This is a genomic window from Planomonospora antibiotica (genome assembly GCF_014647955.1).
Taxonomy (GTDB): domain Bacteria; phylum Actinomycetota; class Actinomycetes; order Streptosporangiales; family Streptosporangiaceae; genus Planomonospora; species Planomonospora parontospora.
On the sequence record NZ_BMQE01000036.1, the window covers coordinates 1 to 56763 of the forward strand.

Below are 56763 nucleotides of genomic sequence, written 5' to 3' on the forward strand. Positions count from 1 at the left end.
CTGGTTCCCCAGCTCGAAGCTGTGCTCGACGTGCGGGGCGCTCGCCGCGTCCCTGCCGCTGAACGTCCGGTCGTGGACCTGCCCGTGCGGCGCGGTCCATGACCGGGACGTCAATGCCGCGAAGAACATCCTCGCCGCCGGACGGGCGGAGAGGTTAAACGCCTGCGGAGGGACCGTAAGACCCGCCGCCTAGCGGAGGGCGGGACCCGGCGAAACAGGAAGCCACAGAGGTGCCGCACCACGCGGCACGGGCTGAATCCCCGGCCTTCAGGCCGGGGAGCGCGTCAAGCTGGGCGCCATGACAGCCGAGGCCTGGAGCGTGGAGATGAGCCATCCTTCGCTGCCCGAGTGGGTGTTCCCCCCGCCGGGGGGCTTCTCGGCGGAGGAACTCGATCACATTCCGGATCTGCCCGCGCGCACGGAGCTGTCCGCGCCCTTCGACGCCGACGTCGACCTGACGGAGATCGACCGGCTCTGACGGACTCCGCGGCGGAGCCGCCCACCTGCTCCGGCGCCCGGAGACTCCGATACCGGCCCTGGCGGCTCCACCGGCGGGCCCAGGACCTACTCGTCCCGTCCGCACCCCGGTTCCGGGATCACTCCGCCTCGCGCCAGCCGCCGTACTCCTCGGCCAGCTCGGTCAGGCGGGCCAGGTCGGCCGGGGACAGCGTCTCGTCGGGGTCCTCGACCACCGCCAGCCACTGCGCGTCCTCGGCGTCGTCCTCCCCCGCCAGGGTCTCCCGCACGACGGCGGGCAGGTCCAGGGCGGGGAACTCCTCCGCCACGGTCTCCGCGACCTCCTCGGCGTCGTCGCGGTCGGCGAACACCAGCAGGTGCCTCATCTCGTTTCCCTCTCTCGGCCCCGCCGTCCGGCGAGGCGGATACCGGGGCGGCCGCACGACGTGCCGCCCTGCAAATCATGACCGCCGTGCCCGCCCATGCGAAGGCCCCGGCGGGCACCGTCCGCCGAGGCCTTCGCCGACCGCTCTTCCGTCAGGCGCCGCGGAGCCGGGCTCCGGTGCGCTCGCCCGCCAGGGCCACGGCCGCGTCACGGGCCGCGGTGGTCTCCTCGACGGTCAGCGTCCGGTCCGGCGCGCGGAAGCGCAGCGAGTAGGCCAGGGACTTGTTGCCCTCACCCACCTGCGCACCGGCATAGACGTCGAACAGCCGGATCGTCTCCAGCAGCTCGCCGGCGCCCTCGCGCAGCGCCCCCTCGACCTCGGCGACCGGGACGGCCGCGTCGACGATCAGCGCCACGTCCTGGGTGGCGACCGGGTAGGCGGAGATCGCGGGGGTCTCCACCGGGCCGGGAAGCGACGCCTCCAGCCGGGTCAGCTCCAGCTCCATCGCGCAGGTGCGCGGCGGCAGGCCGTACGCCTCGACGACGCGGGGGTGCAGCTCGCCGGCGTGGCCGACGAGCGCCCCCCCGGCGTACAGCGCGGCGCAGCGGCCCGGGTGCCAGGGCTCGTGCCGGTCGGCGCGGACCTCCAGGGAGACCCCGGCCTCGCGGGCCACCGTGCGGGCGGCCTCCACCGCGTCCGCCCAGGTGGCCGGGGCGCCCTTGCCCCACCAGCCGGAGCGTGCGAACTCCCCGGCCAGCACGACCGCGACCCGCCTCGGCTGCGCGGGCAGCGCCGCCTCGATCGAGGCCAGCTCGTCGTCGGTCGGCCGCCGCTCCACGCCCAGCACGGGCGCGGTCGCCGGCGCGTCCGCGGCGGGCCGGTAGACCAGGCCCGTCTCGAACAGCGCGACGTCGCCCGCGCCCCGGCCCACGTTGCGGACCAGGGTCTTCAGCAGACCCGGCAGCAGCGTGGTCCGCATCAGCGGCTCGTCCTCGCTCAGCGGGTTGGCCAGCCGTACGGCGCGGCGGCGCGCGTCGCCCCCGGGCAGCTGCAGGTTGTCGAGGTCGCGCTCCCCCATGAACGGGTAGGCGAGGACCTCGACGTAGCCGGCCGACGCCAGCGCCCGGCCGACCCGGCGGCGCAGCCGCTGACCCTCGGTGAGGCCGGCTCCCGCCGGGGCGGCGGGCAGGACCGAGGGGAGGTTCTCGTAGCCCTCGAGCCGGATGACCTCCTCCGCCAGGTCGTTGGGGTCGGTCAGGTCGGGCCGCCAGGAGGGCGGGACGACCGTCAGCATGTCGTCCCCGGTCACCCCGAGCCCGGCCGCCAGGCCGTCGGCTCCCTCGGCTCCCTCGGTGACCGTGCAGCCGACCTGCTCCAGGCGGCGGATCACGGTCCCGCGGTCGTAGCGCACCCCGGCGACCCTGCCGGGGTGGCCGCTCGGGATGGGGATCCGGACCGGCGCGGTCTCGACCTCGGCGCAGGTCACGCCCGGCTGGATCGTGCCGCCGCCCAGCTCCGCCAGGAGCCGCACCGCCCGCCAGGAGGCGTACAGCGGCAGCTCCCGGTCCACGCCCCGCTCGAAGCGCTTGGACGCCTCGCTGACCAGGTTGTGGCGTCGGGACATGCGCGCGACCCCGCTGGGGGCGAAGTGCGCGGCCTCGATGACGATGTCGGTGGAGTCGTCGGAGATCTCGGTGTGCAGCCCGCCCATCGTCCCGGCCATCGAGATGGCGCCCGAGGAGTCGGTGATCAGGACGTCCTCGGGGTGGAGCGCGCGCACGACGTGGTCGAGCGTCTCCAGGGTCTCCCCCGGCTCCGCCCGGCGCACCACGATCTCCCCGCTGAGCTTCGTCGCGTCGAAGGCGTGCAGCGGCTGGCCGAGCTCGAGCATCACGTAGTTGGTGACGTCCACGGCGAGCGAGACCGGCCGCATGCCCGCGCGCGTCAGCCGGGCCCGCATCCAGAACGGGCTCGGGGCGTGCGGGTCGAAGCCGCGGATCGCGCGCAGCACGAAGCGGTCGCACGCGGTCGGGTCGGCGATCGAGGCCGGGTGGGACGGGCCGGTCTCCGCGGGCGGGGTGAGGTCGGCCGGGTCGTGGAACGCGACGCCGAAGGCGGTGGCGACCTCGCGGGCCACCCCCCGGACGGACAGCGCGTAGCCGATGTCCGGGGTGATCTCCAGCTCGATGACGTCCTCGCGCAGGCCGAGCAGCTCGACCACGTCGGCGCCGATGGGGGTGTCGGCGGGCAGCAGCATGATGCCGCCGTGGTCGTCGCCCAGGCCCAGCTCGCGCTCCGAGCAGATCATGCCCTCGGACATGCGCCCGTAGGTCTTGCGGGCACCGACCTCGAACCCGCCGGGCAGCACACCGCCGGGCAGCACGACCGGCACCCGGTCGCCGGCGGCGAAGTTCGTCGCACCGCACACGATCTGGCGCGGCGCGGCCTCCCCCACCTCGACCTGGCAGTGGCGGATGGGCTTCTTGAAGCCCTCGAGCTCCTCGATGGAGAGCACCTCGCCGACGACGACGTTCTTGACGTCGTGCCCGTGGGAGGTGATCGCCTCCAGCTTGAGCCCGGCCGCGGTGAGCTTGTCGGCGACCTCGTGGGCGGTGACGGCGGGGAGATCGACATACTCCCGCAGCCATGAAAGCGGGACCTTCATCAGACCTCCATCCCGAACGGGAGCGTGAAGCGGGCGTCGCCCTCGACCATGTCGCGCATGTCCTCGGCGTTGTGGCGGAACATCAGCGTGCGCTCGACGCCCATGCCGAACGCGAAGCCGCTGTAGCGGTCGGGGTCCACCCCGCAGGCGATGAGCACCCGCGGGTTGACCATGCCGCAGCCGCCCCACTCGATCCAGCCCTCGGACTTGCAGGTGCGGCAGGGCGGGTTGCCCGGGACCGCGGAGGCTCCGCGGCAGACGAAGCACTTCAGGTCCATCTCGGCCGACGGCTCGGTGAACGGGAAGTAGTTGGGCCGGAACCGGGTGGTGATGCCCTCGCCGAACATGACCTCGGCGAAGCGGTCCAGGGTGCCCTTGAGATGGGCCATCGTCAGGCCCTCGTCGACCGCCAGCCCCTCGATCTGGTGGAAGACCGGGGTGTGGGTGGCGTCGAGCTCGTCGGTGCGGAACACCTTGCCCGGCGAGATCACGTAGACCGGCAGCTCCCGGCTGAGCAGCGCCCGGATCTGCACCGGCGAGGTCTGCGTGCGCAGCACCTTGCCCGAGTCGACCGACTCCACGAAGAAGGTGTCGTGCTCCGAGCGCGCCGGGTGGTCGGGTGAGATGTTCAGCGCGTCGAAGTTGAACCACTCGCCTTCCAGCTCGGGTCCTTCCGCCACCTCGTAGCCCATCGCGACGAACGCGTCGGCGATGCGCTCCTGCAGCGTGGTCAGCGGGTGGCGGGCGCCCCTGGGGAGGCGGTCCCACGGGAGCGTGACGTCGACGGTCTCCTCGACGAGGACCCGTTCGTCCCGCTCGGCCTCCAGCTGTGCCTGACGCTCGGCGAGGGCGTCGGCGATGGCCTTGCGGGCGCCGCCCACGCGCTTGCCCGCCTCGGCGCGGGCCGCGGGGGGCAGCGCGCCGATCTCGCGGTTGGCCAGGGCGATCGGTGAGCGGTCGCCGGCGTGGGCGAGCCGTACCTGCTTGAGTTCGTCGAGGTCGCGCGCAGCCTTGACGGCTTCGAGCGCTTCAGCCTGCATGCGCGCCATCTCATCGGCGTGCAGCGGCGTCACCTCGACCGGGTCGTAGTTAGACAAGAGAGAGCTCCGAATCCAGGGCTTGAGCGGCCATCATTCTCTCGTAAGGCTGCCGAGTTTACCCAGCGGGGCGTTGCCGCCCTGCTACGATCCTCACGTTCCGAACGGTCAGGGCTTGGCCGTCGCCCGCTTCGAAGGAGACGGGCGAGAAACCGCTCCCTTCGGGGAGCGGAGGAGTCACGAGTCTAGTCGCTGAAGCGGCTAGAGATCGCCGGGAAGCACTCGGCTGCGTGGAGTCGGCCCACCGGGTCTCGGATCCGCCGTTCAGGCGAAGTCGGGGGTGCCGGTGGGCACGGTAAATCGGAACTCGGCCCCGCCTTCGGGGCCCCGCCGCACGGACACGGTGCCGCCGTGGGCCTCGATCAGGCCCTTGACGATGAACAGGCCGAGCCCGGTGCCGCCCCGGCGGCGGGCGTTGCCCCGCCAGAACTGCCGGAACACGCGCGTGGCCAGCTCGGGCGGGATGCCCTCTCCCTGGTCACGGACGGACACGGTGACTCCCCATTCGCTCGGTTCCATGGCTATTGTCACCGTACCCCGGCCGTGGCGCACCGCGTTTTCCAGCAGGTTGGCCAGGACCTGGTCGATCTTGTCCTGGTCGAGCCAGGTCTCGGGCAGCTCGCCGTCCACCTGGAGCCGGAAGCGGTCCTCCGGCTCTCCCGCGGCGACCCGTCCGGCGATCAGCCGGCGCGCTCTGGCCGGGAGGTCGACCACCTGCCGGTGGATCTCCAGCCGTCCCGACTCGATGCGGGACACGTCGAGCAGCTCGGTGATCAGCCGTGTCACCCGGTCGGCGTCGGCGTTGACCGTCTCCAGCATGACCAGCTTCTGGTCGTCGGTGAAGCGCGACCACTTGGCCAGGAGTGTGGCGGTGAACCCCTTGACGCTGGTCAGCGGGGAGCGGAGCTCGTGGGCGACGGTGGAGACCAGGTCTGCGCGGCTGCGCTCCAGGCGGGCGCGGGCTCCGGCGTCGCGCATCGTGACGACCACGCGGACGACCTCGCCTCCCCGCTCGGGCCTGCGCACCAGGCGGGCGGTGACGAGCAGTTCCTGGCCGCCCGGGGTGCGCAGCGGGAGCTCGGGCTGGCGGGTGCGGGTGGGCAGCCCGCCGTACGGGTCGAGCCACTTCCACCAGTCGCGGCCGTCCTGGTCCTGCAGGGAGAGCACGTCGCGCACGTGGCGGCCGACGGCCCGCTCCCGGGTGATCCCGGTCAGGCGGGCGGCGGCGCGGTTGACGGTCAGCACGTGGCCGTCGCGGTCGGTCACCACGAGGCCGTCGGGAAGGTCGTCGACGCCGATCGCGCATGGGGAGTCAGCGCCCCGCTCGTCGGTGTGTTCGCCGTGCACGACCCCGCCTCCTCGGACTCCAAGGCCGACAATAGCGGGTTTCCCGCGTCCTACGGCAGCCTCGGCCCGGGGGCCGGGGGCGAACCGGCGCGCTGGAACCGGGCAGATGCATACAGACACACCGCAGCCGCGGTGGCGAGGTTGAGGCTCTCGGCCCTTCCGTAGATCGGCACCCGGACGACGTCGTCCGCCAGCCGCAGGAGCTCCTCGGGCAGCCCCCAGGCCTCGTTGCCGAAGATCCACGCGGTCGGCCCGGACAGGTCCACGTCGTCCAGGGTCTGCTTGCCCGCGCCGTCTGCGGCGAGCACGCGCAGGCCGGACTCCTTGAGCTTCGCCACGGCCTGCGCCACCGGTGTCCCCGTGGCGACCGGGAGGTGGAACAGGCTGCCCGCGCTCGCCCGGACGCATTTGCCGTTGTAGGGGTCGACCGAGGCGTCGGTGAAGATCACCGAGTCGGCGCCGGCGGCGTCGGCCGAGCGCAGCACCGTCCCGGCGTTGCCGGGGTCGCGGACGTGCGCGAGGACGGCCACCAGGCGGGCGCCGGCGGTGACGGCGCGCTCCAGCGGCACGTGCACGAAGCGGCACACCGCCAGCAGACCCTGCGGGGTGACGGTCTGGGCGAGCTCCGCCATGACCTCCCCGCTGGTCCGCAGGACCGGTATCCCGGCGGCCCGCGCCGCGAAGACGATCTCGGCGTGCCGGAGCTCGGCCTCGGCCGTGGTGAACAGCTCCACCACGACGTCGTCCAGTGCCAGCGCCTCGCGGACCGCCTGCGGCCCCTCGGCGAGGAAGGACCGGTCGCGGTCCCGGAAGGCCCGCTTGGTCAGCCGTCGCGCGGCCTTCACCCGCGGCGACTTGATGTTCGTCAGCTCAGAACCCGCCATACCCGTCCCTCGAGAGAACCCGCGTGAATGCGAACGCGGTCCGCAGCGTGATCGCTGCGAACCGCGTTCTTCGACGGAGCCGGACCCGGCCGGCTGCCCGTGTGTCCGGCCTCAGGCGACCGGCGCGTTCACGTCGGCCGGGAGCGCCTTCTTGGCGGCCTCGACCAGCGTCGCGAACGTGGCGGCGTCGTTCACCGCGAGGTCGGCGAGGATCTTGCGGTCGACCTCGATGGAGGCCAGGCGCAGACCCTGGATGAGCCGGTTGTAGGTGATGCCGTTCTGGCGGGCAGCGGCGTTGATGCGCTGGATCCAGAGACGGCGGAAGGTGCCCTTGCGGTCCTTGCGGTCCCGGTAGGCGTAGGTCATCGAGTGGAGCATCTGCTCCTTGGCCTTGCGGTACAGACGTGACCGCTGGCCCCGGTAACCGCTCGCCCGCTCGAGAACGACCCTGCGCTTCTTCTTGGCGTTGATCGCCCGCTTCACGCGTGCCATGTGTATCTATCTCCCCGGGATCGTTACTTAGCGAGCAGCTTCTTGATCTTCTTGGCGTCGGCGTCGGAGAGCACGACCTCGGGCTTGAGACGGCGCGTCAGGGTGGACGACTTCCACTCGTTGTAGTGCGCGCGGTTGGCGCGGCGGCGCTTGATCTTGCCCGAGCCGGTGAGCCGGAACCGCTTCTTCGCACCGCTGTGCGTCTTCATCTTCGGCATCTCAGCCGTATCTCCCTCGATCGTGCCGATGTCCCGGGCCGGTGACCCGAGTCAAGGGCATGCCTGACTGCGAGACCGGACCCGGTCCCGGATTCTTCTCGCGGCCGCCTGAGCGTTCAGGCTATGCGAGTCACTCCTGCGGAGCGGCCGCCTCGTCGGTGACGGGCGTCTCGGTCTCCGCGGACTCTTCGCCGCGCTGGGCCTTGGCCGCCGCCTTCTCGGCCTTGGCCTCGGCCTTCTTCTTGTGCGGGCCGATCACCATGATCATGTTACGGCCGTCCTGCTTGGGCTGGGACTCCACGAAGCCGAGCTCCGTGACGTCCTCCGCCAGCCGCTGCAGGAGCCGGAAGCCCAGCTCGGGCCGGGACTGCTCCCGGCCGCGGAACATGATCGTGACCTTGACCTTGTCCCCGGCCTTGAGGAACCGCACCACGTGACCCTTCTTGGTCTCGTAGTCGTGCGGGTCGATCTTCGGCCGGAGCTTGATCTCCTTGATGATCGTGTACGCCTGGTTGCGGCGCGCCTCACGTGCCTTCATGGCCGACTCGTACTTGAACTTGCCGTAGTCCATGAGCTTGCACACAGGCGGGCGAGCCGTCGCCGCGACCTCGACGAGGTCGAGGTCGGACTCCTGAGCCAGCTTCAGAGCATCGCCGATGGAGACGATGCCCACCTGTTCGCCGTTCGGGCCGACGAGGCGCACCTCGGGCACACGAATACGGTCGTTGATGCGGGGCTCGGCGCTGATGGGGCCTCCTAGGTTGCGATCCGCCGCCCTCTGGCGGGCGACTGCCACGTGCTCGATCGTGCCGGGAGGTCACGCATGCGCGCCCTGGTCAACAGGACGCGGAACGCAAAGTGCCCCGCACGTCGCGCATGCGGGGCCACATGGACTCACGAACCCTAAGCCGTAAGCCCTCCGGGGTTAACCGGAGTGATCCTTGACCTGCCGGCCTCGCGGTCGACCAGGTGGGAGGAAGACCTCCGCTTGCGCGTCCGGCAGGCATGCCGGACCGATCGAGTAGTCACGTTACCACAACCGTGCGCAGCCGCCGAATCACCCCCTTGTCCATATGCAGACAGTCGATATATAAAGATCGCATGAGTGAACGTCCGATGCAGGAACCCACGTTCCTGATCCTCACGGCCCTCGCCGCCGGGCCCCAGCACGGCTACGGGGTGATCACCGACGTGCGGGAGATCTCCGCCGGCCGGGTCGTCCTGCGCGCCGGGACCCTCTACGCCGCCCTCGACCGGCTCCAGGCGGAGGGCCTCATCGAGGGCGACCGGGAGGAGGTCGTGGACGGCCGCGTCCGCCGCTACTACCGGCTGACCGACTCCGGCGGCGCCCGCCTGGCGGCCGAGGCCGAGCGGCTCCGCCGGCACGCCGAGGCCGCCTCCGCCCGGCTGCGCGCCCGCCTCGCCGGGGGCGCCGTCTTCCGCGGGAGCCTCACCGGGGGCATCGCCTCGCCTCCCGGCTCCTTCGGGGGCTCCCGCTCCCGTCACCGGCTCGCCGGAGGTGCCGCATGACCGGGCTGGAGGACCGCTACCGCGTGCTCTTCGCCTGGTACCCGGCCGAGCACCGCGCCCGGCACGAGGAGGAGATGATCGCGGTCCTGCTCGCGTCGGCCCGCCCCGGGCAGACCCGCCCCGGCCTCCGCGACGCCGCCGACCTGCTGCTCGGCGCCGTCAGGATCCGCCTGCGCCACGCCTTCGGCCCCGGGTCGGCCCCTCTGTGGCGGGACGCGCTGAACGCGGCGGCGGTCGTCGCGCCGCTCTCCCTGCTGGTCACCGGACTCGGCTCGGCCGCCGGCCTCCTGGCCTCGGCGAGCGGGCTCCCGCCGTCCTACACGGTGGTCCAGCTCGCGTTCCTGCTCCCGCAGGCGCTCATCGTGGTCCTGGCGCTGCGCGGTCCCCGCTGGGGTGCGGCGGCCTGCGCATGGCTCTGGGCGGTCGCGGAAACCACCGTCTCCGTGTGGGCGATCCTGGACGCGATCGCCTCTCTCGGGCCGGACACCTACTCGGTGCAGCCCCTCACGGCGGGGATGGCCGCGGAACGGGCCGGCCCGCTCGTCTTCTCCGCGCTCCTGCTGACCGCCGCACCCGACCCCGCCTCGGGTGCGCGGTCGATCGGCCATCGGACGCTGCTGCGCTGGTCGGTCGCGACCGTCACAGCGCTGGGCGCGGTCTCCGTCCTCTCGTTGCTCACCGCACCGGGCCTCGGCCTGACCGGTCTGACCCTGCCCCTGCTGGCCGCGATGGCCTGCGGCGTCGCCAGCCGCCACGCGGCCGGGCGCCGCGGCATCGCGCTGCTCGCCCCGCTGCTGCTCTTCGTGACGGGACACCGCCTGGCGGATCCGCTCTCCTCGGGCAGGCCGTTCGTCCTGGCGGTCGAGGCGATGCTCCTGGCCCTCGCCTTCGTCCTCGCCCGGCGCGGCTTCCGGCCGTACGGCTCCGGGACGGTCAGCTCGCCCGACCGGCTCGCCTGAGGATCTCCGCCTCACCGGCCGCGCGCATCGCCTCCACCGGCACGTCCGTCCGGCCGGTCATCATCTCGACCTGCCTGACCGCCTGGTGCAGCAGCATCGGGAAGCCGCCGACCACGGTCCCGCCCGCCCGCCGTACGGCCTGCGCGAGAAGGGTGGGCCAGGGGGCGTAGACCACGTCGAAGACCGCGGGAGCGCGGGCGGCCACCAGGTCGGCGAAGCCGTCCGCCGCCCCGGACGGCAGGGTGGAGACCACCAGGTCCACGTCCAGGACCGCGTCGAGCTTGTCGAAGGTCTGCACCGCCAGGGCCGTGCCGAGCCGTTCGGCCACCTCGGCGGTCTCTCCCACCCTGGCCGGGTCGCGGACCACCAGCGTGGCCTCTCCCAGGCCCAGCTCGCGCAGGGCGGCCAGGGTGGAGGCGGCCGTGGCGCCTCCACCCAGGATCACCGCGGACCGGGGAGGAGCCACCCCGCCCTCGGACAGCGCCTGCACGATGCCGTACACGTCGGTGTTGTCGCCGTGCCGGCCGCTCTCCGACAGGACCACGGTGTTGGCCCCGCCCACCTCGACGGCGAGGTCGGAGACGGTGTCGAGCAGCGGGAGCACGGCCCGCTTGAGCGGCATGGTCAGCGAGAGCCCGGCCCACCCGGGGCCGAGGCCGCCGAGCAGGGCGGGCAGCGCCGCCTCGTCGCACTCGATCGCCTCGTAGCTCCAGCCGTCCAGTCCGAGCGCCTCGTAGGCGGCCCGGTGCAGGTAGGGCGAGAGGGAGTGGGCGATCGGCGAGCCCAGAACCGCGGCCCTCGTCACGGTCCCCGTCACCCGCCCGCCCGCGTCTCGTTGAACTTGGCCTTGAGCCGGAGGAACTCCGCCTCGGTGACGGCGAACTCGGTCAGCCGCCGCTCAGGGTCGGTGGTCACGAAGAAGAACCATTCGCCCTCGGGCGGGTTGAGCGCGGCCTGGATGGCATGGTCGCCGGGGTTGCTGATCGGCCCCGGCGGCAGCCCGGGCCTGGCGTAGGTGTTGTAGGGGGAGGTGCTGCGCAGATCGGCGTTGGTGGCGGCGATGCCGTACTTGTTCAGTCCGTACATCACCGTGCTGTCCATCTCCAGCTTCCGCCCCTTCTCGAGGCGGTTGTAGATGACCCGGGCCATCTTGCCCATGTCGCTGACCCGGCCGGCCTCGGCCTGGACGATGCTGGCGATCGTCATGATCTCGTGCGGCGTGTGGCCGAGCTCCTTGGCCCCGGCGACCAGTTTGTCCTTGTCGGCGGTGTCGTTGAAGCGCTCGACCATCGCGGCCAGGATGTCGGCCGCCGACATCTTGGGCGTGATGTCGTAGGTGGCCGGGAACGCGTAGCCCTCCAGCCTGCCCCTGGCGTAGCCGGGCAGGCCCAGCGCCTCGGCGTCCTTGGCCGCCTGCTGGAACTCCTTCAGCGGCCGGCCCGTCGCCTTGGCCAGGGTGATGAGGGTGTCGGACAGGCGCAGCCCCTCCTTGAGGGTGACCCGGTCCATCAGCTGCTTGCTCGGGTCGAGGAGCTCGACCGCCGCGGCGGCGGACATCTGCTTGCGCAGGGTGTAGGTCCCCGGCTGCAGGGAGGAGCTCTTGCCGGCCGCCGCGATGGCGTTGGTGAAGGCCTTGGCGCTCTTGACCACGCCCTGCTCCTCCAGCGTCCGGGCGACGTCGGTGGCGCTCTGCCCCGCGGTGATCTCCACGGAGACCTCGCCGGTGCCCTGGCCGGTGTAGTCGTCGGGGGTCATCACGTCGCTCAGCCACGTGTAGCCGTAGTAGCCGCCGGCGCCGATGCCTCCCACCAGGATGAGGAGCGCGAGCATGGGGGCCAGGAAGCCCCCCTTGTTCCGGCGCCGTTTGCGGCGGCGGCCCCGCCTCCCGCCGTCGCGTCCCGAGGACGCGCGCGACCGGCGCCGCGACCGACCATCGTCGTCCTCGGCGCCGACCAGGAAGTCCATGTCAAGGTCGTTCATGATTCGCTGGCCAATCTCCCGGCACGGACGGTCCGGCGTCAAGTGAATCTTCCGAACCGTGGAGCTTCACCGAGCTGAACATCCAGGTTCTCCGGGCTTCTGCCCCCGATGTCCCGGTGCGCGCCGCCCGGCTGCGGGGAACGGCGAATCCTCCTCGGGACATCAGCATGCCCCGAGGTATCTGCTCAGCTCTTCCCGGTATCCCGCCAACTCACTCTCTTCGTCAAGGAATTTCGTGATTCTATGCTCCGGACCCGCAACCACAAACTGAGACCAACCATCTCGATCTGGATGTGAACCCCCAAAGGGCGCGGCTCTCCTCACGCTCGCAGCGGACCCGGTGACCGGCCGACGCGCTCTCCGCGAGGCCGGTCACCGGCGGAGCGGGCCGCCGCTCTCTCCACCGGGCCGGTCGTCCGGCACCGCCACGGGAGCGCCCGGCGCCCTGCCGGTGGCGCGTTCGGCGTCGAGGGCCGCCTGGAGCAGCACGACGGCCGCCGCCTGGTCCACCACCCCGCGCTGCTGCTTCGCCTTCACGCCGCTGGCCCGCAGGCCCTGCTGGGCGGTGACGGTGGTGAGTCGCTCGTCGAACAGCCGCACCGGGACGGGGGCCAGCCGGGCGGCGATCCGGGCCGCGAACCCGCGGGCGAGTTCCGCCGCCTGCCCCTCGCGGCCGGAGAGCGAGGTGGGCAGGCCCACCACGACCTCGACGACCTCGTACTCGGCCGCGAGCTCCGCGAGCCGCTCCAGATCGCCTCTGCCGCGCCGTACGGTCTCCACCGGGGTGGCCAGCAGGCCCGAGGGGTCGCTGCGGGCCACGCCGATGCGTACCGAGCCGACGTCGACGCCCAGCCGTGTGCCGTTTCTCATGCCGTTCTTTCCTGCGCCCGCGAACCGGGGTCCGGTTCGCGGGCGTCGTCCGTCGTCGGGCGCGTCAGGGGCCGGACGTCAGGCGAGCGTCTGCGCGATCGCCTGCTCGACGGCGCCGAGCGCGTCGCCGATCGCCTCGGGACGGGCTCCGCCGCCCTGGGCGACGTCGTCCTTGCCGCCGCCGCCGCCGCCGAGCGCCTTGGCGGCGACGCCGACGAGCGCGCCCGCCTTCAGCCCGCGCCCGCGCCCGGCCTCGTTGACCACCGCGACGGCGACCGGCCGGTCGCCGGGCACGCCCGCGACCACGACGACCGCGGCGCGGTCGGCCGGGAAGCGGCCCCGCACGTCCAGGGCGAGCTTGCGCAGGTCGTCGGCGGAGGTGCCGTCGGGTGTGCGATGCGTGACGACGGAGACCCCGTGCACGTCGCGGGCTCCCGCGGCCAGCTCGCCGGCCACGGCCAGCACCTGGGCCGAGCGGAGCCGCTCCAGGTCCTTCTCGGCGGTGCGCAGCCGCGTGACGATGCCCTCGATGCGCTCGGGCAGCTCCTCGCGGCGCGCCTTGAGCTGCTCCGACAGCTGGGCCACCAGCACGCTCTCGCGGGCCAGGAAGCGGAAGGCGTCCAGGCCGACCAGCGCCTCCACCCGGCGCACCCCGGCGCCGATCGAGGACTCGCCCAGCACCTTGACCAGGCCGAGCTGGCCGGAGCTGGCGACGTGGGTGCCGCCGCAGAGCTCACGGGAGTAGTCGCCGACCTCCACGATGCGGACGGTCTCGCCGTACTTCTCGCCGAACAGCGCCAGCGCGCCCATCGCCCGGGCCTCGGCCTGGGAGGTGTGGAAGGCGTTGACCTGCAGGTCGTTGATGAGGATGGCGTTGACCTCGTCCTCGACGTCGCGCAGCACGCTGGGCGGCACGGCCCCGGCGGCGGTGAAGTCGAAGCGGAAGCGGCCGGGGGAGTTCTCCGAACCGGCCTGCGCCGCCGTCTCGCCCAGCGCGTTGCGGAAGCCGCGGTGCACCATGTGGGTGGCGGTGTGGCTGCGGGAGATGGCCCGGCGGCGCTCGACGTCGATCTCGGCCTGGACCTGGTCGCCCACCCGGATCTCGCCGCCGCGGACCTTGCCGCGGTGCACGACGAGGCCCGCGACCGGCGACTGCACGTCCACGACCTCGACCTCGGCGCCGTCGGCCCGGATGACGCCCTGGTCGGCGAGCTGGCCGCCGCCCTCGGCGTAGAACGGGGTGCGGCCCAGCACGACCTCGACCGTGGTGCCCGCGCCGGCCGCGGGGACGGAGACCCCGTCGACGAGCAGGCCGACGACCTCGGACTCGGCGCTCACCTGGTCGTAGCCGAGGAACTCGACCCGGCCGGCCTTCTCCAGGATCTGCCCGAACACCGAGATGTCGGCGTTGCCGGTCTTCTTGGCGGCGGCGTCGGCCTTGGCGCGGTCGCGCTGCTCCTTCATCAGCCGGCGGAAGCCCTCCTCGTCGACCTTGAGGCCCTGCTCGGAGGCCATCTCCAGGGTCAGGTCGATCGGGAAGCCGTAGGTGTCGTGGAGCTGGAAGGCCTGGTCGCCGGAGAGCACCGTCGCGGACTTGCGCTTGGTCTCCTCCACGGCCGCGTCGAAGATCGCGGTGCCGGTGCGCAGGGTGCCGAGGAAGGAGGCCTCCTCGGCGTCGATGACGCCGTGGATCTGCGGGGCGTCGGCCTTGAGCTCGGGGTACAGCTCGCCCATCACGTCGACCGCGACGGCGGTGAGCTCGTGCATGTAGCGCTCCTCGCCGGAGCCGAGCAGGCGCAGGTTGCGGATCGAGCGGCGCAGGATGCGGCGGAGCACGTAGCCCCGGCCCTCGTTGCCGGGCAGCACGCCGTCGGCGACCAGCATGGTGCCGGTGCGGACGTGGTCGGCGACCACGCGCAGGCTGATGTCGGCGCGCTCGTCGCGGCCGTAGCGGGTCTTGGTCAGCTCGGCGGCGCGGTCGAGGATCTTGTAGGTGGTGTCGATCTCGTAGATGTTGTCGACGCCCTGCAGGATCGCGGCCATGCGCTCCAGGCCCATGCCGGTGTCGACGCTCTTGGCGGGCAGGTCGCCGAGGATCGGGAAGTCCTCCTTGCCGCCGCCCGCGCCGCGCTCGAACTGCATGAAGACGTTGTTCCACACCTCGAGGTAGCGGTTCTCGTCGGCGACCGGGCCGCCCTCGCGGCCGTACTCCGGGCCGCGGTCGTAGTAGATCTCGGTGCAGGGACCGCAGGGGCCGGGCACGCCCATCGACCAGAAGTTGTCGGCCATGCCCCGGCGCTGGATGCGTTCGACCGGCACGCCCACCTTCTTGTTCCAGAGTTCGGCGGCCTCGTCGTCGTCGTGGTAGACGGTGACCCAGAGCCGGTCCTCGGGGAAGCCGAACCCGCCATCGGCCTCGGAGCGGGTCAGCAGCTCCCAGGCGAACGGGATCGCGTCGTCCTTGAAGTAGTCGCCGAAGGAGAAGTTGCCGAGCATCTGGAAGAAGGTGGCGTGCCGGGTGGTCTTGCCGACCTCGTCGATGTCCGGGGTGCGCACGCACTTCTGCACGCTCGCCGCCCGCTTGTAGGGGGGCGTGCGCTGGCCCAGGAAGTAGGGCTTGAAGGGGACCATGCCCGCGGGGACCAGAAGCAGCGTCGGGTCCTCGGCGATCAGGCTGGCCGAGGGCACGACGGTGTGCCCACGCTCCTCGAAGAAGCGCAGGAAGCGGCGGGCGATCTCTGCCGACTCCATGTCAGCGGCCATCCTTTACGTCGTAGTGATAGGTGTCTTCCACACTGTCGAGCCCGAATCTGGACCGCAACTCGGTTTCCTTCCGGGCCGCGCCGTCCAGCGCGTCCGCGGCCACGTCGCGGGCCTGGTCCAGGAGACCGGAGGCGCCCCGGGCCGCGCGCCGCGCCAGGTGGTTCGGGTGCAGTTCGGCCAGCCTACGCCTGACCCACAGCGCGCCGAACGCGCCCAGGGACATGTAGAACAGTCTCCGGATCACCGCCGCCGCCTCTCCAGCGCACGGGCGCCGGACGCGACCCGCCCGCGGGCGCCGATGGCCCGCCGGAGGCCGTGGCCGAGCGCCACCGCCTTGATCATAGGGCCGGTCACCAGGACCTGGGCGACGCCGCTGACCTTGGCCGCGTGCCCGCTGACCTGCTTGACGTCGCGGACGATGGCCTCGACGGCGACGAGCTGGCGGTTCGTCTCGTTGACGGTGACGGCCGCGTCCTCCAGCAGCGGCACCGCCCGGTCGCTCAGCTCGGAGACCATCTTGGTGGTCTCGGTGAGCAGCCGGGACAGCTTGAGCAGGACCACGGCCAGGAAGCAGACCAGGACCACCCAGGCCACGGCCACGATCAGGCCGGCGACCTCTCCTGCGGTAAGCATGCGCCGAATCTCCCTGTCTCACCCGGCTGGAACGGCACGACCCTATCGCGTCCCACCCCGTTCCCCCGGCATGCCGCGTCACGGAGGGGGCTGCCTAACCCGCCTGACCGCCCCGGAGGAAGGCGCGGATCCTGGCCCAGCGGTCCGCGAAGCCCGCCTCGGCGCCGTGCCGGGTGGGCTGGTAGTAGCGGCGGCCGCGCAGCGGCTCGGGCAGGTAGTCCTGGCGGACCAGGCCGTGCTCGAAGTCGTGCGGGTAGCGGTAGCCCTGCCCGTGGCCGAGCTTCGCGGCTCCCGGGTAGTGGGCGTCGCGCAGGTGCCCGGGGACCTGGCCGATGTCTCCGCGGCGCACGTCCGCCGCGGCCGCGTCGACGGCGGTGATCACCGCGTTGGACTTGGGCGCCAGCGCGCAGTGGATCACCGCCTGGGCGAGGTTGAGCCGGCCCTCCGGCAGCCCGATGAACTCCACCGCCTGGGCCGCGGCCACCGCCGTCTGCAGGCAGGTGGGGTCGGCCATGCCGACGTCCTCGGAGGCGAAGATCATGATACGGCGGGCGATGAACCGGGGGTCCTCCCCCGCCTCGACCATGCGGGCCAGGTAGTGCAGGGCGGCGTCGGCGTCGGAGCCGCGCATGCTCTTGATGAAGCCGCTGACCACGTCGTAGTGCTGGTCGCCCTGGCGGTCGTAGCGGACGGCCGCCTTGTCCACCGCGCGCTCCACCGTCCCGACGGTGATCTCTCCGTCGGCGATCAGCGCGGCGGCCTCCAGGTAGGTGAGCGAGCGGCGGGCGTCCCCGCCCGCCAGCCGCACCAGGTGGTCGGCGGCCTCGGGGGCGAGCCCGACCCGCCCGTCCAGGCCCCGGGGGTCGGCGACCGCCCGCTCCAGCACCGTGCGGACGTCGTCGCCGGACAGGGGTTCCAGGGTGAGCAGCAGGGAGCGGGAGAGCAGCGGGGAGATCACGGAGAAGAACGGGTTCTCCGTGGTCGCGCCGATGAAGGTGACCCAGCGGTTCTCCACCGCGGGCAGCAGGGCGTCCTGCTGGGCCTTGTTGAACCGGTGCACCTCGTCGACGAACAGCACGGTCTGCCGCCCGGACATGCCCAGCTCGCGGCGGGCCTGCTCGATGGCGGCGCGGACCTCCTTGACGCCGGCCGACACCGCGGACACCTCCACGAACCGGCGCTTGGTCACCCCCGCCACGACGTAGGCGAGGGTGGTCTTGCCGGTGCCGGGCGGCCCCCACAGGAACAGGGACATCGGCGCCTCGGCCTCGACCAGCCGGCGCAGCGGGGTGCCCGGGCCGAGCAGGTGGCGCTGACCGACCACCTCGTCCAGGCCGCGCGGGCGCATGCGAACCGCGAGGGGCTCCTGGCCGCGGTGCGCCTCCTCCGCCGCCGAATCGAACAGGCTGTCCACGCCCCGACAGTACCGCCCGCCGCGGGGGATCAGCCTCCCCAGACGGCCACGGCCCCGCTGTGGCCGGCGCGGACGACGTAGTAGACCGCCACCGCCGCCAGGAGCACGGTGAGCCCGGAGACGGCGATCTCCACCGGCCGGCCGTACCGGGCGGCGCGCAGGACGTGCAGCATGCCCAGCGAGACCAGCCCGAGGGCGAGGACGGCCAGCACCAGCGGCGTGCCGAAACTCTCGTGCTCGGCGATGCGCTCGCCCAGCCGCCCTCCGGCGGAGGAGAACCGGCCGTCCTTCAGCTCGGCGCCGCTCTGCCTGGCCGCGAAGGCCGCGGGAGGGGCTGCCACGGCGAGCCCGAGGACCGCCCAGCCCAGGGCGGCGCGCGTGCGCGGGGCCAGTGCGTAGACGGCCGCCGCCACCGCGAGCAGCGGCGTCAGCACCACGGTCGCGTGGATGATCAGGGGGTGGGCTGGCAGGCCCAGGATCTCGTCGAGCATGAGGTGACTCCGGTGTGCGGGCGGCTGGCGTGGTCGTCGCCAGACCGGAATCCCATCACGGAGGGGATCTGGAACGTGTAAAGACCTCCGGGATGTTCACTCCCGCCCCACCTTGCGCCTTACGCCACTTACATCCACCACACTCCGGGGCCGGTACGCTTTCGCGGAGTCAACAGTCATACAGATGGTGATCCTGGAGGACATAGCGGTGAGCGGCGAAGACCGCCAGAGCCAGCTGGCTCGGGAGCACAAGGAGCGGCAGGCCCGACGTGCCGAGCAGGCGAGCAAGGCCAAGCGGAACACCTTCATCGGAGCCGGCGCCGCGGTGGTGGCCGTGGTCGGAGGCGTGATCGCCGCCTCGACCCTGATGGGCGGCGGCGAGAAGGAGCCGTTGGCCGCCCAGACGCCGGCCCCGTCGGAGAGCGCCTCCACCCCGGCGGCACCCGACCTCACCGCCTCGGCCAAGCCGGGCGCCACCACCTGCGAGTACCGCAAGGACACCACCGGCAGCCCCACCAAGTTCGTGGGTTACCCGCCCAAGAAGCCGAACCTGAAGCTGAAGACGATGACGATCACCACCAACCACGGTGACATCGTGATCGACCTGGTGACCTCGGCGACCCCCTGCACCGTCAACTCCCTGGCGTTCCTGGCGAAGAAGAACTTCTACGACGGCACCAAGTGCCACCGGCTGGCCACCCCGGAGAACTCCGGCCTGGGCCTGCTGCAGTGCGGCGACCCGCAGGCCAAGGCCGACGGCAAGAACTCCACCGACGGCCAGGGCAGCTCGGGTTACGTCTTCAACGACGAGAACCTGGGCGGCCTGTCGTACGGCAGGGGCACCGTCGCCCTGGCCCAGGCCCCCGACGCCGCCAACCAGAACGGCAGCCAGTTCTGGATCTCCTACAGCAACGAGACCGCCCAGCTGGACTCCGGACCGGCCTACACGCCGTTCGGCACCGTGTCCAAGGGCATGGAGATCATCGACAAGATCGCCGCCGGCGGGTGGATCACCAACGAGGCCGACATCACCGGCGACGGCGGCTCCCACGCCCCCAAGATCCCGGTGCTCATCAAGGACGTCAAGCTCTCCTGAGCCCGCGTGCGCGGACGCCCCGGCCGTGGAGGACCCACCGCCGGGGCGTCCGGGTTCCAGCGCCACGGGCGGGACCCGGCCGCGGTCCCCGCGCCGCCGGTATCTGTGATCCCCGTCACATCGACCCGCTTCTCCCCGCCTCTGGTCCAAGCTGGAGTCAGGGGACGTCGAGCCGTGACCGAGGAGCGCCCATGCCGGAGCCGGCGACGGAGAGACTGCCGTTCGAGTTCATGCTCAGCCCGGAGTTCGGGCGCGACCCGTACACCGAGTACGGCAGGCTGCGCGAGCGGGGGCCGGTCCACGCGATCGACTTCCCGCGCGGGGTGCCGGCGTTCGTGGTGATCGATCACGAGCACGGCCGCCAGGCGCTGACCGACCCGCGGCTGGCCAAGGGCCTCGGCCACGCGCCGGGCTTCTTCCAGGACGCCGTCGTGCGGGGCAACCCGGCGCTCGCCAGGAACATGCTCAACAGCGACCCGCCGGACCACACCCGCCTGCGCCGCCTGGTCGCCGGGGCCTTCACCGCGCGGCGGACCGCGAGCCTGGCCCCCCGGATCCAGGAGATCACCGACCGGCTGGTCGACACGATGGAGGCCGCGGGCGAGGCCGACCTCCTCGACGACTTCGCCTTCCCGCTGCCGATCACCGTGATCTGCGAGCTGCTGGGCGTGCCCTCCGCCGACCGCGCCGACTTCCGCGAATGGTCGGCCAGCCTGATCACACCCGCGTTCACCGAGGAGGCGGCCGGGCGGCGTGACGCGGTGAACGCCGCCGTCCGCGCCTACTTCGCCCGGCTGATCGACGAGCGGCGGCGGGCCCCCCGGGACGACATGATCAGCGCGCTGGTCACCGCCCGCGACGAGGACGGGCTGCTGAGCGAGCAGGAGCTGCTCGCCACGCTCACGCTGCTGCTCATCGCCGGGCACGAGACCACGGTCAACCTCATCGGCAACGGCATGCTGGCCCTGCTGACCCATCCCGCCCAGCTCGGGCTCCTGCGGGAGCGACCCGAACTGCTGCCGGGCGCGATCGAGGAGTTCCTCCGCTACGAGGGGCCGGTGGAGCGGGCCACGTTCCGTTTCGCCACCGAGGACATGGAGATCGCGGGCGTCCCCGTGCCCAAGGGCGGCGTGGTGCACGTCTCGCTCGGCGCGGCGGGCCGCGACCCGGCGGCGTTCGACGACCCCGACACGCTGGACATCACCCGCGCCGGCAAGCACCACCTCGCCTTCGGCCACGGCATCCACTTCTGCCTGGGCGCCCCGTTGGCCCGGCTGGAGGCGCGGATCGCCTTCGAGACGCTGCTGCGCCGCCTGCCCGGCATCAGACTCGCCTGCCCGGCCGAGGACGTGGCCTGGCGTCTGAACGGCTCGCTCATCCGCGGCCTGCAGGCGCTGCCCGTCCGGTTCTGAAGGCGCCGGCGCGGCCCGCCCGCCGTCGGTCCCGCAGGGACGCCGGCCCGGCCCCGGACGCGCCGGAGCCCCGGCGGGCGTCGTCCGCCCGCCGGGGCTCCGGCGGCACGCCCGCAGGTCAGGCCTCGGCCGCCTCCTTGGGCTTGGCGTCGACGCCCGCCTCCTTGCGCTGCTCACCCGTGATCGGGGTGGGCGCGCCGGTCAGCGGGTCGAAGCCGGAGGCCGTCTTCGGGAAGGCGATGACGTCGCGGATCGAGTCGCCGCCCGCCAGCAGCATGCAGATCCGGTCCCAGCCGTAGGCGATGCCGCCGTGCGGCGGCGGGCCGTACTTGAACGCCTCCAGCAGGAAGCCGAACTTGCTCTCGGCCTCCTCCTTGGAGATGCCGAGCACGTCGAAGACGCGCTGCTGCATCTCGGCGCGGTGGATCCGGATCGAGCCGCCGCCGATCTCCATGCCGTTGCAGACCATGTCGTAGGCGTAGGCCAGGGCCTCGCCCGGGTTGTCCTGGAAGGTGTCGGCCCACTCGGGCTTGGGACCGGTGAACGGGTGGTGCACCGCGGTCCAGCCGGACTGGCGGCCGACGTCGTCGTAGACGGGCTCGAACATGGGTGCGTCGACGACCCACAGGAAGTTCCACGCCGACTCGTCGATCAGGCCGCAGCGCCGGCCGATCTCCAGGCGGGCCGCGCCGAGCAGGTCGCGGGAGTCGGCGGGCTTGCCGGCCGCGAAGAAGACCGCGTCGCCCGGCTTCGCGCCGACCTCGGCGGCCAGCCCCGCGGTCTCGGTCTCCGACAGGTTCTTGGCGACCGGGCCGCCGAGCGTGCCGTCCTCGCCGACCAGCACGTAGGCCAGGCCCCGGGCGCCGCGCGACTTGGCCCACTCCTGCCAGCCGTCCAGCTCCTTGCGGGTCTGGGAGGCGCCGCCGGGCATGACCACGGCGCCGACGTACGGCGCCTGGAAGACGCGGAAGCCCGTCTCGGCGAAGAAGGAGGTCATCTCGACCAGCTCGCAGCCGAACCGCAGGTCCGGCTTGTCCGAGCCGTAGCGGGCCATGGCCTCGGCATAGGTCATCCGGGGCAGCGGCGTGGGCAGCTCGTAGCCGATCGTCTCCTTCCAGATGCGGCCGATCAGCGCCTCGCCCAGGGCGATGACGTCGTCCTGGTCCACGAAGGACATCTCGATGTCGATCTGGGTGAACTCCGGCTGCCGGTCGGCGCGCAGGTCCTCGTCGCGGTAGCACTTGGCGAGCTGGTAGTAGCGCTCCAGGCCGGCGACCTGGAGGAGCTGCTTGAACAGCTGCGGCGACTGCGGCAGGGCGTACCAGCTGCCCGGCTGGAGGCGGACCGGGACCAGGAAGTCGCGGGCGCCCTCGGGCGTGGAGCGGGTGAGCGTCGGGGTCTCGACGTAGACGAACCCGTGCTCGTTCATCACCTCGTTGGCCAGGTAGGTGGCCTTGGAGCGGATCCGCATGGCGTGGGCGACCTGCTGGCGGCGGATGTCGAGGTAGCGGTACTTCAGCCGCGCCTCTTCGGACACGCCCGCGTTGCCCTCGATGGGGAACGGCAGCGGCGCGGACTCGCTCAGCACCTCCACCTCGGAGGCGACGACCTCGATCGCGCCGGTCGGCAGGTCGGGGTTCTCGTTGCCCGCGGGCCGGACCCGCACCTCCCCGACGACCTTCACGCAGTATTCGGCACGCAGGCCGTGCGCGTCGTCCTCCTCACGGAAGACCACCTGTGCCGAGCCCGAGGCGTCCCGCAGGTCGATGAAGACCACACCGCCGTGGTCACGGCGGCGCGCCACCCATCCGGCCAGCGTCACCTGCTCCCCCGCGTGCTGCTCGCGCAGCGATCCCGCGGTGTGCGTGCGAATCACGAAAACTTCCCCTTCAGGATGTCGACGACCTCGGCCAACGGCACCTCGGTCTGCTCTGCGGTGGTCAGGTCCTTCAGCTGTACGGCCTGCGTCTCGAGGTCGCGTCCGCCCAGGATCAGCGCGTAGCGGGCCCCGGAGCGGTCGGCGCCCTTCATGGCCCCCTTGACGCCCTTGCCGCCGAACGCCATGTCGGCGGCCAGGCCGGCCCGGCGCAGCTCGGTGAGGAGCCGGAACATCCGGCGGCGCGCCTCCTCCCCCAGCGGCACACCGTACACCTGTACCCGCCGGTGCGCGGTGTCCTCCTCCAGCAGCCCCTCGGCCTCCATGGCCAGGATCGTCCGGTCCACGCCGAGGGCCCAGCCGACGCTCGGCAGCGCCGGGCCGCCGATCATCTCGCTCAGCCCGTCGTAGCGGCCGCCGCCGCCGACCGCCGACTGCGAGCCCAGGCCGTCGTGGACGAACTCGAAGGTGGTGCGCGTGTAGTAGTCGAGGCCGCGGACCAGCCGCGGGTCGTCGGTGTAGGCCAGGCCGGCGGCGGTCAGCAGGGAGCGGACCTCCTCGTGGTAGGCCTTGCACGCCTCGCACAGGTGGTCGACGACCAGGGGCGCGCCGGCGAGCTGCGCCTGCACCTCGGGCCGTTTGTCGTCGAGCACGCGCAACGGGTTGATCTCGATCCGGGCCCGGGTGGGCTCGTCCAGGTCGAGGGCGCGCAGGAACTCCTGAAGCGCGGCGCGGTAGGCGGGGCGGCACTCCTTGCAGCCCAGCGTGTTGAGCAGCAGCCGCACCCCGGTCAGGCCCAGGGCGGCGAAGCCGTCGGCGGCCAGCAGGATCAGCTCGGCGTCCAGCGCCGGGTCCTCGGCCCCCAGGGCCTCGGCGCCGACCTGCGAGAAGTGGCGGTAGCGGCCCTTCTGCGCCCGCTCGTAGCGGAACTGGCTCCCGGAGTACCAGAGCTTGACCGGGAGCTGCCCGTTGTGCAGGCCGTGCTGGAGGACGGCCCGCACGACCGGCGCGGTGCCCTCCGGGCGCAGCGTGATGGAGCGCCCGCCCTTGTCGGTGAAGGTGTACATCTCCTTGGAGACGACGTCGGTCGACTCCCCGACACCGCGGACGAACAGCGCGGTGTCCTCGAAGGTCGGCGTCTCGATGTAGCCGTAGCCCGCGCGGCGGACCGGGGCGACGAGCGCCTCGCGCACGGCGAGGACCCGCTCGGAACGCGGTGGCAGCCAGTCGAAGGTGCCCTTGGGCGCCTGGAAGGTCATGGTCTCTAGATTCCCCTGGTGGGACCGGCAAGCGGGGCGGCCTCCGCGAGATACGGGTTGGTGGCGCGCTCGGTGCCGATCGTGGTCTGTGGTCCGTGGCCGGGCAGGACCGCCGTGTCGTCCGGCAGCGGCAGGCACTTGGCCGCCAGGCTGCGCAGGATGGTCGGGTAGTCACCGCCCGGAAGGTCGGTGCGGCCGATGGAGCCGGCGAACAGCAGGTCGCCCGAGAACATCACGTCCGGGATCTCGTCCGTGCGGGGCAGCCTGAACGTCACCGACCCCCTGGTATGGCCGGGCGTGTGGTCGACGGTGAGCTCCAGGCCGGCCAGGTGGAGCACCTCGCCGTCGGCGAGTTCGCGCACGTCGTCCGGCTCGGCGAAGGTCAGCCCGCCGAACAGCTGCTGGCGCGTCGCCAGCGACAGCCCCTTGCCCGGGTCGGAGAGCAGCTCGCGGTCCTCGGGGTGGATCCACGCCGGGACGTCGCGCGCGCCGCAGACCGGGGCGACCGACCACATGTGGTCGAGGTGACCGTGCGTGACCAGCACCGCGACCGGCTTGAGCCGATGCTCGCGCAGCACGTCGTCCAGATCGCCGACCGCGTTCTGCCCCGGATCGACGATGACGCACTCCTCGCCGGCGGCGGGAGCGACGACGTAGCAGTTGGTCTGGAAGGACCCTGCGGGAAAGCCGGCGATGAGCATCTGCCTCAGCTGTCTCGTCAAGAAAGCGGATGGGAATGTAACCGAAGGGTACCGGTGAGGGTCTGCGGGCTGCGAATCATGACCCTCCGGCCGATACGATTCGCCCACCTCGATATCTGAAGAACACTCCGGCACCCGGGAGGGCGAAGCGGTGAGCGGCAAGGACCGCCAGAAGCAACTGGCTCGCGAGCACTACGAGCGGCAGCTGCAGCGACGCGCGGAGCGCGAGACCAGGGCCAAGCGAATGACGATCATCGGAAGCAGCGTGGCCACCGTGGTGGTCGTGGGCGCCGTCGTCGCCGCGACCGTCCTGCTCGGGGGCGAGGACCCCGCCACCACCTCGGCGAGCCCGGAGCCCTCCGCGCCGGCGAGCCAGGCCGCGGCCGAGCCCAAGGCCTTCGACCCGGCCACCGGCACCTGCGGCTACGTCGCCTCCCCCGGCGGCGTGGTCAAGGACGTCGGCACGCCTCCGGCCAAGGTGGACACCTCCCCCAAGGCGATGACCCTCGCCACCAACCGGGGCGACATCGTCATCGAGCTGGACGCCGCCAAGACCCCCTGCACGGTCGGCTCCTTCGCCTTCCTGGCGGAGAAGGGCTACTTCGACGGCACCAGGTGCCACCGCCTGGGCTCCGATCAGTTCCCGGTCCTGCAGTGCGGCGACCCGCTGGCCAAGGCCGACGGCAAGGGCGCCACCGACGGCCAGGGCGGCCCCGGATACCGTTTCGTGGACGAGAACCTCACCGGCGCCAAGTACACCCGCGGCGTGGTCGCCATGGCCAACAGCGGCCCCAACACCAACGGCAGCCAGTTCTTCATCGTGTACGGCGACGCCGAGCTGGGGCCGAACTACACGCCGTTCGGTACGGTTACCAAGGGCCTGGAGATCGTCGACAAGGTGAACAAGGGCGGCGTCATCACTCCTGGGGGCGACGGCACCGGAGCCCCGAAGGAAACCGTTGAGATCAAAGACGTGACAATGTCATCCAAGAGCTGACGTAATACAACCAAACAGAATCCGGGGCCGACGGTCCTGGGAGGGCTGATGAAAGTGCGGGAGGACACGGTGAGCACCGACCCGTGGGGCCGGGTAGACGACGACGGCACCGTCTACGTGCGTACGGCTGAGGGAGAGCGGGCCGTCGGGTCCTGGCAGGCCGGTGAACCGGAGGAGGCACTCGCCTACTTCCGCCGCAAGTTCGACGAGCTGGCCGGGCAGGTCACGCTGCTGGAGCAGCGGGTCCGCGGCACCGACCTGGCCCCCGCGCAGGCCGAGGCGACGGTCGCCAAGCTCCGCGAGTCCATCACCGACGCCCACGCCGTCGGCGACCTGGACTCGCTGCTGAAGCGGCTGGACGCCCTCACCGAGCTGGTGGGCCAGCGCCGGGAGGAGGTCAAGGCCGCCCGCGAGGTGGCCCGCGCCGAGGCCAAGGCCGTCAAGGAGCGGATCGTCGCCGAGGCGGAGAGCGTGGCGGAGTCCACCACCCACTGGAAGACGGGCGGCGAGCGCCTGCGTCAGCTGGTGGAGGAGTGGAAGGCCGCCGAGCGCATCGACCGGGTCACCGAGGCGGCGCTGTGGAAGCGCCTGTCGGCCGCCCGCACGGCCTTCGCCAAGCGCCGCAAGGCCTACTTCGCGGGGCTGGACGAGCAGCGCGAGGGCATCCGCTCCACCAAGGAGCGGATCGTCGCCGAGGCCGAGACCCTGGCCTCCTCCACCGACTGGGGCGCCACCGCGTCGGCCTACCGCGAGCTGATGCGGCAGTGGAAGACGGCGGGCCGGGCCTCCCGCGAGGTCGAGGACGAGCTCTGGAACCGGTTCAAGGGCGCCCAGGACCAGTTCTTCCAGGCCCGCTCCGCGGTCTTCGCCGAGCGGGACGCCTCGTTCGCGGCCAACGCCGAGGTCAAGGAGCGGCTCCTGGCCGAGGCCGAGCGGATCCTGCCGGTGACCGACGCCCGCGCCGCCCGGGCCGCCCTGCGCGGCCTCCTGGAGCGCTGGGAGGAGGCGGGTCCCGTCCCGCGCGAGCAGCGCGACCGGCTGGAGGGCGGGCTGCGCAAGGTCGACGACGCGGTCCGCAAGGCCGAGGAGGCGGAGTGGAAGCGCTCCAACCCCGAGGCCCGCGCCCGTGCCCAGAACACGGTGGACCAGCTCCGCAAGTCCATCGAGCAGCTGGAGGCCCGTCTGACCAAGGCCGCGGCCGCCGGCAAGGACAAGGACGTCAAGGACGCGGAGGAGGCGCTGGCCGCCCGGCGCTCCTGGCTGGAGGAGGCCGAGCGCACGCTCGCCGAGTTCTCCTGACCGGCTGAACCCGACCGGGGGCGCGTCCTGCTCACAGGACGCGCCCCCGGTCGTCTTCCGGCCCGGGCCGGAGGGGCCCGGCGGGAACCGCCCGTCAGGACCCGGCGCCGCTCACCCGGTAGACGTCGTAGACGCCCTGGATGTTGCGGACGGCCTTCAGGACGTGCCCCAGGTGCTTGGGGTCGCCCATCTCGAAGGTGAACTTGCTGATCGCGACCCGGTCGCGGGAGGTCGTCACCGACGCCGACAGGATGTTCACGTGCTGGTCGGAGAGGGTCCGCGTGACGTCCGACAGCAGGCGGGGCCGGTCCAGCGCCTCCACCTGGATGGCGACGAGGAAGACCGAGTCGTCCCCGGGCGACCAGGCGACCTGCACCAGCCGGTCCGGCTCGGATCTGAGCTGCTCCACGTTGGGGCAGTTGCTGCGGTGCACCGACACGCCGTGCCCGCGGGTGACGAAGCCGACGATCTCGTCCCCGGGGACCGGGGTGCAGCAGCGCGAGAGCCGTACCCACACGTCGGAGTCGCCGGCCACCACCACGCCCGCGCCGCCGCCGCCCGCCCGGGGGCGGCCGCGCAGCTTCGTCGGGACCGCCGCCTCGGCGATGTCCTCCTCGGCGCCCTCCACTCCCCCGATGGACTGCACCAGCTTCTGCACGACCGTCTGGGCGGCCGTGTGGCCCTCTCCGACGGCCGCGTAGAGCGAGGAGACGTCCGGGTAGCGCAGCTCCCTGGCGAGCGTCAGCAGGGACTCTCCGGACATCAGGCGCTGCAGCGGCAGCCCCTGCTTGCGCATGGCGCGGCCGATGGCCTCCTTGCCCGCCTCGATCGCGGTCTCGCGGCGCTCCTTGGAGAACCACTGGCGGATCTTGTTGCGGGCCCGGCCGGACTTGACGAACTTCAACCAGTCGCGGGACGGGCCCGCGTCGGGCGACTTGGAGGTGAAGATCTCGACGGTGTCGCCGTTGCTCAGCCGGGACTCCAGCGGCACCAGGCGGCCGTTGACCCGGGCGCCGATGCAGCGGTGGCCGACCTCGGTGTGCACGGCGTAGGCGAAGTCGACCGGCGTCGCACCCTCCGGCAGGGCCATGACCTGGCCCCTGGGGGTGAAGACGTAGACCTCGGAGACCGACAGGTCGAAGCGGAGCGACTCCAGGAACTCGCCCGGGTCGGCGGTCTCCTTCTGCCAGTCCAGGAGCTGGCGGAGCCAGGCCATGTCGCCGGCGCTCTTCAGCTTCGTCCCCGCGGACCCGGAGGTGTTCATCTCCTCCTTGTACTTCCAGTGCGCGGCGACGCCGTACTCGGAGCGGTGGTGCATGGCGTGGGTGCGGATCTGCAGCTCCACCGGCTTGCCCTCGGGACCGATCACCGTGGTGTGCAGCGACTGGTACATGTTGAACTTGGGCATCGCGATGTAGTCCTTGAACCGGCCGGGCACCGGGTTCCACCGCGCGTGGATCGTTCCGAGGGCGGCGTAGCAGTCGCGGACCGTGTCCACCAGCACCCGGATGCCGACCAGATCGTAGATGTCGTCGAACGCGACGTCGCGCGCGATCATCTTCTGGTAGACCGAGTAGTAGTGCTTGGGCCGGCCCTTGACCACGGCGCGGATCTTCGCCTCCCGCAGATCGGCGAAGACCTTCTCGATGACCTCCTGCAGGAACAGGTCCCTGCGCGGGGCCCGCTCCGACACCATCCGGGCGATCTCGTCGTAGCGCTTGGGGTAGAGCATGGCGAACGCGAGGTCCTCCAGCTCCCACTTGATGGTGTTCATCCCCAGCCGGTGGGCGAGCGGCGCGAAGATCTCCAGCGTCTCGCGGGACTTCTGCTGCCGCTTGTGCTCCGGCAGGTAGCGCATGGTGCGCATGTTGTGCAGCCGGTCGGCGAGCTTGATGATCAGCACGCGGATGTCGCGGGACATCGCGACGACCATCTTGCGCACGGTCTCGGCCTGGGCGGCGTCACCGAACTTGACCTTGTCGAGCTTGGTCACGCCGTCGACCAGCAGCGCGATGTTGTCGCCGAAGTCGGTGCGGAGCTCGTCCAGGCTGTAGGCGGTGTCCTCGACGGTGTCGTGCAGCAGCGCCGCGCAGAGCGTCTCGTCGTCGGTGCCCAGCTCGGCCAGGATCGTCGCCACGGCCAGCGGGTGGGTGATGTACGGGTCACCGCTCTTGCGCTTCTGATCGCGGTGGTGATAGGCCGCCACGTCGTAGGCCCGCTCGATCAGCCGCAGGTCCGCCTTCGGATGGGTCGCGCGGACCGTCCGGAACAGCGGTTCAAGGACCGGGTTCATGGCGCCACCCCATTGCCCCCCAAAGCGGGCGAGCCTCCGCCGCACCGCCGGTTTCTCCTCGGTGGCTCCGGACATGGCGGAGCCGGCATCGACTGCCGGGACGGCCATCTCGGAACCGCCTTCGTCGGCGGTCACGTCGGGCACGACCACATCACGGGGCACTCAGACTCCTCACGTTCGAGTCCAGATCCCTCAGTGTATCCAGACCCGCACGGCTACTTCCCCCGGCGGGGTGGATCAGACGACCACGAGGGGGTGCACTTCCACCCCGCCGAGCCGCTCCCGCCCCTTGAGGAAGGCAAGTTCCATCAGTACGGCGACGGCCACGACCTCGGCTCCCGTCCTGCGGACCAGTTCCACCGTCGCGCGCGCCGTGCCCCCGGTGGCGAGCACGTCGTCGACGATCAGGACCCGGTCGCCCGGGGCGAACGCGTCCCGGTGGACCTCGACGACCGCGGAGCCGTACTCCAGATCGTAGGACGCCTCGAAGGTCTCGGCGGGCAGTTTGCCCTTCTTACGCACCGGAACGAACCCGGCTCGGGCCTTGTAGGCCGCCGGGGCCCCCAGGATGAACCCCCGCGCCTCGATTCCGACGATCTTGTCCACCTCGTGCAGCCCCGCCAGCTCGTCCGTCACCGCGGCGAACGCCCCGGGGTCGGCGAGCAGCGGGGTGATGTCCTTGAACACCACCCCGGGCTTCGGGTAGTCGGGCACGTCGCGGATCCGGTCCAGGATCAGCCGGCTCAGGTCACTCATGATCCATCCCTGCGGGAAAGGTGCCTCTGGCGAAAACGAGGAGAAAACGCCTCCGCCCCCCGCGAGCGGGGGGCGGAGGCGCGATCTCTTACAGGTCTACTTCTTCTTGCGCTTGTCGCCGCCGGACCCGGCGCCGGCCGCCACCGGCTGGCGCGCGGCCTTGGCTCCGGCCCCGCCGCCCGTGGCGGCGAGCCTGCGGGCGATCGCCTGGTAGCGCGGCTCGCGCTCCTTCAGCGTCACCAGCATCGGCGTCGCCACGCACAGCGAGGAGTACGTGCCGACGAGCATGCCGACGAACAGTGCCAGCGACAGGTCCTTCAGCGTGCCCGCGCCGAACAGCGTGGTGCCGATGAACAGGATCGCCGCCACCGGCAGGATCGCCACCAGGGTGGTGTTCAGCGAGCGGATCAGCGTGTGGTTCAGCGCGTCGTTGGCGGCCTGCGTGTAGGTGACCTTCGAGGTCGTGCCGAGCTTGGCGGTGACCTCCTTGATCATGTCGAACACGACGACCGCGTCGTACAGCGAGTAGCCGAGGATCGTCAGGAAGCCCAGCAGGGTCGCCGGGGTGACCTCGAACTGGGACCACGCGTAGACGCCCGCCGTGATCACCAGGTCGTGGATCAGCGCCACGATGGCGGCCAGCGCCATCTTCCACTCGAAGGCCATCGTCAGGTACAGGATGATCGCCAGCATGAAGACGATCAGGCCGATGACGGCCTTGTCGGCGACCTGGCCGCCCCACGTGGCACCGATCACCTGGAGGGTGACGTCGTTCTGGTTGAGACCGAAGTCACCGGCGACGGTCTTCTGGAGCTCGGTCACCTGCTCGGCGGGGAGGCTCTCGGTGGTGACCCGCCAGCCGCTGTTGGTCTGCTGGACGATGGGGTGCACCCCGGCGTCGGTGAAGGTCTCGCGGACCTGTTCGATGCTCGCCGTCGGCGCCTTGAAGGAGAACACCGACCCGCCGGTGAACTCCACCCCCAGCTTCAGGCCGTTGACCAGCAGGCCCGCGATGGAGATCACCAGCAGGACGGCGGACAGGCCGTACCAGAGCTTCTGCTTGCCGACGAAGTCGACGTTGATCTCGCCCCGGTACAGGCGGCTTACGAGGCCGGCCATCATGCCTCCTGCGGAACGGTGGTGGAGCCGGTGGGCGACCCGATGCTCATGCGCTCGGCGTCCAGGCCGGAGAGCGGGTGGCCCTTGGCGAAGAACTTCAGGCGCGCCAGCAGGGCGACGAACGGCTTGGTGAACATGAACACCACGACGATGTCGATGAGGGTGGTCAGGCCCATCGCGAACGCGAACCCGGCCACGCCGCCGACCGCCAGGAAGTACAGCACCAGGGCGGCGATGAACATGACCGCGTCGGCGATCAGGATCGTGCGCCGGGCGCGGACCCAGGCGACCTCGACGGCCGAGCGCAGCGTGCGCCGGCCCTCCTTCATCTCGTCGCGGATGCGTTCAAAGTAGACGATGAACGAGTCCGCGGTGATGCCGATCGAGACGATCAGGCCGATGATGTGCGGGAGCGAGAGGCGGAAGCCCGCGAAGTGGCCGAGCAGCACCACCGACTGGTAGGTCAGGACCGAGGCGACCACGAGGCTCAGCACCGAGACGGCGCCCAGTCCGCGGTAGTAGATCATCGAGTAGACCACCACGAGGCCCAGGCCGATCGCGCCGGCGATGAGACCGCCGCGCAGCTGGTCGGCGCCGAGGGTGGAGGAGACCTCCTCGATCGAGCTCTTCTCGAACTTCAGCGGCAGCGCGCCGTACTTGAGCTGGTTGGCCAGCTCGGTGGCGGTCACCTGGGTGAAGCTGCCGGAGATCTGCGCGCGGCCGCCGGTGATGGGCTCCTGGATGACCGGCGCGGAGATGACCACGCCGTCCAGGACCATGGCGACCTGGTTGCGCGGGGCCTCGGAGTTGAAGGCCGTGGTGGTGACCTTGGACCACTGGTCCGGCCCCGAGCCCTTGAAGGAGAGCTGGACGAGCCACTCGCCGGTGCTCGGCTCCACGCCCGAGGTGGCGCTGTCGATGGCGGTGCCGGTCACGGCCGCCTTCTCCAGCACGTACTTGGCGCTGCCGTCCTGGTCGCAGGCGACGAACTGCTTGTTCGGGTCGTCCTGGGCGCCCTGGCCCTTGTCCTTCTTGGAGCAGTCGAGCTCCTGGAACTGCTTGAGCACCGCCGGGTCGATCCCGGTGGTGTCGACGCCCGCCAGCGGGTCCTCGGGAGCGGCGCTCCCGCTCGGCGCGGCCGACGGGGCGGCGGAGGGGGTCGCCTCGCCCTTCGCGTCGCCGGTCGCCCTGCCGGTCGGCTCGGCCTGCTTCGGCGCGGTCGAGGCGGCCGGGGTGGCGGCGGGGCTCGGGTTGGTCAGCGCCTCCGACAGGCCGCGGCCCGCCGGGGAGCCGCTCGGGCTCGCCTCGGCGGTCACCGACGGCTTCGGCGTGCTCTTGCCGGTGGCCGCGGGCGAGCCCGACGGGGCCGGGGTCGGCGTGGGCGCCTGGGTGGACATCTCACCCGGGGGCTGGGGCGACCCGGCCGCGATCGCCAGCACCTGGCGGAATCTCAGCTCGGCGGTCGTGCCGACCAGCTTGACGACCTCCTCCTGGCCTGCGCCCGGAACGGAGATGACGATGTTGTCACCGGCGCTGGCCACCTCGGCGTCGGAGATGCCGCTGCCGTTCACCCGGTCGCGGATGATGTTCACGGCCAGATTCAGGCTCTCCTCAGAGGGAGCGCCGCCGTTCGGCGTGATGGGCGACAGCGTCACTGTCGTGCCGCCGGCGAGGTCGAGGCCGTATTCGGGGGTGTACGCCCTGTTGAGGAGCATCACCCCGCCCATGGCGAGAATGATCGCCAGAAGCAGCAGGAGCACGCGTCCCGGTCTGCTCTGGCCGCTGGTCGGTCGGGCCACTGGTCGTCGATTCTTTCGGTTATAGGGGGTTTTGGCGGTGCGCTGCGCTCAGGACTTCTTGGGGGTGGAGTCCTGGCTGTCACCCTGCTGCTCGGCGGTCTCCACCACGTCGTCGTCGGTGACCGCGACGTCGTCCTTGACGCCCTCGGCGTCGTCCACCGGGGTCAGCACGCGTCCGATGGCGGCCTTGACCCAGCGGGTCTCGACACCGGGCGCGATCTCCAGGATCACGTCTTCCGCGTCGAGGCCCACGACGGTCGCGAACAGACCGGTCGTGGTCATGACCTGCGTCCCCGGCGTCAGGGAGTTCTGCATCTGGATCTGTTCCTGCTGCCGCTTGCGCTGCGGGCGGATGAGCAGGAAGTAGAACACCACGACCATCAGAGCGATCATGATGAGGCTTGAGTAGTCGCCCATGGGGCCGCTCCTCCACTTGAGAATGACCGGCCTGGCGCCGGACGTCTGTATACGGCCACGCCGCTCAGCACGTCAGCCTACACAGCCAGCCAAGCCACGGAGTTTAGGCGAGCTGTTAGAAGCGCGGCAACGAGGTCACGATCCGGCACACCGGGAAGTTCCCGTTTCGAGACCCTTGTCATCGATCCGTGATCGACACCATGCGGCTCCACGACCCGGGAAGCACCGGCCCACCACTGAAGAAACCCGGAACGCACGACCCCGCCACTGAAGAACAACGCCGTCGCTCCCTCCGCTCTTCCACGGGCGCCGCATCCGCCGCAACCGGGAGTCCCCGATCGGGGCGGACCGCGTCCGCCGCGCCCGGAGCCTGCGGCCGAGGAACCGCGTCCGCCGCGGCGCACGGACGGTCCGCCCGGGACGCGACTCAGGCGCCGAACGCGTCCGGCGGCGGGGTCAGCCCCAGGTGGTGCCAGGCCGCGGCCGTCGCCACCCGGCCGCGGGGGGTGCGGGCCAGCAGGCCCTGCCGTACCAGGAACGGCTCGGCGACCACCTCGACCGTCTCCGGCTCCTCCCCCACCGCGACCGCCAGGGTGGACAGCCCGACCGGACCCCCGCCGAACCTGCGCAGCAGGACGTCCAGCACCGCCCGGTCCAGCCGGTCGAGTCCTTCGGCGTCGACCTCGTAGAGGTTCAGCGCGGCGGCGGCGACCTCCCGGGTGATCACCCCTTCGGCGCGGACCTCGGCGAAGTCGCGCACCCGGCGCAGCAGCCGGTTGGCGATGCGGGGCGTGCCCCGCGAACGCCCGGCGATCTCGCGCGCCGCGTCCTCCGGCAGCTCCAGTCCGAGCAGCCGCGACGAGCGGTGCAGCACCTGCTCCAGCTCGGCGGCCTCGTAGAAGTCCATGTGCGCGACGAAGCCGAACCGGTCGCGCAGCGGCGCGGGCAGCAGCCCGGCCCGGGTGGTGGCCCCGACCAGGGTGAAGGGCGCGATCTCCAGCGGGATCGCGGTCGCGCCCGGTCCCTTGCCCACCACGATGTCGACCCGGAAGTCCTCCATCGCGAGGTAGAGCATCTCCTCCGCCGGACGGGCCATCCGGTGGATCTCGTCGATGAACAGGACCTCGCCCTCCGACAGCGTCGAGAGGATCGCCGCCAGGTCGCCCGCCCGCTCCAGCGCCGGCCCGGAGGTGATGCGGAGCGGCACCCCCAGCTCGGTCGCGATGATCATCGACAGGGTCGTCTTGCCGAGCCCCGGCGAGCCGCTCATCAGCACGTGGTCGGGCGCCCGCCCGCGGCGCAGCGCGCTGTGCAGCACCAGCGAGAGCTGCTCGCGCACCCGCGCCTGGCCGATGAACTCGTCCAACCGCTTGGGCCGCAGTGCGGCCTCGATCAGCCGCTCGTCGCCCTCGGCCTCCGGTGACACCAGATCCCGGTCGGAACTCACGTCGGACCACCCTCGCTCATCGCACGCTCAGGGCGCGCAGCGCCGCCTTCAGCAACGCCGCGACCTGGGGGACGCGGCCCGCGGCCACGTCGGCGTCGGCCTGCGGGCTCACCACGGCGACCGCCTCGTCGGCGTCCTTGGCGGAGTATCCCAGCCCGATCAGCCCCGAGTGGACCTGGTCGCGCCAGGCCGGCGCGGCGGCGTGGCCGTTGAGGGCGGCGCTGACGGCCTCCTCCGGGGTGCCCAGCTTGTCCTTGAGGTCGACGATGATCCGCTGGGCGCCCTTGGGGCCCACCCCCGGCACCCGGGTCAGCGCCTTGACGTCGGCCGCGGCCACGGCCACCCTGAGCGCATTGGGCGTGTGCACCGCCAGCATGGCCAGCGCCACCTTGGGGCCGACGCCGCTGGCGGCCTGCAGCATCTCGAAGACGCCGCGCTCGTCGTCGTCGGCGAAGCCGAACAGCGTGAGGGAGTCCTCGCGGACCACCAGCGAGGTGGCCAGGGCGGCCTCCTCCCCCACCCGCAGCGTCGCGAGCGTGCCCGGGGTGCAGTGCACCAGCACGCCCACGCCGCCGACCTCGACCACTGCCCTGTCATGCGCGAGCGAGGCCACCCGGCCCCGCACCGAGGCGATCACTTCGCGGTTCCTCTCGAATGTCCGGCGCGGCCCCGGCCGCGGAAGTAGGCCGCCGCGGTCGTGCCGGGGCCGGTCTGCGTCCTGGCCAGCGCCTCGGCCAGGCGGTTCTGCGCGCCGCCCCGCCAGACGTGGCAGATGGCGAGGGCGAGGGCGTCGGCGGCGTCGGCGGGCTTCGGCATCGCGTCGAGCCGCAGCAGCCTGGTCACCATGGTGCCGACCTGCTGCTTGCCTGCCGTGCCGCTGCCGGTGATGGCGGCCTTGACCTCCGACGGGGTGTGCAGCGCCACGGGGATGCCCCGCCGCGAGGCGCACAGGATCGCGACGGCCGAGGCCTGCGCCGTGCCCATCACGGTCCGGAGGTTGTGCTGGGCGAAGACCCGCTCCACGGCCACGGCGTCCGGCTCCAGCTCGTCGAGCCACTGCTCGATGCCGGCCTCGACGGCCACCAGGCGGGCACCGATCTCCTCGTCGGCCGCCGTGCGCACGACCCCGACCTTCACCAGGTTCAGCGGCGCGCCGGGACGCCCCTCCACGGCTCCGAGCCCGCACCGGGTCAGCCCCGGATCGACCCCCATCACCCGCAGCTCGGGCAGACGCACCGACACTCCTCCCACCCGCCGAACACCTGTTCGGTGCCCGACTCTACCGCCTGGCCGCGCCCCGCGCACGGAGCCCGCCGAAGGGACCCTCCGGCCGGGACCGCGTGGGACCGCTCACAGGTGCTGGGCCGCGGCCTCCTCCTCGTCGCCCCCGGCCGCCCTCTCCCGCAGCCGGTCCAGCCGGGCCATCACCGGCGTCGCAGTGACGCCGTGCAGCACCAGCGAGACCAGCACGGTGAAGGCCACCACCGCCCACAGCTCCTCGGCGGGCACGCCGAAGTCGGCGTGCCCGAGCGCGTAGGCGAGGTAGTACAGCGAGCCGATGCCCCGGATGCCGAAGAAGGCGATCACGCCGCCCTCGCGCGGCCCCGCCCGGCCGCGCAGCCCGGCCAGCCAGCCGGTCAGCGGCCGGACCACCAGCAGCAGCGCCAGCCCGGCCGCCGCCCCCTGCCAGGTGAGCGCGGACAGGCCTCCGGTCGCGACGAACCCGCCGAGCAGCAGGATCAGCCAGGCGGTGAGCAGCCGCTCGATCTGCTCGATGAACCCGTGCAGGACGCCGTTGTAACCGTGGGTGCGCTCGGCGGCCCTGATCGTGCAGGCGGTCACGAACACCGCGATGAAGCCGTACCCGCCCGCCAGCTCGGTGACGCCGTACGCCAGGAACGTCGCGGCCAGCGCGACGAAGCCGTCCCGGTGCTCGGCCAGCCGCAGGTCCGACACCTTGGCGCGGAAGAACAGGCGGCCGAGCAGCGTGCCGGCCGCCAGGCCGCCCGCCGCGCCCACCGCGCCCTTGTAGAGCACGTCGACCAGGACCCATTCGCCGACCCACCCGGCGCCTCCTCCGGCGAGGGCCAGGGCGATCGCGGCGTAGACGAACGGGAAGGCCAGCCCGTCGTTGAGGCCGGCCTCGGAGGTGAGGGTGAAGCGCACCTCGTCGTCGGCCTTCTCCGAGTCGACCGGCTCGCCGACCTGCACGTCGGAGGCGAGCACCGGGTCGGTCGGCGAGAGCACCGCGCCGAGCAGGAGGGCCGCGGCCCACGGCCAGTCCAGCAGCCCGTGCAGGACCAGCGCGACCGCCGCCACGCTCAGCGGCATCGTCCACGCCAGCAGGCGCCAGGTGGATCCCCACCTGCGCCACCCGAAGGGCCGGTTGATCGCCAGCCCCGCGCCCATCAGCGAGATGATCACGCAGATCTCGGTGGCGTGCTCGACGAGGGCGCGGTGCGCCACCGGATCGGGGGCGGGCAGGTCGAGCGGGAGGAGGTAGAGCAGCGCCCCGCCGACCAGGCACGCCAGCGGCAGTGAGAAGGGCCGCCGCCGGAGCACGCGGGGCAGCACGGCCGCCAGCAGGGCGCCGACGCCCGCCAGCGCGAAGACCAGATCCGAGTTCGCCATGGTTCAGCCGGAGTACCCGTACGACCGGGGGCAAACCTCGCAGAACGCAGGAGGAACACCGGAAACGAAAAGCGCCCCTCCGAGAAGCGGAGGGGCGCCGGACGCTCAGGCTTCGAGTTTCTCCATGACCTCGTCGGAGACGTCGAAGTTGGCCCACACGTTCTGCACGTCGTCGCTGTCCTCGAGCGCGTCGATCAGCCGGAAGACCTTGCGCGCGCCCTCCTCGTCCAGCGCGACGTTCATCGTCGGCATGAAGCTCGACTCCGCCGAGTCGTAGTCGATCCCGGCGTCCTGCAGAGCCTTGCGCACCGGGACGAGGTCACCGGCCTCGGAGACGACCTCGTAGCTGTCGCCCAGGTCGTTGACCTCCTCGGCGCCCGCGTCGAGGACCGCCGTCAGCACGTCGTCCTCCGACAGCCCGCCCTTGGGGACGATCACGACGCCCTTGCGGTTGAACATGTAGGACACCGAACCGGGGTCGGCCAGGGAGCCGCCGTTGCGGGTCAGCGCGACCCGGACCTCGGAGGCGGCGCGGTTGCGGTTGTCGGTGAGGCACTCGATCAGCACCGCGACGCCGCCGGGGGCGTAGCCCTCGTACATGATGGTCTGCCAGTCGGCGCCGCCCGCCTCCAGGCCGCCGCCGCGCTTGCGCGCGCGCTCGATGTTGTCGATCGGGACGGAGCTCTTGCGCGCCTTGGTGATGGCGTCGTACAGCGTCGGGTTGCCGTCCGGGTCGGGACCACCGGTCCGGGCGGCGACCTCGATGTTCTTGATGAGCTTGGCGAACAGCTTGCCCCGCTTGGAGTCAAGCGCGGCCTTCTTGTGCTTCGTCGTCGCCCATTTGGAGTGGCCGGACATCGCCTAGAACTCCCTCACCATTTCAACAAAGTACGAATGCACGCCGGCGTCCCCGGTCAGCTCCGGATGGAAGGACGTGGCGAGCAGCGGCCCCTGGCGGACCGCGACGATCCTATCCCCAGGTTCGGCCCGGGCCAGCACCTCCACCGGGGAACCGACGGATTCCACCCAGGGCGCGCGGATGAACACCGCACGCAGCGGGCCGCGGCCGGCGAAGTCGAGGTCGGCCTCGAAGGAGTCGACCTGACGGCCGAAGGCGTTGCGGCGGACGGTCATGTCGATGCCGCCGAAGGTCTGCTGGCCTGCGGCGCCGTCCTCGATCCGGTCGGCCAGCATGATCATCCCGGCACAGGACCCGTAGACGGGCATGCCGCCCGCGATGCGCGCCCGGACGGGCTCGAGCATGTCGAACGTGACCGCGAGCTTCCACATGGTCGTGGACTCCCCGCCGGGGACGACCAGCGCGTCGACGGTCTCCAGCTCACCGGGGCGCCGTACGGTCACCGCCTTCGCACCCGCCTCCTCCAGCGCGTGCACGTGCTCGCGCACGTCTCCTTGGAGGGCGAGCACACCGATCGTGGGCACAGGCATCCTTTCGTCCGGCTCGTCTGGTTCGCTCTACGAGCGTAACCGCTGCCGTCCGATGTGCCGTCCGATGCGCCCGTGCGGCGCACCGGTCGCGCCCGCCCGGGCCCGGCGGCGCGCCTCCCGGGAGCGGGGCGCTGACGCCCGCCCGGCCCCCGCTCCCGGGAGGCGGGCGGGGGCCGGGCGGGCGTCAGGGCCGCAGGGTCTCCCGGTCCACGGTCTCCCGGATCAGGTCGATCTCCGGCGTCCTGGCGGCCGAGGGGTCGAGCGGGCGCAGGTAGGTCCGCCGGAGCCCCGGGACCCCGTCCTCGATCACGAACGTCGCCCTGGTGTGCGCCGCCGCGCCCGCCCGGGTGACCTGGGGAACGACCTTGAAGTCCGCGGTGAGCGACTCCCGCTCGATCCGGGTGAGCACGTAGCCGCGCTGGTCGTTGTGGAACCTCAGATGGGGGTTGATCGACAGGAACGGGTGGGCGGCCGGGTCGGCGTCCCGGCCGTCGCCGCCCGCGCTGATCGAGGAGACGGCCAGCTCGGAGCCGACCGTGCGGGCCGCCGGGTCGTCGTAGTCGAGCTTGAGGTCGCTCGCCCAGTGGGCGTGCACGTCCCCGGTGAGCACGACCGGGTTGCGCACCCCGGCGTCCAGCCAGCCCTGGGTGATCCGCCGCCGGGAAGCGACGTAGCCGTCCCAGGCGTCCTGGTTGGTGATCTTCGCGGGTCCGGCGTCGCTGTCGCGCTGGGCGAAGAAGACCTGCTGGCCCACGATGTCCCACCGCGCCCGCGACCGGCGGAAGCCCTCCAGCAGCCAGCGCTCCTGCTCGTCCCCGGTGATCGAGCGGGCCGGGTCGGCGGCCTCCGGGCAGTCGCGGTAGCCGTCGCCGCACCCCTGGTCGCTGCGGTACTGCCGGGTGTCGAGCAGGTGGAAGACGGCCAGCCGCCCCCAGCGGATCCTCCGGTAGAGCTGCATGTCGGCGCCGCGCGGGACGGACCGGCGGCGCAGCGGCATGTTCTCGTAGTAGGCCCGGAAGGCGGCCTCCCTGCGGGCGGGGAAGCCCGGTTGCGGGACCTCCGGCCGCTCCGGCACGTCGTCGGCCCAGTTGTTGTCCAGCTCGTGGTCGTCCCAGACGACCAGCCAGGGCGCGGCGGCGTGCGCCGCCTGCAGGTCGGGGTCGGTCTTGTACTGGGCGTGCCGCTGCCGGTAGCCCGCCAGGGTCTCGGTCTCCGGCCCCTCGTGGTGGCGGACGTTGCCGCCCGGGGCGGTGTAGGTGCCGCGCCGGTACTCGTACAGGTAGTCGCCCAGGTGCAGGACGAGGTCGGGTCGGTCCTCGGCCAGGCGCCGGTAGGCGGTGAAGTGGCCATGCTCGTACTGCGCGCAGGAGGCGAAGGCCATCGCCAGGCCCGGGCCGTACGACAGCGGGTGCGGGGCGGTCCTGGCCCGGCCCGTCGGCGAGACGTGGGAGCCAGTCCTGAAGCGGTACCAGTAGTCGCGGCCGGGTGCCAGCCGGTCGAGTTCGACGTGCACGCTGTGGCCCGATTCGGGGCGTGCCGTGGCCACCCCGTGCCGCAGGAGCCGGCGGCCGGCCTCGTCGCCGTAGACCTGCCAGTGCACGGTGAAGGGCCTGGCGGGCATGCCGCCCGCGCCGTCCTCGGCCAGCGGTCGCGGCGCCAGCCGCGTCCAGATCACGAAGCCCCCGGAGTCGGGGTCCCCTGAGGCCACCCCGAGGGTGAAGGGGTCGGAGCGCAGCTCCCTGGAGGCCGCGGACGCCCCGGCGGGATCCGGTCCCGGGCCGGCGTGCGCGGCGGGCAGGCCGGCCGAGGCGCCGGCGGTGAGACCCGTGACGAGGAAGGAGCGCCGGCTCAACTGGGACATGTGAGGGATCCTGCCGGGGCGGGCGGGCGCGGACGCGGGCCGCCTCGCGGAGCATCACGGCAAAAGGGGGGACTTCGCAGGCCGCGAAAAGGGCGGCACCCTTCACGGATGCCGCCCTTGACGGAGCCTTTTGCCGGAGCGGACTACCAGCCGCGCTCGGCCAGGCGGTGCGGGACCGGGATGTCGTCGACGTTGATGCCGACCATGGCCTCGCCCAGGCCGCGGGAGACCTTGGCGACGACGTCCGGGTCGTCGTGGAACGTGGTGGCCTTGACGATGGCGGCGGCGCGCTGGGCGGGGTTGCCGGACTTGAAGATGCCCGAGCCGACGAACACGCCCTCGGCGCCGAGCTGCATCATCATCGCGGCGTCGGCGGGGGTGGCGATGCCGCCCGCGGTGAACAGCACGACGGGCAGCTTGCCGGTCCTGGCGACCTCGGCCACCAGTTCGTACGGCGCCTGCAGCTCCTTGGCCGCGACGTAGAGCTCGTCCTCGGGCAGGGAGGAGAGCCGCCTGAGCTCGCCGCGGATCGTGCGCATGTGGGTGACGGCGTTGGAGACGTCGCCGGTGCCGGCCTCGCCCTTGGAGCGGATCATGGCCGCGCCCTCGGTGATGCGGCGCAGCGCCTCGCCGAGGTTGGTCGCGCCGCAGACGAAGGGCACGGTGAACTGCCACTTGTCGATGTGGTTGGCGTAGTCGGCGGGGGTGAGCACCTCGGACTCGTCGATGTAGTCGACGCCCAGCGACTGCAGGACCTGGGCCTCGACGAAGTGGCCGATGCGGGCCTTGGCCATGACGGGGATCGAGACGGCCTCGATGATGCCGTCGATCATGTCGGGGTCGCTCATCCGGGAGACGCCGCCCTGCGCGCGGATGTCGGCGGGGACGCGCTCCAGCGCCATGACGGCGACGGCGCCCGCGTCCTCGGCGATCTTGGCCTGCTCGGCGTTGACGACGTCCATGATGACGCCGCCCTTGAGCATCTCGGCCATGCCGCGCTTCACCCGGGCGGTTCCGGTGATGGCGGTCTCGGTGACTTCGGGCGTGCTGCTGGACACGGTCTCTACCTCACGACGACTGGGGTTGCTGCGGACACGGGCCGCCCGCGGGCGGCCACCACACGCTTCATCGTAGGCGCTGGCCCGCGTGTTCTCCCACACCACCCTGTCGCACTCCGGCGCCCGGCTTGGACACCCTGTACGGCTCGCCCGCCGACGTGCGCCGCCGGGCGCGTCAGGGGGTGACCGGCCTGGGCGCGGCGAGGACGATCCAGACCTGGCCGGGGGCGAAGTTCATCGGCTCGCCGGTCTCGGTGGTGAAGACCGTGCCGTCCTCCTCCTCGGCCCGGCTCCACCGCGCCTTGAACGCCTTGCCGTCGCGCAGGACGACCGCCCTGCCCTTGCCGGTGGTGTGGACCAGGGGGGTGTAGCTCTGGTTCTTGTCGTGGAACTGCGAGCGCTCGGTCCTGGTGTACTGCACGACGATCGTGGGGGCGCCGAGCTGGCCGCCCTCGGCCGCCATGTCCTTCTCGCCGTCCTGCCAGATCAGCCACTTGCCGGCCTTCTCCGACCAGCCGAAGGTGAACCGGGCGGCGGGGTACCTCACGCTGTAGGTCTTGCGGGGCGTCCCGCCCTCGGCCGGGGCGTCGCCGAAGGTGAGGCCGATGTCCTTGGCCCTGCTCGCCTTGGGCGCCGCGGCCAGCAGCTTCCTGGTGTCGGCGAACAGGTTGTAGGGGGCGTAGCGGCCGGGCTGGCGGAAGTAGGCCCCCGGGGCACGGCTGTCGGAGACGTCGAACAGCGAGGCCTCGGCGATGAACGGGAGCATCTTGGTCTGCGCGCCGGAGTAGGCGAAGGCGGGCCTGCCGAACTGCGGGGCGAGGTGCAGGTCGGAGATCCGGGCGCTGCGCACGGGGCCGATCTTGGCGGGGATCTTCGAGGAGAAGACCGCGATCAGCCGGGTCAGCCCCGCCTCGACCTGGGTGACGTAGACGATGTCGGCGCTCTTGAGGCCGAGCTGGGGCTTGCCCGCCGAGGTGTTCTCGATCTTCGCGGCGAGGACGGGCCTGCGGGCCGCGCCGGGCAGCCCGGTGAAGGGGTGGGTCGGCTCCGGGGTCGGTGTCGGGGTGGGAGAGGCGACGGCCGCCTGGGGATTCCTGCCCGGAGCGGGCTCGTCGGACGAGCAGGCCGCGGCCGGCGCCACGACGGCCGCTCCGGCCAGGGTGACGGCGATCATCCGGGGTAGCCGCACGGTCATCTCCTCAAATGGGCCAGAAATCCCCAAGAGCTTACCGGCGCCCGACTTGTCGGGTGTTCCGCTTCATATAGCGATTTCGTGTAGGCAGCCTGGGAGTCCCCGGCGGCGGGACCCGCCCCGGGAGCCGCTCACTCCGCGGCCAGGGCCTGCGGCGGGGCGTCGTCGATCTCGAAGAAGTCCGGGTAGGCGGTGTGCCCGGCCAGCCGGAGCGTGCGGGCCAGCCAGCGGCGCTGGGCCGCCCGCGTCACGCCGACCGCGTCGTTGTAGAAGCGCCGGGCGTAGACGACCTTGGTCACCGCGGCGTCGAGCTCCTGCAGCAGCTCCGGGCCCGCCGGGGTCTCGGCCAGCTTCTCCCGGAAGCGCTCCTGGTCGAGCACCGCCCGCAGCGCCCGCGACAGCTCGCTCTCGGCGTGCTCGCGCTCCTCCTGCCCCGCCGTGCGGGCCTCGTGCGCGGCGGCGGCCAGCACCAGGCTCGTCGCCGGGTCCAGGATCCGGGAGGCGGCCAGCTCCAGGCAGACGGCGGCCCGCCGTACCAGGGCGGCGTCCAGGGACTCGCGGGCCAGCTCCAGCCGGATGTGCAGCCGGTCCAGCCGGCCCGCCCGCCAGGAGACGTAGACGGCGGTGAGCACCACGATCACGCCCACCACCAGGATCGTCGTGGTCGTCACGGCGCGTCGTCCTCCTCGACCCCGGCCGGGACCGCCACCGTCTCGTAGACGCGGGCGACGTCGCGGGCGACCGTGGACCAGTCGTACTTCCACACGGCGGTGCGCGCCTCGTCCGACAGCTTGGCGCGGCGCGCGGGGTCGTCCAGCAGCGCGGCGGCCTCGCGCGCGAGCGAGGCGGCGTTCCCCGTCTCGAACAGCGCCCCCGCCTGGCCCTCGTCGAGGACCTTGCGGAAGGCCGGGATGTCGCTGGCCAGGATCGCGGCCCCGGCCGACATCGCCTCGGTGAGCACGATGCCGAAGCTCTCCCCGCCCAGGTTGGGCGCGCAGAAGACGTCGACCGAGTGGTAGGCGCGGACCTTGTCCTCCTCGCTGACCATGCCCAGCAGCTCGACCCGGTCGTGGAACTCGGCGGGGACCCGCTCCAGCACCTCGTCGGCGTCGCCGGGGCCGGCGAGGAGCAGGCGCAGCTCCGGCCGCCGGGGCGCCAGCAGCGCGAACGCCTCCAGCAGCACGGGCAGGCCCTTGCGGGGCTCGTCCATCCGGCCGAGGAAGCCGATCACCTCGCCGCCCGCCGCGCGCGGCAGCGGCTCGGCCTCGGTGTAGCGGCGGACCGTCACCCCGTTGGGGATCAGTACGGCGTCGCCGCCGATGAACTCCACCAGGGTCTTCCTGGCCGCGTCCGACACGGCGATCCTGGCGCTGATCTTCTCCAGCGCGCTCATGATCACCGGGGTGGCGACGGAGAAGGCGCGCGAGCGCCCGTAGGAGGCGTGGAAGGTCGCCACGATCGGGCCCCTGGCCACCCAGCAGGCCAGCAGGCCGACCGAGGGGATGAACGGCTCGTGCACGTGCAGGACGTCGAAGCGCCCGTCGCGCACCCAGCGGCGCACCCGGTTCGCCGACAGGAAGCCGAACGACATCCGCGCCACCGACCCGTTGAAGGAGACCGGGACCGGGCGGCCCACCGAGGTGACGTAGCCGGGCAGCCCGTCGTCGTCGGCGGCCGGGGCGATCACCGAGACCTGGTGGCCCTCCTCCATGAGCGCCTCGGCGAGGTCGCGGATGTGCACCTGGACCCCGCCCGGCACGTCCCAGGCGTAGGGGCAGACGATGCCGATCCTCATGCGCGGGGCTCCAGGTCCTCGAGCCAGAGGCGCTGGAGCATGTGCCAGTCCTGGGGGTGCGCGGAGATGCCCCGCTCGAAGACGGCCGCCAGGCTCTGCATGGCCGCGGCGGTCCGCTCCTGGCGGGTGCCCTCCTCGGGGATCGCGATCTCCTCGTGGATGTCCAGGCCCCAGTCGCGCCCCCGGAAGTAGGGGATGGCGGGCAGCAGCGCGGCGCCGGTGTGCACGGCCAGCAGCCCGGGCCCGGCGGGCATCCGGGTGGCGGAGCCGAAGAAGGAGACCTCGATCCCCCTGGCGGTCAGGTCGCGCTCGGCCGGCAGCGCGACCGCCCGGCCGGCCCGCAGCCGCTGCGCCAGCGTGCCGAAGTTCTGGCCGTCGCCGCCGGTCAGCGGGAGCACCTCCATGCCCAGGCCCTCGCGGAAGGCGGTGTAGCGGCGGAACAGCGACTCGGGCCGGAGCCGCTCGGCGACGGTCGTGAACGTGTGCCCCGAGCCGACGAGCCAGGCCCCCGCCTGGTCCCAGTTGCCCATGTGCGGCAGCGCGAGCACCACGCCGCGCCCCTTTTCGAGGTTCTCGAAGATCCGCTCCCCGCCGCTGACGTGGGTGCGGGCGACGATCTCCGCCTTCGGCACGGACGGCAGCCGGAAGACCTCGTGGAAGTAGCGGAAGTAGGAGCGCATGCCCTCGCGGCTCAGCGCCCGGACGGCCGGGTCGTCGGGGGAGGTCCCCCGGACCCGGGCCAGGTTCGCCTCCAGCCGGCGCACCGAGGAGCCCCGCCGCCGCCACAGCCGGTCGGCCGCGGCGTCGAAGGCCCGGCCGGTCAGCCGCTCGGGCAGGTGCGGCACGAGCGCCCAGCCGGCGCCGAACCCGGCCGCGACCAGGCGGTCCTGCAGGGACGGCTGGGACGACCGGGACGGCTGGGACGACCGGGACGGCTGGGGGGCCGCGGCGGGCGCCGCGGGCGGGGACGGCTTGTCGGTCATCGCTCTTTCCGATCAGCGGAGGGTCTGGGGCGGGAGGGAGACGGCCTGGCGGCGGACGTGGACCAGTCGCTGGCCGACCGTCACCGCGCTGGCCGCGGCGAGCAGCCAGAGCCCCGCGGCCAGGACGTACGGCACGCCGAGGCCGGACAGACCGGCCGAGACCAGGCCCACCACCAGTCGTTCGGGCCGCTCGGCCAGGCCGACGTCGCAGTTCAGGCCCAGGCCCTCCGCCCTGGCCTTGACGTAGGAGACCAGCGTTCCGGCCACCAGGCAGAACAGCGCGACCCCGGCCAGCAGGCGCTGGCCGCTCAGCGCGAGCCAGACCGCCAGCCCCGAGAAGATCGCGGCGTCGCCCACGCGGTCGAGGGTCGAGTCGAGGAAGGCCCCCCAGGTGCTGCCCGGCCCGGTCATCCTGGCCATGACACCGTCGAGGAGGTCGGCGAAGACGAAGAACGTGATCACCATCGTGCCCGCGAAGAGCCGGCCCTGGGGGTAGAAGAACAGCGCCGCGGCGACCGTGCCGAGCGTGCCGGCCGCGGTGACCGCGTCGGGACCGACCCCCCGGCGGACGAGTGCCCTGCCCAGCGGGGTCAGGACTCGGGTGACGGCGGGGCGCAGAAGTTTCAGCATCGCGCTCCGATCGTAGGCCACCGGGCTCCGCGGCGCGTATCCGAAGCCCGGCGGGCCGATTGGGCGAGCCCCCTTGTGATATCCGCCACATGGGTATTTGGTGAACACACCGCGTCATTGAGGGTCGCCGGGGCTCCTGAGCCCCCGGGGACCCGGCGGTATCCGGACGCGGAGGCGGACCCCCAGGGTGCGGCCGCGCGCGACCGCCCCCTTTCGGCAGCGACACGGGAGGCGACATGGCGGAGAAATCGACCGGCGCATCGGGAGCCGCGGGCAGGGCGCCCGTGGCCGACCGGCCGGACATGGTGCGCAACGTCGTGCTGGTCGGCCATTCGGGAGCGGGCAAGACGACGCTGGTCGAGTCGCTCCTGGTCGCGACGGGGACCGTCCAGCGGCCCGGCCGGGTCGAGGACGGCACCACGGTCAGCGACTTCGATGAGGTCGAGATACGGCAGCAGCGCTCGGTGAACCTCACCGTCGCCCCGGTGCTCCACGACGGCGTGAAGATCAACCTGCTGGACACCCCCGGCTACGCCGACTTCGTCGGAGACCTGCGCGCGGGCCTGCGCGCGGCCGACGCGGCCCTGTTCGTCGTCCCGGCCACCGACGGCGTGGACGGCCTGACCCGGATGCTGTGGGAGGAGTGCGCGGCGGTCGGCATGCCCCGCGCCGTCGTCATCACCAAGATCGACCACCAGCGGGCCGACTTCGCCGAGGCCCTCACCGCCTGCCAGGACGCGTTCGGCGACGGCGTGGCCCCGCTGTACCTGCCGGTGGTGACCAACGGCAGGGTGAACGGCCTGATCGGGCTGCTGACGCAGCGGTTCTACAACTACGCCACCGGCACCCGGACCGAGAACGCCCCTGGCCCCGACTACCAGGACCAGATCGACCGCTACCGCGGCACCCTGATCGAGGGGATCATCCAGGAGAGCGAGGACGAGTCCCTGATGGACCGCTACCTCTCCGGTGAGGAGATCGACGTCAAGGTCCTCGTCGGCGACCTGGAGAAGGCCGTCGCGCGCGGCGGCTTCTATCCCGTCCTGGCCACCGGGACCGGCGTGGGCGCGGCGGAGGTCCTCCAGCTCATCACGCAGGGCTTCCCCTCCCCCCTGGAGCACCCGCTGCCGGAGATCACCACGATCGACGGCGAGCCGGTGGCCGACATCGCGTGCGACCCCGACGGCCCCCTGGTGGCCGAGGTCGTCAAGACCACCAGCGACCCCTACGTGGGCCGGATCAGCCTGGTGCGCGTGTTCTCCGGGACGCTGCGCCCGGACGCGACCGTGCACGTCTCCGGGCACGGCCTGGCCGACCACGGGCACGAGGACCACGACGTGGACGAGCGCCTCGGCGCGCTCTCCTGCCCGCTGGGCAAGCACCAGCGCCCCGCCGCGAAGGGCGTCGCGGGCGACGTCGTCGCGGTGGCCAAGCTGGCCCGCGCCGAGACCGGCGACACCCTGTCCGACAAGGACCGCCCGCTGCTGATGACCGCGTGGACGATGCCCGACCCGCTGCTCCCGGTCGCGATCCAGGCCCGCTCCAAGGCCGACGACGACAAGCTCGGCCAGGCCCTCGGCCGCCTCGTCGCCGAGGACCCCACGCTCCGCCTGGAGAACAACCCCGAGACCAAGCAGCTCGTCCTGTGGTGCATGGGCGAGGCCCACGCCGACGTCCTGCTGGACCGGCTGAGCAGGCGCCACGGCGTCGAGGTGGAGAAGGTCGACCTGCGGGTGCCGCTGCGCGAGACCCTCGGGGGGAGCTGCCGGGTGGTGGGCCGCAACGTCAAGCAGACCGGCGGCCACGGCCAGTACGCCGTCTGCCACCTCGAGGTGGAGCCCCTCCCCTCGGGCTCCGGCTTCGAGTTCGTGGACAAGATCGTCGGTGGGGTGGTGCCGCGCCAGTTCATCCCGTCGGTGGAGAAGGGCGTGCGCACCCAGATGGAGCGCGGCGTGGTCGCCGGCTACCCGATGGTGGACATCCGCGTCACGCTGTGCGACGGCAAGGCCCACTCGGTCGACTCCTCCGACATGGCCTTCCAGATCGCCGGGGCGCTCGCGCTGAAGGAGGCCGCCGCCAAGGTGCCCACCCTGCTGCTGGAGCCCGTCGACGAGGTCGCCGTGCTGGTCGCCGACGACCACGTCGGCGCGGTGATGTCCGACCTGTCCTCGCGCCGCGGCCGGGTCCTGGGCACCGAGCCGGTCGGGACCGGGCGCACCCTGGTCCGGGCCGAGGTCCCGCAGCTGGAGGTGACCCGCTACGCCATCGATCTGAGATCGATGTCACACGGCACCGGGACCTTCCGGCGCTCCTTCCTCCGCTATGAGCCGCTCCCCTCCCACCTCGTCGACAAGGTGACCGCCTGACCGGCCCTCCGGGAGGCGCGACCATCCGCCTCACGCCTCCCGGAAAGGCACTCCCGTAACACAAGCATCACGAATCGATTTCTTTTTTCCGGCCGGAGCATCGCGCTCCCGATGACACACTGTGGTCCATGCGATCCGGACGACCACTGCTTGCAGCCGCCGCCCTCTCCGCCGTCACGCTCGGTGCCGCCTACACCTTCGGGCCCCAGGACGGGGCCGCCGAACAGCGGGAGGCCGCCGCCCCCGGCGCGGCCTCCGAGCTCGCCACCGCCACCGCCACCACCGCGGCCGCGCAGTGCCGTACCGACGCGCGATACCCCAAGCGGCAGCTGCGCGGGATCTGGATCGCCACGGTGAACAACATCGACTGGCCGGTGCGCACCGGGCAGACGGTCGCCAGGCAGAAGGCCGACTACGTCAAGCTCCTCGACAGCGCGGCCGAGCGCCGGATCAACGCGGTCTTCCTCCAGGTCCGCCCGGCCTCCGACGCGCTCTACAGGTCGGGCCTGGAGCCGTGGTCGAAGTTCCTGACCGGTACGGCGGGCAAGGACCCCGGCTGGGACCCGATGCCCTTCCTGATCGACGAGGCCCACAAGCGCGGCATGGAGTTCCACGCGTGGTTCAACCCCTACCGCGCGGCCTACGACACCGACGTGAGCGCGCTGCCGGCCTCCCACCCCGCCCGCGTGCACCCCGACTGGGTCGTCAAGCACGAGGGCCGCCTCTACTACAACCCCGGCCTGCCCGCGGTCCGCGACCACGTCACCACCGTCATCAAGGACGTGGTCAGGCGCTACGACGTCGACGGCGTGCACTTCGACGACTACTTCTACCCCTACCCCGGCCGGGGCACGAGGTTCAAGGACGGCGCCGCCTTCGCCAGGTACGGCAACGGCGCGAAGCTCGCCGACTGGCGGCGCGCCAACGTCAACAAGCTGGTCGCCCAGGTGGACGCGGCCGTGCACGCGACCAAGAAGCACGTGAAGTTCGGCATCAGCCCGTTCGGCATCTGGCGCAACAGGTCCAACGACCCGGCCGGGTCGGCGACCAGCGGCATGTCCGCCTACGACTCCATCTACGCCGACGCCCGCCACTGGATCCGCAAGGGCACGGTCGACTACGTCATGCCGCAGCTGTACTGGCCGCGCGGCTTCCGGGTCGCCGACTACGACGTGCTGATGCCGTGGTGGGCCAAGCAGGTCGAGGGCACCGGCGTGCACCTGTACATCGGCCAGGCCCTCTACCGCGTCGGGACCACCGACACCCCGGCCTGGACCAAGCCCGGCGAGCTCCCCGCCCACCTCACCCGCAACCGCAAGCACCCCGAGGTCCGCGGCGACGTCTACTTCAGCGCCACCCAGGTCCGCACCAACCCGCTCGGCGCGATGGACCGGATCGCCAAGGCCCACTACTCCCGGCCGGCCCTGATGCCCCTCATCAAGGGCCTGGGCGGCGCGGCCCCGGCCCAGCCCGCCGACGTCAGGCTCCGGGCGGCCGCGCTGTCCTGGAAGTCCTCCGCCGGGGCCCGCGCCTACGCGGTCTACCGGGTCGCCTCCGGCGGCGTGGACGCCTGCTCGGCGGCCGACGCCCGCAACCTGGTGGCGGTGGTGCCCGCGGCCTCCGGCGCGCGCCAGAGCCTGCCCGTCACCGGCGGCGGGACCTACCTCGTCTCCGCCCTGGACCGGCTGCACAACGAGAGCGCGGCCACCCGGGCGATCCTCCCCTGACGAGCGGACGGCCTGCCCTCCCCTGACGGCCGGGCGGGCCGCCCTCTCCTGGTAAAACCGGCTTTCGATGGACCGGCGCGCGATCTTCCCCTACGGTGCGAGCAGTCGATGTGGGAACAGGGCCGCAGGGCCTGGGGAGGTCACCGGTGAGGCGTACGCTGCTCGCATTCGCGCTGGTCCTGAGCGTGCTGTGGCCGGGAGCGGCGCAGGCCTCCGCCTCCGCCGACGAACGGGTGGTGCTGATCGGGGTGCCCGGCCTGCGCTGGAGCGACCTCAGCCCGAAGGACACGCCCAACCTGTGGCAGCTGGCCGCGCAGAGCGCGGCCGGCTCGCTGTCGGTCCGCGCGGTGGGCCGGGTGACCTGCCCCTACGACGCGTGGCTGACGGTCTCGGCCGGGATCAGGTCCGCCGTGGGCTACGCCTGCGGCCTGCCCCCGGTGCCCGAGCCCACCGACGACGGCGGCGCGGTCGTCCCCGGCTACGACTACCTGCTCGAGGTGGCCGGGCAGCGGAACTCCGGGACCCTCGGCGAGGCCGTGCACGCCGCGGGGGACTGCACGCTGGCGGTCGGCCCGGGGGCGGCACTGGCCCTCGCCGACCGGACGGGGAAGGTGGACCGCTACGCGCCCTCGCCCGCCCAGATCCGGGCGGACGCCCTCGCCGCGTGCCGGGTGGCCGCGGTCGACGTGGACGACCTGATCCGGCCCTACCTGGGCGACGGGCGGCTGCCCGCCGTCGAGGACGCCCTCACCCCGCAGCAGCGGGCGGACGCGCTGCGCCGGGCCGACGTCAAGACCGGTGCGGTGCTCAGCGCGCTCCCCGAGGACACCACCGTGCTGCTGGCGGGACTGTCCGACCACGGCGCGCAGCCGCACCTGCGGGTGGCCCTGATGCGCGCCGGGGCGGAGGTCCGGGACCGGTTCCTCGGCGCGGCCTCCACCCACCGCGAGGACGTCACGATCCTGCCGGACATCACGGCCACCATGCTCTCCGTGACCGGTGTCCCGGTGCCGCCGTCGGTGGTCGGCACACCCTGGGCGGCGAGTGCGGGCCGTACCGGCGGGATCGCGGCGGCGCAGGCCGGGCTGCACGACGCCGACGTGGCCGGTCAGGCGATCCGGGAGATCGGCGGCGCCTTCTTCACCACCGTCGCCGTGCTCCAGGTCGTCTTCTACGCCACCGCCTTCCTGCTGCTGCGCCGGGGGCGCGGGCTGGGGCGGGTACGGCTGGCCGCCCTCGTCCTCGCGTCGCTCCCGGTCTCGACGTACCTGGTCAACCTCACCGACTGGCACCGCGCCGGGACGCCGGTGCCCTCCCTGGCCGCGGGGATCGCGGTCTGCGCGCTGCTGCTGGCGGCGGCGGCGCTGGCGGTGCCCTTCCTCTGGTCGCGCTCGCGCGCGCTGGCGGCCCGCCGGGGACGGCGCGGCGGGCCCCGGTCCCGCTCCCGGCGCGCCGCCCTGCGCCGGGGCAGCCCGCTCGGGCCGCTGGCGGTCGTGGCGGGGGTGACCGCGGCGGTGCTCGCCGGCGACCTGCTGACCGGGACGACCCTGCAGCTCAACAGCGTGATGGGATACTCGGCGGTGGTCGGCGCCCGCTACTACGGCCTGGGCAACATCCCGTTCGCGTTGTTCGCCACCTCGGTGCTGCTGCTGTCGGCGACGATCGCGCACCGGCAGGCGCGCCGGGGCCGCCGGGTCGCCGCGATGGCGGTCTTCGCGGTGCTCGGCGGCTCGGCGATGATCCTGGGCGGCTGGCCGGGCGTGGGCAGCGACTTCGGCGGCGTGATCGCGTTCGTGCCGGGCATCGCGGTGGCCGCGCTGCTCGTCGGGGGGCGGCGGGTCTCGATCGTCAGGCTCGGGGCGCTCTGCGCGGCGGGCGGCGTCACCGTGATGGCGATCGCCTACCTCGACCACCTGCGCCCGCCGGCCTCCCAGACCCATCTCGGCCGGTTCGTCGGCCAGATCTACAGCGGCGAGGCGCTGGACGTCATCGGCCGCAAGTTCGGCGCGATGGTGGGCACGCTCCTCAGCCCCAACCTGATGCCGATCGTGGTGGCCGCGCTCGCGTTCCTCGTCTACGCGCTGCTGCGGCCGGAGAAGGCCACCGCCGGGGTGCTGCCGGCCGCGTTCGCGTACTCCCCGGCGCTGCGGGCGGGCCTGATCGGCACGCTGGTCAGCGGGGTGGTGGGCATGCTCGTCAACGACTCGGGCGCGGCGGTGCTGTCCATGGCGCTGGCGCTGGCCGTGCCTCTGGTGCTCTCGGTGGGCGTCGCGGTGCTGCGCGACGGCGGCTCGCCCTACGCGTCGGGCCAGCAGCCGGCCAGCAGCGACCTGGTGTCGCGGAGCAGCTGAGGCAGCACCTTGGTCTGGCCGACCACCGGCATGAAGTTGGTGTCGCCGCCCCAGCGCGGCACCACGTGCTGGTGCAGGTGGGCCGCGATGCCCGCGCCGGCCGCGTCGCCGAGGTTCATGCCGACGTTGAAGCCCTGCGCGCCGCTGGCCTTGCGCAGGGCGGTCAGCCCGCGCCGGGTGAAGTCGGCGAACTCCGCGGTCTCGGCGGGGTTCAGGTCGGTGTAGTCCGGAACGTGCCGGTAGGGGCAGATCAGCAGGTGGCCGGAGTTGTAGGGGTAGAGGTTGAGGACCGCGTAGACGGCCTCGCCCCGGGCCACGATCAGCCCGTCCTCGTCGTCCAGCCTCGGGATCTCACAGAACGGGCAGCCGTCCCCCGGACCCGAGCCGGTCGGCTTGTTCTCGCCCTTGATGTACGCCATCCGGTGAGGGGTCCAGAGCCTTTCGAACGCGTCCGGCGTTCCCGCTCCCCGCTGGAGCTCTGGCTCGTTGCTCATGGCGGCCAGCATATTGCCCGGCGGATCCGTCCGGTCAGGTGCCTCCCTGCTGCTCCCCGGGGGCGGCCGGAGGGGCGCCGGGGACCGCTGTGACGGCGATGCAGGGGATAATTCCGGCAGAGTCCCAGCGAGCGTGACAGAGCACAGCCGAGGAGCACCAATGACGACCGACCTCTCCGCCGCGGAATCCGTCGAGGACACCGTCGAAGCCGCAGGAACCGCGGAGGGCATCGAGGACATCGCGTCCCCCGCCGAGACGACCGCGGTGACGCCCGCGATCACGGCGACGGCCGCGGACCCGGTGGCGCCCGCCGTCCGCCCGTTCTCGCTCGGCCTGTCCGTGGCCTCGGCCCCCGAGCCGGTGTCCGGGGCCGTGGTGAAGGGCCGGATCAAGGTCGCCGACGAGGTGGTCGAGAAGGTCGCCGCGCTCGCCACGCTGGAGGTGACCGGGGTCGCCGACCTGGGCGAGGACGCCGGCCACCTGGCGCAGGCGCACCGGGAGCGCTCCGGCGCCCGGCGGGCCGGCCGGGGCGTCGGCGCCCACGTCCAGGACCGGACCGTCGCCGTGGACGTGGCGATCGTGGCCGAGTACGGCCACGTGGTCATGGACGTGGCCAATGAGGTGAAGACCAACGTGGCCCGCACGGTCAGCCGGATGCTGGGCATGCGGGTCGTCGAGGTCAACGTCACCGTCGACGACGTGCGGCTGCCCGGCGAGCTCGGTTCCGAGGGCGCCGGGGACGCCCGGGACGGCCTCCCGGACACGGACGCCTGAGCCCCGGACCCGTCCGGCCGGGCCGGACCCCGTACGGGGTCCGGCCCGGCCGCGGAGGTCAGACCTGGACGCGGTTCTCGATCGCGGCGACGATCTCGTCGATCGCCCGGTCGACCGGAACGCCGTTCTTCTGCTCGCCGTTGCGGAAGCGGAAGGAGACCGCGCCGCCCGCGATGTCCTCGTCGCCCGCCAGCAGCATGAACGGCACCTTGGCCTTCTGCGCGTTGCGGATCTTCTTCTGCATCCGGTCGTCGGAGGCGTCCACCTCGATCCGGATGCCGCGCGCGCGGGCCTTCTCGGCCACGTCCCGCAGGTAGGGCACGTGGGCCTCGGCGATCGGGATGCCGACGACCTGGACCGGGGCGAGCCAGGGGGGGAACGCGCCCGCGTAGTGCTCGACCAGGACGCCGAAGAAGCGCTCGATCGAGCCGAACAGCGCCCTGTGGATCATGACCGGCCGCTGCCGGGAGCCGTCCGCGCTCTGGTATTCGAGCTCGAAGCGCTCGGGCAGCATGAAGTCGAGCTGGATGGTCGACATCTGCCACGAACGGCCGATCGCGTCGCGCGCCTGCACGGAGATCTTCGGCCCGTAGAACGCCGCGCCGCCCGGGTCGAGGACGAGCTCCAGCTGCTCCGACTCGGCGACCTCGCGCAGCGTCCGGGTGGCCTCCTCCCAGGTCGCGTCGTCGCCGATGGACTTGTCCGGGTTCTTGGTGGACAGCTCCAGGTAGAAGTCGGACAGGCCGTAGTCGCGCAGCAGGTCGAGCACGAAGCGGAGCAGCGAGGCCAGCTCGTCGCGCATCTGCTCGCGGGTGCAGTAGATGTGCGCGTCGTCCTGGGTCAGGCCGCGCACGCGGGTCAGGCCGTGCACGACGCCCGACTTCTCGTAGCGGTAGACGGTGCCGAACTCGAACATGCGGAGCGGCAGCTCCCGGTAGGACCGCCCGCGCCCCCGGAAGATCAGGTTGTGCATGGGGCAGTTCATCGGCTTGAGGTAGTATCTCGCGCCCTCGAGCTCCATGGGCGGGAACATGCCGTCGGCGTACCAGTCCAGGTGGCCGGAGGTCTGGTAGAGGTTCTCCTTCGTGATGTGCGGGGTGTTGACGAAGGAGTAGCCCGCCTCGGTGTGCCTGCGCCGCGAGTAGTCCTCCATGAGCTTGCGGATCATGCCGCCCTTGGGGTGGAAGACCGGCAGTCCCGAGCCCAGCTCGTCGGGGAAGGAGAACAGGTCGAGCTCGGCGCCGAGCTTGCGGTGGTCGCGCTTCTCGGCCTCCTCCAGCAGGTGGAGGTATTCGTCCTGCTTCTCCCGCGACTCCCAGGCGGTGCCGTAGATCCGCTGCAGCTGCGGGTTCTTCTCGCTGCCCCGCCAGTAGGCGCCGCCGGAGCGCATCAGCTTGAACGCCGGGATCGACCGGGTGCTCGGCACGTGCGGGCCGCGGCACAGGTCCTTCCAGCACAGCTCGCCGGTCTTGGCGTCGAGGTTGTCGTAGATGGTCAGCTGGCCGGCGCCGACCTCGACGCTCTCCTCGTCGGCCGCGCCGCCCTTGAGGCCGATCAGCTCCAGCTTGTACGGCTCGGCGGCGAGCTCGGTGCGCGCGTCCTCGTCGGAGACGGGGCGGCGGGAGAACAGCTGCCCCTGCTTGACGATCTCGCGCATGCGCTTCTCGACGCGCTTGAGGTCCTCGGGGGTGAACGCGGCGGCGACGTCGAAGTCGTAGTAGAAGCCGTTCTCGACCGGCGGGCCGATGCCGAGCTTCGCCTCGGGGAAGATCTCCTGGACGGCCTGGGCCATGACGTGCGCGGTGGAGTGGCGGATGATCGCCCGGCCGTCGGCGCTGCCGGCCTCGACGGGCTCGATCACGTCGCCGTCGGCCACGGCCGCCGCGAGGTCCCTCAGCTCGCCGTTCGCCCGGGCGGCGACCACGGAACGGCCGTCGGCTCCGAGGACGTCGCCGTACGTCGTGCCCCCGGCCACCACACGCTCGGCTCCGGCGAGGGTGATGCGAAGTTCTGGCACGGCAGACACGGTTGCTCCTTCGATGAGTGGTCAGAAAACCGATGCTACCGGTGACCGCAACGCGAATTCCCGGGCGTTCCGCCTGCGGCGCCCCGGACCGGGCGGGCCCGCTCCCCCGGCGCGGGCCCGCGGCTCCCGAGCCGGCCTCCGGCGGACCGCCCCGCCACCCGCGCCCGGAACTCCGGCGCACCCTCCGCCACCCGCGCCCGGAACTCCGGCGCACCCTCCGCGGGAGGGCGGGCCCCGCCGTCGGCGAGCCCGTCCGCGGCCCGCTCCCGGGACATCATTTAGTCTTGGTCGCTGTGAACGCAGCAGCTCAGACTTCCGGCGCCCACGGCGTCGGCATCGCGACCATCACCCCTGACGGGACCGTGCTCGACACCTGGTTCCCCTCCCCCCGGCTGGGTGAGCCCTCCGCACCGGGCACCCGGCGGCTGACCGCGCAGGAGGCCGCCGAGGCCCTCGGCCCGGCCGCCGCCGCGCTGCTCGGCCCCGACGCCGACCGCGGCGTGGAGGTGGTCGCCGTGGAGACCGGGATCGCCAAGCTGTCGGAGCCGCCCGCCGACGCGCACGACGCCTACCTGCGCCTGCACCTGCTCTCCGCGCGGCTGGTCAAGCCGCACGGGCAGAACCTCGACGGCGTCTTCGGCCTGCTGAGCAACGTCGTGTGGACCAATCACGGCCCCTGCGCGGTCGAGGGCTTCGAGGAGGTCCGGCTCCGGCTGCGCGCCCGCGGGCAGGTGACCGTCTACGGCGTCGACAAGTTCCCCCGGATGGT

General features: G+C 72.4%; 52 protein-coding genes (1 of these 52 only partly in view). 13 read left to right on the forward strand and 39 right to left on the reverse strand.

The features are described 5' to 3' along the window. Both IEZ06_RS26140 and IEZ06_RS26145 read left to right on the forward strand, forming a co-directional pair. On the forward strand, positions 1-193 hold a 193-nt coding region (locus IEZ06_RS26140; RefSeq protein WP_189239335.1), incomplete at its 5' end, for a zinc ribbon domain-containing protein. 105 nt (positions 194-298) lie between these two features. Further along, positions 299-478 (forward strand): hypothetical protein, encoded by a 180-nt coding sequence (locus tag IEZ06_RS26145; protein ID WP_189239336.1) that lies wholly within the window; start codon positions 299-301, stop codon positions 476-478. A gap of 118 nt (positions 479-596) precedes the next feature. Here the strand turns inward: IEZ06_RS26145 and IEZ06_RS26150 are convergent, their stop codons facing one another. The 8 genes from IEZ06_RS26150 to infC form a co-directional block, all read right to left on the reverse strand. Further along, positions 597-842 carry a hypothetical protein gene (locus tag IEZ06_RS26150; protein ID WP_068895359.1) on the reverse strand — a complete coding sequence of 82 codons (246 nt, stop codon included), beginning with the start codon at positions 840-842 and terminating at the stop codon, positions 597-599. Positions 843-993: 151 nt separating this feature from the next. Next, complete coding sequence (gene pheT, locus IEZ06_RS26155) at positions 994-3507, reverse strand: phenylalanine--tRNA ligase subunit beta (protein ID WP_189239337.1); 2514 nt, start codon at positions 3505-3507, stop codon at positions 994-996. Further along, positions 3507-4556, reverse strand: coding sequence for a phenylalanine--tRNA ligase subunit alpha (gene pheS / locus IEZ06_RS26160; protein WP_189239385.1), 1050 nt, complete (start codon positions 4554-4556; stop codon positions 3507-3509). The genes pheT and pheS overlap by 1 nt, the downstream gene beginning before the upstream one ends. Before the next feature lie 312 nt (positions 4557-4868). Further along, positions 4869-5951, reverse strand: coding sequence for a sensor histidine kinase (locus tag IEZ06_RS26165; protein WP_189239338.1), 1083 nt, complete (start codon positions 5949-5951; stop codon positions 4869-4871). Positions 5952-6001: 50 nt separating this feature from the next. Next, positions 6002-6835, reverse strand: coding sequence for a TrmH family RNA methyltransferase (locus IEZ06_RS26170; RefSeq protein ID WP_189239339.1), 834 nt, complete (start codon positions 6833-6835; stop codon positions 6002-6004). A gap of 111 nt (positions 6836-6946) precedes the next feature. Beyond that, positions 6947-7327, reverse strand: a complete 381-nt coding sequence (gene rplT, locus IEZ06_RS26175; protein ID WP_068895365.1) for a 50S ribosomal protein L20 — start codon at positions 7325-7327, stop codon at positions 6947-6949. A 23-nt stretch (positions 7328-7350) separates the two neighbouring features. Continuing rightward, positions 7351-7545: a 50S ribosomal protein L35 gene (rpmI, locus tag IEZ06_RS26180; protein WP_068895367.1), complete on the reverse strand. Its 195-nt coding sequence runs from the start codon at positions 7543-7545 to the stop codon at positions 7351-7353. A 130-nt stretch (positions 7546-7675) separates the two neighbouring features. Next, positions 7676-8257, reverse strand: coding sequence for a translation initiation factor IF-3 (infC, locus tag IEZ06_RS26185; protein ID WP_229798709.1), 582 nt, complete (start codon positions 8255-8257; stop codon positions 7676-7678). A gap of 389 nt (positions 8258-8646) precedes the next feature. Here infC and IEZ06_RS37305 point away from each other — a divergent pair, with 389 nt between their 5' ends. Beyond that, positions 8647-9075 carry a PadR family transcriptional regulator gene (locus IEZ06_RS37305; RefSeq protein ID WP_268245631.1) on the forward strand — a complete coding sequence of 143 codons (429 nt, stop codon included), beginning with the start codon at positions 8647-8649 and terminating at the stop codon, positions 9073-9075. Next, a complete protein-coding gene (locus tag IEZ06_RS26195) occupies positions 9072-10034 on the forward strand; it encodes a hypothetical protein (protein WP_189239341.1) in 963 nt (320 codons plus the stop codon). The genes IEZ06_RS37305 and IEZ06_RS26195 overlap by 4 nt, the downstream gene beginning before the upstream one ends. Here IEZ06_RS26195 and IEZ06_RS26200 read toward each other — a convergent pair. From IEZ06_RS26200 to IEZ06_RS26235, 8 genes are all read right to left on the reverse strand, one after another. Further along, complete coding sequence (locus IEZ06_RS26200) at positions 10009-10839, reverse strand: shikimate dehydrogenase (protein ID WP_203871736.1); 831 nt, start codon at positions 10837-10839, stop codon at positions 10009-10011. The genes IEZ06_RS26195 and IEZ06_RS26200 overlap by 26 nt on opposite strands. Before the next feature lie 8 nt (positions 10840-10847). Then, on the reverse strand, positions 10848-12014 hold the full coding sequence (gene mltG, locus IEZ06_RS26205; protein WP_189239343.1) for an endolytic transglycosylase MltG: 1167 nt from the start codon (positions 12012-12014) through the stop codon (positions 10848-10850). 372 nt (positions 12015-12386) lie between these two features. Beyond that, the gene (gene ruvX / locus IEZ06_RS26210; RefSeq protein ID WP_189239344.1) at positions 12387-12884 is read right to left on the reverse strand and encodes a Holliday junction resolvase RuvX; all 498 of its coding nucleotides are present in this window, start codon (positions 12882-12884) and stop codon (positions 12387-12389) included. A 78-nt stretch (positions 12885-12962) separates the two neighbouring features. Further along, positions 12963-15635 carry an alanine--tRNA ligase gene (alaS, locus tag IEZ06_RS26215; RefSeq protein ID WP_189239345.1) on the reverse strand — a complete coding sequence of 891 codons (2673 nt, stop codon included), beginning with the start codon at positions 15633-15635 and terminating at the stop codon, positions 12963-12965. Position 15636: 1 nt separating this feature from the next. After that, positions 15637-15891 carry a hypothetical protein gene (locus tag IEZ06_RS26220; RefSeq protein WP_189239346.1) on the reverse strand — a complete coding sequence of 85 codons (255 nt, stop codon included), beginning with the start codon at positions 15889-15891 and terminating at the stop codon, positions 15637-15639. Further along, the gene (locus IEZ06_RS26225; protein ID WP_189239347.1) at positions 15888-16280 is read right to left on the reverse strand and encodes a DUF948 domain-containing protein; all 393 of its coding nucleotides are present in this window, start codon (positions 16278-16280) and stop codon (positions 15888-15890) included. The genes IEZ06_RS26220 and IEZ06_RS26225 overlap by 4 nt, the downstream gene beginning before the upstream one ends. Positions 16281-16374: 94 nt before the next feature. Next, on the reverse strand, positions 16375-17694 hold the full coding sequence (locus IEZ06_RS26230) for a replication-associated recombination protein A (protein WP_189239348.1): 1320 nt from the start codon (positions 17692-17694) through the stop codon (positions 16375-16377). Positions 17695-17723: 29 nt separating this feature from the next. After that, positions 17724-18185 carry a DUF2231 domain-containing protein gene (locus IEZ06_RS26235; RefSeq protein ID WP_189239349.1) on the reverse strand — a complete coding sequence of 154 codons (462 nt, stop codon included), beginning with the start codon at positions 18183-18185 and terminating at the stop codon, positions 17724-17726. Positions 18186-18393: 208 nt separating this feature from the next. On the opposite strand from IEZ06_RS26235, the gene IEZ06_RS26240 reads away from it, so the two are divergent. After that, a complete protein-coding gene (locus IEZ06_RS26240) occupies positions 18394-19281 on the forward strand; it encodes a peptidylprolyl isomerase (protein WP_189239350.1) in 888 nt (295 codons plus the stop codon). 191 nt (positions 19282-19472) lie between these two features. After that, the gene (locus tag IEZ06_RS26245; RefSeq protein WP_189239351.1) at positions 19473-20693 is read left to right on the forward strand and encodes a cytochrome P450 family protein; all 1221 of its coding nucleotides are present in this window, start codon (positions 19473-19475) and stop codon (positions 20691-20693) included. 118 nt (positions 20694-20811) lie between these two features. Here the strand turns inward: IEZ06_RS26245 and aspS are convergent, their stop codons facing one another. From aspS to IEZ06_RS26260, 3 genes are read right to left on the reverse strand one after another with little or no spacing between them, the layout of a single operon-like run. Beyond that, positions 20812-22569: an aspartate--tRNA ligase gene (gene aspS / locus IEZ06_RS26250; protein ID WP_189239352.1), complete on the reverse strand. Its 1758-nt coding sequence runs from the start codon at positions 22567-22569 to the stop codon at positions 20812-20814. Continuing rightward, on the reverse strand, positions 22566-23828 hold the full coding sequence (hisS, locus tag IEZ06_RS26255) for a histidine--tRNA ligase (RefSeq protein ID WP_189239353.1): 1263 nt from the start codon (positions 23826-23828) through the stop codon (positions 22566-22568). The genes aspS and hisS overlap by 4 nt, the downstream gene beginning before the upstream one ends. A 5-nt stretch (positions 23829-23833) precedes the next feature. Then, complete coding sequence (locus IEZ06_RS26260; RefSeq protein ID WP_189239387.1) at positions 23834-24529, reverse strand: MBL fold metallo-hydrolase; 696 nt, start codon at positions 24527-24529, stop codon at positions 23834-23836. A gap of 151 nt (positions 24530-24680) precedes the next feature. Here IEZ06_RS26260 and IEZ06_RS26265 point away from each other — a divergent pair, with 151 nt between their 5' ends. Both IEZ06_RS26265 and IEZ06_RS26270 read left to right on the forward strand, forming a co-directional pair. Further along, positions 24681-25526 (forward strand): peptidylprolyl isomerase, encoded by an 846-nt coding sequence (locus tag IEZ06_RS26265; protein ID WP_189239354.1) that lies wholly within the window; start codon positions 24681-24683, stop codon positions 25524-25526. A gap of 48 nt (positions 25527-25574) precedes the next feature. Further along, positions 25575-26825 (forward strand): DUF349 domain-containing protein, encoded by a 1251-nt coding sequence (locus tag IEZ06_RS26270; protein ID WP_189239355.1) that lies wholly within the window; start codon positions 25575-25577, stop codon positions 26823-26825. Positions 26826-26919: 94 nt separating this feature from the next. Here IEZ06_RS26270 and IEZ06_RS26275 read toward each other — a convergent pair whose 3' ends face one another. From IEZ06_RS26275 to pgsA, 18 genes are all read right to left on the reverse strand, one after another. After that, positions 26920-29118 (reverse strand): RelA/SpoT family protein, encoded by a 2199-nt coding sequence (locus tag IEZ06_RS26275; protein ID WP_189239356.1) that lies wholly within the window; start codon positions 29116-29118, stop codon positions 26920-26922. 237 nt (positions 29119-29355) lie between these two features. Further along, entirely contained in the window at positions 29356-29874 is a 519-nt protein-coding gene (locus IEZ06_RS26280) for an adenine phosphoribosyltransferase (RefSeq protein ID WP_189239357.1), read from the reverse strand. A gap of 96 nt (positions 29875-29970) precedes the next feature. Beyond that, on the reverse strand, positions 29971-30993 hold the full coding sequence (gene secF, locus IEZ06_RS26285; protein ID WP_189239358.1) for a protein translocase subunit SecF: 1023 nt from the start codon (positions 30991-30993) through the stop codon (positions 29971-29973). Continuing rightward, on the reverse strand, positions 30993-32753 hold the full coding sequence (secD, locus tag IEZ06_RS26290; protein ID WP_203871737.1) for a protein translocase subunit SecD: 1761 nt from the start codon (positions 32751-32753) through the stop codon (positions 30993-30995). The genes secF and secD overlap by 1 nt, the downstream gene beginning before the upstream one ends. An 87-nt stretch (positions 32754-32840) precedes the next feature. After that, a complete protein-coding gene (gene yajC, locus IEZ06_RS26295; protein WP_189239359.1) occupies positions 32841-33209 on the reverse strand; it encodes a preprotein translocase subunit YajC in 369 nt (122 codons plus the stop codon). Between the two features lie 427 nt (positions 33210-33636). Next, on the reverse strand, positions 33637-34656 hold the full coding sequence (gene ruvB / locus IEZ06_RS26300) for a Holliday junction branch migration DNA helicase RuvB (RefSeq protein ID WP_189239360.1): 1020 nt from the start codon (positions 34654-34656) through the stop codon (positions 33637-33639). 16 nt (positions 34657-34672) lie between these two features. Then, entirely contained in the window at positions 34673-35293 is a 621-nt protein-coding gene (gene ruvA / locus IEZ06_RS26305) for a Holliday junction branch migration protein RuvA (RefSeq protein ID WP_068895404.1), read from the reverse strand. Then, positions 35290-35877, reverse strand: coding sequence for a crossover junction endodeoxyribonuclease RuvC (gene ruvC / locus IEZ06_RS26310; protein WP_189239389.1), 588 nt, complete (start codon positions 35875-35877; stop codon positions 35290-35292). The genes ruvA and ruvC overlap by 4 nt, the downstream gene beginning before the upstream one ends. A 129-nt stretch (positions 35878-36006) precedes the next feature. Beyond that, entirely contained in the window at positions 36007-37287 is a 1281-nt protein-coding gene (locus tag IEZ06_RS26315) for a cation:proton antiporter (RefSeq protein ID WP_189239361.1), read from the reverse strand. Positions 37288-37392: 105 nt separating this feature from the next. Then, a complete protein-coding gene (locus IEZ06_RS26320) occupies positions 37393-38145 on the reverse strand; it encodes a YebC/PmpR family DNA-binding transcriptional regulator (protein ID WP_068895406.1) in 753 nt (250 codons plus the stop codon). 3 nt (positions 38146-38148) lie between these two features. Beyond that, positions 38149-38736, reverse strand: a complete 588-nt coding sequence (gene pdxT, locus IEZ06_RS26325) for a pyridoxal 5'-phosphate synthase glutaminase subunit PdxT (protein ID WP_275414854.1) — start codon at positions 38734-38736, stop codon at positions 38149-38151. 184 nt (positions 38737-38920) lie between these two features. Beyond that, a complete protein-coding gene (locus IEZ06_RS26330) occupies positions 38921-40597 on the reverse strand; it encodes an alkaline phosphatase D family protein (protein WP_189239363.1) in 1677 nt (558 codons plus the stop codon). Positions 40598-40740: 143 nt separating this feature from the next. Beyond that, a complete protein-coding gene (gene pdxS / locus IEZ06_RS26335) occupies positions 40741-41655 on the reverse strand; it encodes a pyridoxal 5'-phosphate synthase lyase subunit PdxS (RefSeq protein WP_189239364.1) in 915 nt (304 codons plus the stop codon). Positions 41656-41830: 175 nt separating this feature from the next. Next, entirely contained in the window at positions 41831-42850 is a 1020-nt protein-coding gene (locus tag IEZ06_RS26340; protein ID WP_373293941.1) for a DUF3048 domain-containing protein, read from the reverse strand. Positions 42851-42978: 128 nt separating this feature from the next. Next, entirely contained in the window at positions 42979-43518 is a 540-nt protein-coding gene (locus tag IEZ06_RS26345) for a hypothetical protein (RefSeq protein ID WP_189239365.1), read from the reverse strand. Continuing rightward, positions 43515-44642: a glycosyltransferase family 4 protein gene (locus IEZ06_RS26350; protein ID WP_189239366.1), complete on the reverse strand. Its 1128-nt coding sequence runs from the start codon at positions 44640-44642 to the stop codon at positions 43515-43517. The genes IEZ06_RS26345 and IEZ06_RS26350 overlap by 4 nt, the downstream gene beginning before the upstream one ends. Next, complete coding sequence (locus IEZ06_RS26355) at positions 44639-45625, reverse strand: phosphatidylinositol mannoside acyltransferase (protein WP_189239367.1); 987 nt, start codon at positions 45623-45625, stop codon at positions 44639-44641. Before IEZ06_RS26355 ends, IEZ06_RS26350 begins: the two co-directional genes overlap by 4 nt. Before the next feature lie 12 nt (positions 45626-45637). Beyond that, on the reverse strand, positions 45638-46255 hold the full coding sequence (gene pgsA / locus IEZ06_RS26360; protein WP_189239368.1) for a phosphatidylinositol phosphate synthase: 618 nt from the start codon (positions 46253-46255) through the stop codon (positions 45638-45640). Between the two features lie 236 nt (positions 46256-46491). Between pgsA and IEZ06_RS26365 the strand changes: the two genes are divergently transcribed. The 3 genes from IEZ06_RS26365 to IEZ06_RS26375 all read left to right on the forward strand — a co-directional run bounded on the left by IEZ06_RS26365 (position 46492) and on the right by IEZ06_RS26375 (position 52699). After that, positions 46492-48621 carry an elongation factor G-like protein EF-G2 gene (locus IEZ06_RS26365; RefSeq protein ID WP_189239369.1) on the forward strand — a complete coding sequence of 710 codons (2130 nt, stop codon included), beginning with the start codon at positions 46492-46494 and terminating at the stop codon, positions 48619-48621. Positions 48622-48749: 128 nt separating this feature from the next. After that, positions 48750-50348 (forward strand): glycoside hydrolase family 10-like protein, encoded by a 1599-nt coding sequence (locus IEZ06_RS26370; RefSeq protein WP_189239370.1) that lies wholly within the window; start codon positions 48750-48752, stop codon positions 50346-50348. Between the two features lie 146 nt (positions 50349-50494). After that, a complete protein-coding gene (locus IEZ06_RS26375; protein ID WP_189239371.1) occupies positions 50495-52699 on the forward strand; it encodes a hypothetical protein in 2205 nt (734 codons plus the stop codon). On the opposite strand, the gene IEZ06_RS26380 is transcribed toward IEZ06_RS26375, so the two are convergent. Beyond that, on the reverse strand, positions 52645-53193 hold the full coding sequence (locus IEZ06_RS26380) for an HIT family protein (protein ID WP_229798710.1): 549 nt from the start codon (positions 53191-53193) through the stop codon (positions 52645-52647). The genes IEZ06_RS26375 and IEZ06_RS26380 overlap by 55 nt on opposite strands. Before the next feature lie 160 nt (positions 53194-53353). Here IEZ06_RS26380 and IEZ06_RS26385 point away from each other — a divergent pair, with 160 nt between their 5' ends. Then, the gene (locus IEZ06_RS26385; protein ID WP_189239373.1) at positions 53354-53968 is read left to right on the forward strand and encodes an Asp23/Gls24 family envelope stress response protein; all 615 of its coding nucleotides are present in this window, start codon (positions 53354-53356) and stop codon (positions 53966-53968) included. Between the two features lie 58 nt (positions 53969-54026). On the opposite strand, the gene thrS is transcribed toward IEZ06_RS26385, so the two are convergent. After that, positions 54027-55994, reverse strand: a complete 1968-nt coding sequence (gene thrS / locus IEZ06_RS26390; protein WP_189239374.1) for a threonine--tRNA ligase — start codon at positions 55992-55994, stop codon at positions 54027-54029. A gap of 293 nt (positions 55995-56287) precedes the next feature. On the opposite strand from thrS, the gene dapD reads away from it, so the two are divergent. Further along, positions 56288-56763 carry the 5' portion of a 2,3,4,5-tetrahydropyridine-2,6-dicarboxylate N-succinyltransferase gene (dapD, locus tag IEZ06_RS26395; RefSeq protein WP_189239375.1) on the forward strand. It continues 502 nt past the right edge of the window, so only the first 476 of its 978 coding nucleotides appear in the window; the start codon lies at positions 56288-56290; its stop codon lies beyond the right edge, outside the window.

Coding starts and splice junctions, on each gene's coding strand:
- IEZ06_RS26280 (WP_189239357.1), bottom strand. CDS start 29,874: ATGAGTGACCTGAGCCGGCTGATCCTGGACCGGATCCGCGACGTGCCC.
- IEZ06_RS26315 (WP_189239361.1), bottom strand. CDS start 37,287: ATGGCGAACTCGGATCTGGTCTTCGCGCTGGCGGGCGTCGGCGCCCTG.
- rpmI (WP_068895367.1), bottom strand. CDS start 7,545: ATGCCGAAGATGAAGACGCACAGCGGTGCGAAGAAGCGGTTCCGGCTC.
- yajC (WP_189239359.1), bottom strand. CDS start 33,209: ATGGGCGACTACTCAAGCCTCATCATGATCGCTCTGATGGTCGTGGTG.
- IEZ06_RS26260 (WP_189239387.1), bottom strand. CDS start 24,529: ATGCTCATCGCCGGCTTTCCCGCAGGGTCCTTCCAGACCAACTGCTAC.
- IEZ06_RS26350 (WP_189239366.1), bottom strand. CDS start 44,642: ATGAGGATCGGCATCGTCTGCCCCTACGCCTGGGACGTGCCGGGCGGG.
- rplT (WP_068895365.1), bottom strand. CDS start 7,327: ATGGCACGCGTGAAGCGGGCGATCAACGCCAAGAAGAAGCGCAGGGTC.
- IEZ06_RS26340 (WP_373293941.1), bottom strand. CDS start 42,850: ATGACCGTGCGGCTACCCCGGATGATCGCCGTCACCCTGGCCGGAGCG.
- mltG (WP_189239343.1), bottom strand. CDS start 12,014: ATGAACGACCTTGACATGGACTTCCTGGTCGGCGCCGAGGACGACGAT.
- IEZ06_RS26195 (WP_189239341.1), top strand. CDS start 9,072: ATGACCGGGCTGGAGGACCGCTACCGCGTGCTCTTCGCCTGGTACCCG.
- IEZ06_RS26385 (WP_189239373.1), top strand. CDS start 53,354: ATGACGACCGACCTCTCCGCCGCGGAATCCGTCGAGGACACCGTCGAA.
- pheS (WP_189239385.1), bottom strand. CDS start 4,556: ATGGCGCGCATGCAGGCTGAAGCGCTCGAAGCCGTCAAGGCTGCGCGC.
- IEZ06_RS26270 (WP_189239355.1), top strand. CDS start 25,575: ATGAAAGTGCGGGAGGACACGGTGAGCACCGACCCGTGGGGCCGGGTA.
- IEZ06_RS26245 (WP_189239351.1), top strand. CDS start 19,473: ATGCCGGAGCCGGCGACGGAGAGACTGCCGTTCGAGTTCATGCTCAGC.
- hisS (WP_189239353.1), bottom strand. CDS start 23,828: ATGACCTTCCAGGCGCCCAAGGGCACCTTCGACTGGCTGCCACCGCGT.
- alaS (WP_189239345.1), bottom strand. CDS start 15,635: ATGGAGTCGGCAGAGATCGCCCGCCGCTTCCTGCGCTTCTTCGAGGAG.
- secF (WP_189239358.1), bottom strand. CDS start 30,993: ATGGCCGGCCTCGTAAGCCGCCTGTACCGGGGCGAGATCAACGTCGAC.
- IEZ06_RS26380 (WP_229798710.1), bottom strand. CDS start 53,193: ATGAGCAACGAGCCAGAGCTCCAGCGGGGAGCGGGAACGCCGGACGCG.
- pdxT (WP_275414854.1), bottom strand. CDS start 38,736: ATGCCTGTGCCCACGATCGGTGTGCTCGCCCTCCAAGGAGACGTGCGC.
- IEZ06_RS37305 (WP_268245631.1), top strand. CDS start 8,647: ATGAGTGAACGTCCGATGCAGGAACCCACGTTCCTGATCCTCACGGCC.
- IEZ06_RS26320 (WP_068895406.1), bottom strand. CDS start 38,145: ATGTCCGGCCACTCCAAATGGGCGACGACGAAGCACAAGAAGGCCGCG.
- IEZ06_RS26370 (WP_189239370.1), top strand. CDS start 48,750: ATGCGATCCGGACGACCACTGCTTGCAGCCGCCGCCCTCTCCGCCGTC.
- pgsA (WP_189239368.1), bottom strand. CDS start 46,255: ATGCTGAAACTTCTGCGCCCCGCCGTCACCCGAGTCCTGACCCCGCTG.
- IEZ06_RS26275 (WP_189239356.1), bottom strand. CDS start 29,118: ATGAACCCGGTCCTTGAACCGCTGTTCCGGACGGTCCGCGCGACCCAT.
- IEZ06_RS26330 (WP_189239363.1), bottom strand. CDS start 40,597: ATGTCCCAGTTGAGCCGGCGCTCCTTCCTCGTCACGGGTCTCACCGCC.
- IEZ06_RS26355 (WP_189239367.1), bottom strand. CDS start 45,625: ATGACCGACAAGCCGTCCCCGCCCGCGGCGCCCGCCGCGGCCCCCCAG.
- IEZ06_RS26150 (WP_068895359.1), bottom strand. CDS start 842: ATGAGGCACCTGCTGGTGTTCGCCGACCGCGACGACGCCGAGGAGGTC.
- pheT (WP_189239337.1), bottom strand. CDS start 3,507: ATGAAGGTCCCGCTTTCATGGCTGCGGGAGTATGTCGATCTCCCCGCC.
- IEZ06_RS26225 (WP_189239347.1), bottom strand. CDS start 16,280: ATGCTTACCGCAGGAGAGGTCGCCGGCCTGATCGTGGCCGTGGCCTGG.
- IEZ06_RS26145 (WP_189239336.1), top strand. CDS start 299: ATGACAGCCGAGGCCTGGAGCGTGGAGATGAGCCATCCTTCGCTGCCC.
- ruvX (WP_189239344.1), bottom strand. CDS start 12,884: ATGAGAAACGGCACACGGCTGGGCGTCGACGTCGGCTCGGTACGCATC.
- IEZ06_RS26170 (WP_189239339.1), bottom strand. CDS start 6,835: ATGGCGGGTTCTGAGCTGACGAACATCAAGTCGCCGCGGGTGAAGGCC.
- IEZ06_RS26235 (WP_189239349.1), bottom strand. CDS start 18,185: ATGCTCGACGAGATCCTGGGCCTGCCAGCCCACCCCCTGATCATCCAC.
- IEZ06_RS26365 (WP_189239369.1), top strand. CDS start 46,492: ATGGCGGAGAAATCGACCGGCGCATCGGGAGCCGCGGGCAGGGCGCCC.